The following is a 54,910-nucleotide window of genomic DNA, read 5'->3' on the forward strand; positions in this document are numbered from 1 at the left end:
GGAAGACGAGGGGCGACAGTTCCGTCGCACGCTCGCCATGTTTGCCACAGGCGTGGCCGTGATCACGGCGCCCCGCGACGACGGGCCGCCCATCGGTATCACTGTGGCGTCGTTCAACTCGGTCTCGCTTGCGCCGCCGCTGGTGCTGTTCTCTGTCGACCGGCGCTGTCTGAGCCTCGACGACCTATGCACGGCTGCGCGCTACACGGTGAACGTGCTCGACGAGAGCCAGCGCGACACCTCCAACCGTTTCGCGACTGCCCGGGGTAACAAGTGGGACGGCGTGAGTTTCGAGGGCGAGGGCATTGGCCGGTTGCCGGGTGCGCTGGCCGCCATCGAATGCGAGCCGTATGCGCAACACGACGGTGGCGATCACGTGATCTTTGTCGGACGGGTTGTGCGCCACGCGGCGCGCCACGACGGCCGGCCGCTCATTTTCTTCGGCGGGCAGTACCGCTCGCTCGACACCACGCCGGTCGCGGCGTGAGTTCCCCAGGGTTTCAGGAGAGAGTCATGGTAAAGAACGGTAGTCAACATATCGGCCAACTGCGCGACGGACGTGAGGTGTATATCGACGGCAAGGCCGTCGGTGACGTGACCACCCATCCGGCGTTCCGCAACTCCATTCGCAGCTACGCGAGTCTGTACGACTTTCAGGCGCGTCCCGAGAACCTCGAGGCAATGACCTTCGCGTCGCCGGACACGGGCGATCGGGTCTCACGCATCTGGCAGTTGCCCACGAGCTACGACGAACTGGTGCAGCGCCGCGAGATGCTCGAAGCGTGGAGCGAGTTGCATTACGGCTTCATGGGGCGCTCGCCGGATCACGTGGCCTCGTGCATTTCCGGCATGGTGATGGGTATCGACGTTTTCGAACAATACGACGCCGGGCGCGCGGGGGCGCTGCGCGACTACTACAAATACGCTCGCGACAACGATCTGTTCCTGACGTATGTGATCGTCAACCCGCAGGCCAATCAGTCGAAAGCTGCGCACGAGCAAGAGGACAAGTACCTCGCTGTCGGCATTGTGGATCAGGACCACGAGGGCATTACGGTGCGGGGGGCGAAGATGCTTGCCACCAGCGGCATCATGGCCAACGAGGTCTTCTGCAGTTGCATCCAGCCACTCAAGGCGGGCGACGAGATGTACGCACTGTCGTTTGCGATCCCCATGAATACCAAGGGCTTGCGCGTGCTGTCGCGCAAGTCATACGAGGGCAGCGCCACGTCGGTGTTCGATAACCCGCTCGCGTCGCGCTTCGACGAGAACGACGCCGTGCTGTATTTCGACGACGTGAAGGTGCCGTGGGAGCGCATCTTCGTCGCTGGCGACACGGCCATGTGCGCGAAGCAGTTCCACGCCACGCCTGCCCACAGCTATCAGAACTATCAATGTCAGGTGCGGCTGATGGTCAAGCTGCGCTTCCTCGTGGGCATCGCATTGCGCATTACCGAGGTGAACGGCACCAATGCCTTCCCTCAGGTACGCGAGACGCTCGGACAACTGGCGGCCGAAGCCGCGATGGTCGAGGCGTGGGTGCACGGCATGGAGGCGAAGGGTCATATGGAGAAGGGTTACTACGTGCCGGACCGCAACCTGCTCTACGGCTCGCAAGTGCTCACCCAACAGCTCTACGGCAAGGTACTCGGCACGCTTCGCGAACTGGCGGGCGGCGGCATGATCATGCTGCCGTCGAGCATCCACGACTTCGAAAACCCGATGCTCGCCAGCATTATCGAGAAGACCCAGAAGTCGCCGGTGGCCGACGCCGAAGCGCGCGTGAAGTTCTTCAAGCTCGCCTGGGACGCCGTGGGCTCCGAATTCGCCTCGCGCCATAACCAGTACGAGATGTTCTACGCCGGTGCGACCTTCGTGACCAAGGGCCATGCCTATCGCACGTACGACTGGCAGAAGGCCACGCGTCTGGTCGACAACCTGCTCGGCACCTATGCGCTCTCGGACGAGATCGTCCGGCAGCCGGTCGCGGCCTGAGCTGCACTGCATTCCCACGACAACCGTACTACGACGGCATTACCCGCCACAGACAAGGAGTTCCCATGGCGATCAACAAGTTGCATGACGAGTTTCACTCCATCGATATGAAAGAAGGATGGGAGGTGCCTCCCGGCTATCCCCCGGGCATCGAACAGAAGATTCTCGCGGGCTCGCTCGACGAGCCGAACCGCGCGGGCAGCCGCACGCGCTTGCTGCGCTTCGCACCGGGCATCTACACCACGGCCCCGTTCGTGCATACCTACTGGGAGGAGGTCTATCTCGTCTCGGGCGATCTGACGGTCGGCAACGACGCACAGGGCGAGGGCGGTGAAGCGTTTGCGCCGAACACCTATGCGTGCCGCCCGCCGGGCGCGTTCCATGGCCCCTTCAAGTCGAACGGCGGCTGCCTGCTTCTCGAAATTCACTACTACGACCCGGCCTGACACGTTCAAGGCAGGGCATTGGGCGCGGCGAACGTGAGGGCGTTGCCGCGCCGCCGGGAGACGGTTTCACCCACACCACACCTCTACAGGCTATCGGGAAAACATCATGTTTACGTTTTGCGCAAGTCGTACCACGTCAATGGCTGCCCTGGTGCTCGCCGCCGCCTTCGCCGTGCCGTTCGCCGCACAGGCCCAGCCCGGCAAGATGAGCGACGGGGTCGTGAAGATCGGCGTGCTCACCGACATGTCGTCGATCTTCTCCGACATCGGCGGCAAGGGCTCGGTGATTGCCGCGCAAATGGCCGTCGACGACTTTGGCGGCAAGGTCAACGGCGTGCCGATCAAAGTGATTTCGGCCGATCATCAGAACAAGACCGACGTGGCGGCGACCATCGCCCGCGATTGGTTCGACAACCAGCAGGTCGACGTGGTCGAGGATTTGCTGCCGTCGTCCGTGGCGCTGGCGGTGGCCAACGTCGCCAAGGCCAAACACCGTATCGCCATCGTGACGGGCGCGGGCACCACACGGCTCGTCAACGAAGACTGCTCGCCGTACACGGTGCAGTACTCATACGACACCTATTCGTTCGCGTCGAACACGGTCAAGGCGATGACGCGCAGCGGCGATAACAGTTGGTATTTCCTCACCGTCGACTACGCGCTGGGCGCGTCGCTGGAGAAGGATGCCACCGAAGCGCTGCAACACGTGAACGGCAAGGTCGTGGGCCGCGCGAAGCATCCGCTCAATTCGGCGGACCTGTCGTCCTATCTGCTGCAAGCGCAGGCGTCGCGCGCCAAGGTGATTGCGCTGGCCAATGCGGGTGCGGACACCGTGAATGCGATCAAGACGGCGCGCGAGTTCGGCATCACCGCCCCCGGCAAACAGAAGATTGCCGGTCTGCACATGTTCATCAGCGACATTCACAGCCTCGGACTCGAAGCGGCGCAGGGCATGACGTTGACCACCGCTTTCTATTGGGACCGAGACGACGCCTCGCGCACCTGGGCCCAGCGCTTCTTCGCGAAGACCGGCAAGATGCCGACGCTCGTGCACGCTGGCACCTATTCGTCTGTCATGCACTACCTGCAAGCCGTGCAGCGCACCGGCACCGACGAGGCCGACACGGTCATGGCGTCGATGAAACAGGCACCCATCAACGACTTCTTCGCCAAAGGCGGTCAGATTCGTCCCGATGGCCTGATGGTGCACGACATGTATCTCGTGGAAGTGAAGTCGCCCAAGGAATCGAAGAAGCCCTGGGATTACTACAAGGTGCTGCAGACGATCCCCGCCAACGAGGCGTTTCGTCCGCTCGCCCAGAGCCAGTGCGCGCTCGTGAAGAAGTGATCCCAGGAAGTCAGGCCATGACCGGAGTTGGCAAGATGAATCTCATGCATTTCGTTGTACAGACGGCAGACGGTATCGTCGAGCGCGATGTCGCCATCAAACAGCTTGTAATTGCGGGCTGGACGGGGCGGGATGTCGAAGCGATGGAGCATCACATCCGTGAATTGGAGGTGCTGGGCGTGAAGCGCCCGGCGGCCACGCCGATGTTCTACCGGGTATCGAGCGACCGGCTCACGACGCAGGCCCACATCGAGGCGAGCGGACGCGCAAGCAGCGGCGAGGTCGAGTTTCTGCTCGTACGCAGCGGGGGCGAAACGTATGTCGGTGTAGCGTCGGACCACACGGACCGCGAGGTGGAAACCTACGGGGTGACCGTCTCGAAGCAGATGTGCGAGAAGCCCTGCGCGGCGATGCTGTGGCGGCTGGCCGACATCGAGCCGCATTGGGACAGGCTCATGCTGCGCAGCTACGCCAACATCAACGGCGAAAAGGTGCTGTACCAGCAGGGGCCGGTCACGGCGATGCGCTCGCCGCAGGATCTGCTAGCGCGCTTCGCCGAGGCAGGCGGGCGCTTCGAAGACGGCACCGCCATGCTGTGCGGCACGCTGGCGGCCATCGGCGGTATTCGTTCGGCCGAGCGTTTCGATTTCGAGCTGGAAGACCCCGTGCTCGAACGTCGACTGCAACATGGTTACGGTATTACCCCGCTACCGGTGGTGGGGTAAGCGCATGCATCACGACGACATCATTCTCGAAACCCGCCAGCTCACCAAGGCGTTTCGTGGCTTCACTGCGGTGGACGGCGTGGATCTGAAGGTCAGGCGCGGGGCGATTCACGCGCTCATTGGCCCGAACGGTGCGGGCAAGACAACGTGCTTCAACCTCCTGACCAAGTTCCTGACACCGACGTCGGGCCAGATTTTCTATCGCGGCGAGGACATCACCCGTCTCGCCCCGGCGGCGGTGGCGCGGCGCGGCATGATCCGCTCGTTCCAGATCTCGGCGGTGTTCGGACATTTGTCCGTTATCGAGAACGTGCGCGTGGCGTTGCAACGCGCCACGGGCCAGTCCTATCACTTCTGGCGCAGCACGCGCGGGCTGGGCGACCTGGATACGCGTGCGATGGCGTTGCTCGATGAGGTAGGCATTGCCGCCTATGCGCACGAGTTGACCGTATCGTTGCCCTACGGACGCAAACGGGCGCTGGAAATCGCCACGACGCTTGCCATGGAGCCGGACGTCATGCTGCTCGACGAGCCCACGCAAGGTATGGGACATGAGGATGTCGAGCGGGTGGCTGCGCTCATCCGGCAAGTCGCGGCCGGGCGTACGGTGCTGATGGTCGAGCACAACATGAAAGTGGTGTCGGGCATCGCCGACACGATCACCGTATTGCAGCGCGGCGAGATTCTGGCCGAAGGCAACTACGCCACCGTCACGGCCGATGCTCGGGTGCGTGAAGCCTACATGGGGTCGGCGGATGCCACGCTGGAAGGAGCGCACGCATGAAAGCCTACGAATCGTCGCTCGTCGCGGCCAGCGTTCCGGCGCTGACGGTGACCGGCCTGCAAGCGTGGTACGGCGAATCGCACATCCTGCATGGCGTCGATCTGGTGGCGGGGCAGGGCGAGGTCGTCAGCCTGTTGGGACGAAACGGCGCGGGCCGCAGCACGACGTTGCGCGCTATTCTCGGGCTCACGGATACGCGTGCCGGTTCGGTGCGCGTTTTCGGACGCGAGACCATCGGCCTGCCGACGCGCAAGATCGCACGATGTGGCGTGGGCTTCTGTCCAGAGGAGCGGGGCATCTTCGCCAGTCTGTCGTGCGAGGAAAACCTGCTGCTGCCGCCGGTGCTGGCGACGCGCGGCGCCGCACCGGGGCAGGCTGGCATGTCGCTCGACGAGATCTACGCGATGTTTCCGAACCTGGCGGAGCGCCGGCACAGTCCGGGCACGCGACTCTCGGGCGGAGAGCAGCAGATGCTGGCCATCGCGCGCATTCTGCGCACGGGGGTCCGGCTGTTGCTGCTTGACGAGATCTCCGAAGGGTTGGCGCCCGCCATCGTGCGCACACTCGCCCGCATGATCGAGACGCTCAAATCGCGCGGCTACACCATCGTGCTTGTCGAACAGAACTTCCACTTTGCCGCGCCGCTTGCCGAGCGCTTCTATGTCATGGAGCACGGCCGCATCGCGCTGCAATTCGACGCCGACCGGTTGTCCGCCCATACACAGGCGCTGCAAACGCTGCTCAACGTGTAACCCGCTCAGAAGGTCATTGCCGTGAATCCTTTCGATATTCCTCTGCCGGCGTTGCTCAGCCAATTGATGCTCGGGCTGGTCAACGGGTGCTTCTACGCCGTGCTGAGTCTTGGCCTGTCGGTCATCTTCGGCTTGCTCAATGTCATCAACTTCGCGCACGGGGCGCTGTTCATGATCGGCGCGCTCGTGGCCTGGATGGGCGGCCAGTATCTCGGGCTGAACTACTGGGCGATGCTGGTGATCGCGCCGTTGGCCGCCGGGTTGCTCGGTGCGGTCATCGAACGCGGGCTGCTCTCGCGCATTTATAAGCTCGATCATCTGTACGGTCTGCTGCTCACGCTTGGCCTCACGCTCATCATCGAGGGGCTTGGCCGGTCGGCGTACGGCGTGTCGGGCATGTCGTTCGAGGGGCCGGCGCTGCTCGCCGGCGCGACGCGTCTGCCGTTCATGGTGTTGCCGAATTACCGCGCGTGGGTGGTTGCGGCGTCGCTCGCCGCTTGTGCGCTCACGTGGTTTGTCGTTGAGCGTACCCGCATCGGGGCCCTGCTCAGAGCCGGTACCGAGAATGCGCGGCTCGTCGAGACCTTCGGCGTGAACGTGCCGCTCATGGTCACGCTTACCTATGCCTTCGGTGCCGCGCTGGCGGCATTCGCGGGGGTGCTGGCCGCCCCCATCATGCAAGTCTCACCGATCATGGGGCAGCCGATGATCGTGACGGTCTTCGCCATCGTAGTGATTGGCGGCATGGGGTCGATTGCCGGATCGGTCGTCACGGGGCTCGCGCTCGGGGTGCTGGAGGGACTGACCAAACTTTGGTACCCGGAGGCTTCGGCCACGGTCGTGTTCGTGATCATGGCGCTCGTGCTGCTCGTGCGTCCGCATGGTCTGTTCGGTGGTTATGCCTACAAATGAGTCGTCGATGATGCGTCAATACCGTTTCGATTTTGTGCTGCTCGTGCTGTTGGCCGCGTTGCCGGCCCTCGGGGTCTATCCCGTCTTTGCGATGAAGGTGCTGTGCTTCGCGCTGTTCGCCTGTTCGCTCAATCTGGTGCTTGGCTACACGGGGTTGTTGTCGTTCGGTCATGCCGCGTTCTTCGGCGGGGCGGCGTACTTCGCGGGTTATGTGATGCGCGATCTCGCGTGGTCGCCGCTGGCCGGTATGCTGACCGGCGTGGTGACCGGCGCCGTGTTCGGGTTGGGTTTCGGGCTGTTCGCGATCCGGCGTCAAGGCATCTATTTCGCGATGATTACGCTCGCCTTCGCGCAGATGTTCTACTTTTTCTGTCTGCAAGCACCATTTACCGGCGGGGAGGATGGGTTGCAGGGCGTGCCTCGCCAGACGCTTTTCGGCTTGTCGCTGGACAACGATCTCACGCTGTATTTCGTGGTGCTTGCCGTGGTTGCGGCAACGTTTGCGTTGATGTCGCGGGTCATTGCGTCTCCCTTCGGCCGCGTGCTGGCGGCGATCAGGGAGAACGAGCCACGCGCGATTTCGTTGGGCTATGAGGCGACGCGTTTCAAGCTGCTGGCGTTTGTGCTGTCGGCCGCGATAGCGGGCCTCGCGGGGGCGCTCAAAACGCTGGTGCTCGGCTTTGCCACGCTGTCCGACGTGCATTGGTCGCTCTCGGGGTCGGTCATTCTGATGACGCTGGTCGGTGGCATGGGCACGCGCTTCGGGCCGGTGGTGGGCGCGTTGCTCATCATCTCGCTGGAGACCAAGCTCGGCGATATCGGTAACTGGCTGGCGCAGGCGACCGGCTGGCCGGCTTTCGCCGGACTTGGTTCGATGGTGAGTGTGGTGACGGGGGTGATCTTCGTGCTCTGCGTGTTGCTGTTCCGTCGCGGCATCGTTGGCGAATGGCTTGCCTGGCGGCAACGCTGGGTGGCGCGCCGTAACAACGCGGTTCGCCCGGCGGCGTTGGCTGGCGCGATCAAAGGGTCGGGGCGATAGCGGGCGGGGGGGGCGCAAGGGCCTGGCGGGACATAAGATGCATGTCAAGGCCATGTTAAACTGCCTCGCAAGACTACCGGGCGGCAACATCGTGCCGCCCTGTCCGCTCCCGCTGCTCCCCGCCGAATGCGACTCACCGACCATACCGATTACAGTCTGCGCACCCTGATCTACGTCGCGGTTCATCCCGACGAGCTGGTGCACGTGCAGTCCGTGGCTGAGGCGTTCGACATTCCCAAGAATCATCTCGTGAAGATCGTGCAAAAGCTCGGTCAACTGGGCTTCCTGCACACCGTGCGCGGACGCTCGGGCGGGATTCGGCTGGGGCGGCCGCCGGAGCGCATCGGACTCGGCGACGTGGTGCGGGCGATGGAACCCGACTTCGCGATGGTCGAGTGCTTCCATCCGGGCGAGAGCGCCTGTGTCATCACGTCGGCATGCAACTTGCGTGGCGTGTTGGGCGAGGCGCTGCGCGCCTACTTCGCGGTGCTCGATCGCTACACACTGGCCGATCTGGTGGGCAAGCCCGCCGTGTTGCGACGCCTGCTCGGCGACGCGGTGGCCGCCGTCGTTCCGGTCGCGGATATCAAAGTCAAACGGCGCGTCACCGAGTCGTAATCCCGCCGCAGCGCCCGTTTTTTCCGCATTCCTCCGATTTTTTACGCGCTTATCGACGTTCGCTATCGATGCCATAGCGCCGGTTAATGGCTATCGCAAGATCTGGACGATTGGTCGCATCTTGCAGACGCGCAGCCGCGAAATTTGCCTCACCCTTTCGTAATCTTGAGTCGTGCCCGATAACGCCAGCCCAGCGATTCAACGCATGAGGTACGCGGTCGAGCAAACCAAGACCCGGCGCTTGTTGCCGAACGAAAGGAGTCTCATCATGAACGCCCGTACTATTGCCGCTGCCCTGATCGCCACCGCTACGCTGGCTTCCGCTTCTGCCTTCGCCGAAACCCAAACCGCCGATGCGGGTCAGCCGGTCGCGACGCAAGGCGTCACCCGTGCACAAGTGCGCGACGAGTTGCGTCAGGCGCGTGCCTCGGGCCAACTCGACCAGTCGCTTCAAACCTATCCGTCATTGCTGCAACAACGGTCTTCAGCCGGTCGTTCGCGAGCGGAAGTTCGCGCGGAAATCGGCACAGGTGCGCCCGTGGGTGACGACCGCGCCTGAGGCGTCGGTCGTGGTCGAAGGGAGGGGATGCCGGTTGCAAGCAAGCGTTGGCCAAATCCCCGATAATTGGCGCACCAGGTTAGACAACACTCGAGTGCGCCATGGACCGGCTCTCCACCTTGATTTCGAATTTCGGCGTTCGCGCCGGTGTGTTTCATAGCGGCGGCCTTTGTGGCATTGCCAGTTACGGTGTCGACGCACATGACGGCGGACATCTGCATTTGCTGCGTACAGGCGAAGTCGCGCTTGTGCTTGAAGATGGCTCGCGGCAGGACATCGTCGAGCCATCGTTGATCTTCTTTCCGCGCCGCAACCATCATCAGTTGCTCTCGGGAGAAGGCGCGAGAACGGAACTCGTGTGCGGATCGCTGTCGTTCGACGGCGGACAGAACAATCCGCTCGTGGCGGCGCTGCCGGAGTATCTCGTCTTGCCGACGAAATCGCTTTCCACGCTCGAACTCACGTTGAACTGGTTGTTCATGGAAGCGTTCGGCACGCAGTGCGGGCGTCTTGCTGTGATGGACCGCTTGTTCGAATTGCTCGTCATCCAGTTGCTGCGCCATGTGCTGGAGCAGCGCATGGTGAGTCATGGCATGCTTGCCGGGCTGGCCGATCCGCGCCTTGCGCGGGCGCTGCATGTGATTCACCATCAGCCGGGTGAAGCATGGACGGTGGAGTCGCTGGCCGGCACCGCCAACATGTCGCGAGCCAACTTTGCCGCGCAGTTTCGCGAAGTCGTCGGGCAATCCCCGGCGGATTATCTGCTCGACTGGCGCATCGGCCTTGCGCAGAAACGTCTGCGCGATGGCCAGCCGATTGCGCGCGTGGCCGAAGAAGTGGGGTATGAAAGCGCGTCGGCGCTCGCTCGCGCCTTCCGCCGTAAGACAGGAAGCAGCCCGCGCGACTGGTTGCGCGCGCAGATGCACGCCGTGACGATGCTGCCGCCGCCGCGCGTGACGCTCGTACCGGCGCCGGCTCAGGCGGCTTAAGCACTGTAGTACCGTGGAGACGTTCAGTACGAAAGCCCGGCGCAGCCGGGCACAAGTCATGCGTCACAAGACCGGCCGGAACGTGCGCTGATGCGCAACGTCCCGGTCGGTTTGTTTTTCAGCCTTAGAAAACGTGGCTCACGCCCAGGCGCACGACGGTTTGCGCGTTGCTCGCCGACGACATGCCGTTGGCGGCGTCGCCAACCGAGGCCGTCGCGTCGATCACATTGCCGAAGGTATCGAGCGTGCTGCCGGAGGCCTTCTGGTAGCCCGCCAGCGCGTACAACTCCGTGCGTTTGGACAGGTTGTAGAACGCCGCGAGGTTGAACTGGTGGTACTTCGCGCCCGACGTGTTCGCGGCCGGTGCATTCACGTTGGTGAAGCTGTAGCCGCCGCCCAGCCGGAATGCTTTGGTCACGCGATACATTGCCAGCACGCCGACGGAATCGAACTTGGCTGTGCGGGTAAAGCGCGAGTAGCTGCTTGCCGAGTACTCCGTGTGGCTGTAGTTCGCGCCCAGCGTGGCGTCGCCGATCTGGTAGGTCATCGAGGTAGCGATGATGTCGCGTGCCTTGGCGCTGGCATAACCGGCGTTGATCGACGATGCGAATGCCGATTCGGACGAGCCTGCCCAGCTTCCGATCGTCGTGTCCGTGGCACTTGCCTTGTCGTTGTTGGCGTGCGAGTAACCCACACCCCACGCGATCGGGCCGTTCGCGTACTGCCCGGCGAGACCCCAGGTGTTCTGACGTCCCATCGTGCCCGGCTGGCCGCCGAAGCCGTACATGGCGCCGAAGGTGAAGCCGCCCCACGTCGGTGAACGGTATTTCACGCTGTTGTTCACGCGCGAGCTGTGATCGAGGTTGTCGACGTCGCCCGGATGCGCAGCGACGCCCGAGAGCAGTGCCGTGCCACCGACCGAGCCGACCAGATCGATCAGCGGGTCGTACTGGCGGCCGAGCGTGATGGTGCCGTAAGCCTTGTCTTGCAGGCCGACGTATGCGTGGCGGCCGAACTCCGCACCTCCCTGACTCGCGATGCCGTTACCGATATTGAAGCCGTTCTCCAGGCGGAACAGCGCCTTCAGGCCGTTGCCGAGGTCTTCCGTTCCCTGAATGCCCCAGCGGCTGCCCTGCCACGTGCCGCTCTGGAACGCGTAATTCGATGCACCATTGACGAGCGCCGGGCGGCCGGCCGCGCCTGCACGGGTAACGCTGGCGACATTGCTGGCATAACCGATGCCGCCGTCGACGATACCGTACAACGTGACATTGGACTGGGCATGAGCGAGCGCGGCAACACCGCAGCCGATGACCAGTGCGGCAGCACGGGCGAGAGGGGGGAGAGCAAGTGGCTTCATGGTGTGTTTCCTGTGTGTGGCAGTGGGGGGCGATGCCTATTCCGGCTTGACGAATCCTGTTGTCGCATCGCGATTTAAATTAGGAATACTAAAAATATGACAATCGTTTCTCCGTGGGGAAGCCGTTTGACTTCGGCGGAGAATCAGGCGGTGCGTCGGTCGCCCGTCGCGCGGCGGCAGAAAGCCGCGCGAACGGACGATTTACTTCGACGCGCTCGGCGCCTGATTGGCCAATGCCGCACGCAAGCGAGCGGGGGAATCGGTCATCACGGCATCGAAACCCAGCTGTGACGCCGCTTCGAAGTCCTGCGGCGTCTCGACACCGAAGGCGACGAGATGCACATCGCCGCGCGACTTGAAGCACTGCACGGCGGCAGGCGTCCACCAGTTCGCCACGACTTTCGAGATCCCCTCGCCGAGCGTGAAGCGCTCAACCACTTCCACCTGACGATGCAATTCGATGCCGGCCCATGTGCCGGGCGCGGGCGGCGCATCGCACCGTCCTGCGAGTGCAGCGGCAACGAGGCGGCTACGGGTCGCGTCGCGCGACTCGAACAGTTGTGCCTGAGGGCGGCGAGCGCGCAGGCGGTCGGTCGCTTCGGCTTCGGTCGAATAGAGGCGCACGCGCGACCAGGCGTTGGTCTCGTCGAGCACCTTGATGACGGCTTCCACCAGCGGTGCGGCGGGCGTTTGCTTCATGTCGAGCAGCACGGGCACGTTGGCGGGCACGGCGGCGAGCGCCTCGCGCAAGGTGGGGATGGGCAACGGGTGGTCGCGGTACGGGAAGACGGTCTGCCCGTTGGTGTCCTTGCGAGAGAAGGCAAAACCCGCATTGAGCCGATGCACGTCGGCGTAGTCGATGTCGGCGAGCTTGCCGCGTCCGTCGGTCAGTGCGGAAAGATCGGCCGGACGGTACATCACCGGCACCCCGTCGCGCGTGACCTGCACGGTCATCCACAAGGCCTGCGCGCCGTTCTGTAACGCATTGGTGAAGGCCTGCACCGTGTTCTCGGGGGTGTCGCCGGTGCCACCGCGATGCGCGACGATCAGCGGGGCGGCGCCGGCAACGGCCGGGGTGAGCGTACCGAAGACGAAGGCGAGCGCGGCGACGCCGGCCGCCGCAAGGCGAGTCCACTCGGGCCCGGCGGGCGGGGCGGCGAAGCGATTGAAGCGGGGGTAAGCGGAGTGCATGACGGGCGGTCTCGAGGCGAAGAGGTGAGCGATCGGTATCGGGTCAGACAATGAGAATCTCGGGCGACGCGAGTGAGGCGGACGGTGCCTGCAAGTGTTCGCGTAGCGGCTCGGGCAGTGGAGCGTCGGTGATGACGAGATCCTGTTCGTCGAGTTGGCCACCCCGCACGCTGGGTTTGCGGGAGAACTTGTAGGTGTCCGCCACGAGAATGCGATAGCGGCTCGCGTCGCGCAGAGCTTCGCGCGATGCGGCTTCGTGACGGTCGTAATCGAGCAGCGTGCCGTCGTCGTCGATGCCGCCAACGCTGTACACGCCGACGTCGGCGCGATAGGCACGGAACAGGCGGTCGGCTTCGTCTCCGAGAATCTCCGGGTTGGGCGAACGCAGTTCACCGCCGGGAACGATCACTCGGTGTTCGGGGTTGCTTGCCAGAACCAGCGCGGCGCGCAGGTTATTGGTGATGACGCACAGCCGCTTGCGAGGCACGAGGGCGACGGCGACTTGTTCGGGCGTCGTGCCGATGCCGAGCAGCACCGTGGCACCATCGGGGATACGCTCGGCGGCCGCGTGACCGATGCGCAGCTTGCCTTCGAGGTTGCGCACGCGACGCACTTCGTACGGTTGGTTCGGACCCGGCGTGAGCAGACGCGCGCCGCCGTGATAGCGACGCAACACATTGGCATCGCACAGTGTGTTGACGTCACGGCGAATCGTCTGGGTAGCCACACCGAAGTGATCGGCGAGCGCATCGACACTCATTTCGCCATGCTGGCGAAACAGGGCAACGATGCGGGTCTGGCGTTCGGAAAGGTCCATCGGGCGGTCGTGTCGCGCACATTCGTTCTGGAATGGGCGCCACTTTGACAGCCGAGCGTGACATTCAAATGACGATGACGAATGTTCAAATGAACATTTTCAGTCAGCGAGAAATGTTCGGACGAATGGGGGCATTGGCTTCGAATTTCGCGCGACGCGTTGAAAAGAACGTGCGCACGTTGCGAATATTCGCCGAGCTTTTGAACAGCCGGCGCGCGAGTTCGTCGTACTGCGCCATGTCGCCGACTTCGGCGATGACCACGAAGTCTGGCCCCGGCGACACGCGGTAGCACTGGGTGACGACGGGCTCCGCGCAGATGTAGGACTCGAAGGTGTCGTAATCCTCGGCGGTTTGCCGGTCGAGACTCACTTCGACAACGGCGGTTAGCGTCGGCCCCAGCTTCGACGGATCGATGATAGCGATCTGTCGCTCGATCACGCCCGCGTCGCTGAGTGCCCGCACCCGGCGCAGACAGGTTGGAGCGGACGCATGGACGCGCTGCGAGAGTTCAAGGTTCGAAATAGACGAGTCGGCTTGCAGCTCGCTCAGGATTCGCAAGTCCAGATCGTCCAGGGTGATGCCCGTCATGGGGTCTCCTGCGGAATGGCGTGTTGTGAAATTTAATTTCATCAATGGTTTATTGTGAATTTATATTTCATCTGATGGGGAATATTGACGATTAATTTCATGATGTCAACTCTACCATCGCCTCACTGACTGACAACGAATCAATTCGGAGAGGCGTTATGTGTGGAATCATCGGCGCGGTCGCGCAACGGGATATCGTCCCCAACCTTGTCGACGGTCTGAAGCGTCTGGAGTACCGCGGGTACGACTCGTGTGGCGTCGCGCTGTATCGCGAGCGGGAGTTGGTGCGCGCACGCAGCGTCGAGCGCGTGGCGAATCTACAGGATGAAATCGGCCGACTCGGGCTCACGGGTTACACCGGGATTGCCCACACGCGCTGGGCAACGCACGGCAAGCCGGTCACCGACAACGCGCATCCCCACTTTTCGCCGAGCGCCGACGCGCCGCGCATCGCGCTTTCGCACAACGGCATCATCGAGAATCACGAGTCATTGCGTGCGACGCTGGAGTCGCATGGCTATCGCTTTGCGAGCCAAACGGACAGCGAGGTCATCGCGCATCTGATCGACCATCTTTACGACGGCGATTTGTTCGAAGCCGTGAAGGCGGCCGCATCGCAGTTGCGCGGCAGCTACGCCATTGTGGTGATTTGCCGCGACGAGCCGCATCGCCTGGTCGGCGCGCGCGACGGCATGCCGCTGATCGTCGGTGTGGGGGATGGGGAGAACTTCCTCGCCTCCGATGCGATCGCGCTCGCGAACGTCACCGACCAGATCGTGTATCTGGAGAACGGCGACGTTGCGGACGTCCAGCTTCACCGCTTCTGGGTCTCGGATGCGCAGGGGCAGCGGGTCGAACGTCCGGTCAATCGTGTCGCCGCGCATAGCGGGGCGGCCGACCTGGGGCCGTATCGCTACTACATGCAGAAGGAGATCTTCGAGCAGCCGCGGGCGGTCGCGGACACGTTGCAGGATGTGACGTCGATCATGCCTGAGCTATTCGGTGACAACGCCTGGCGGGTGTTCAATGAGGTGGACTCGGTGCTCCTGCTCGCTTGCGGAGGGAGTTATCACGCGGCATTGACGGCGAAATACTGGATCGAGAGTCTTGCGCAACTGCCGGTGAGCGTGGAAATCGCGAGCGAGTATCGCTATCGCGACAGTGTGGCCAATCAGAAGACGCTGGTCGTCGCCGTTTCGCAAAGCGGCGAGACTGCCGACGTGCTGGGGGCCGTGCATGTAGCGAAGCAGCGAGGAATGCGTCACACGCTGGCGATCTGCAATGTGGCGACGAGCGCGTTGGCGCGCGAGTGTGCGTTGACGTTTTTCACGCGGGCCGGGGTGGAGATCGGTGTGGCGTCGACGAAGGCGTTCACCACGCAGCTCGTCGCTCTGTTTCTTCTGGCGTTGACGCTGGCACAAAGCCGTAAGCGTTTGCCGGATGACGATGAGCAGCAACATCTGCGCGCCCTGCGGCATCTGCCGGACGCCATCGCAAAAGTGCTGGCGCTGGAGCCGCAGATCATTGCGTGGGCAGAGCAATTGACGCGTCGGCAGGACATCCTGTTTCTCGGCCGGGGGCTGCATTATCCGGTCGCAATGGAAGGGGCGCTGAAGATGAAGGAGATTTCGTACATCCACGCGGAAGCGTATCCGGCGGGCGAACTCAAGCACGGACCGCTCGCGCTCGTGAGCGATGAAATGCCAGTGGTGGCGGTGGCGCCGAACGACCGGTTGCTGGAGAAGCTGAAGTCGAACATGCACGAGGTCAGCGCGCGAAACGGCAAGCTCTACGTATTCGCCGACAGCGATTGCGGCTTGTCGCCCGGCGCAGATATCGACGTGATCCGGTTGAATGAGCACTACGGTCTGCTGTCGCCCATTCTCCATACCATCCCGATGCAGTTGCTGGCGTATCACGCCGCCGTTGCACGCGGCACGGATGTGGACAAGCCGAGAAATCTGGCGAAATCGGTCACGGTGGAATGACGTTTGTGACAGGTCTGGCGGCCCGTATTAATCGCAGTTGTGGCATTTCCTTACGAGGCTGAGAATGCACTCAACCCGACGCACTGTCGACGACAAGTGAACACGGGAGAACCGATAGATGACCTTCAAGGAGATTGACATGGGCGACTTCGAAAACCCTCTCTTCGCGCTTCTCGATTACCTCATCCGCGTGGCGTTCTGAGCAGTTCCCGGCTGCTCATGCTTTCAGGCACCACGGCGCGTTTTTCGCCGTGGTGTTTCGTTTGGCAAGGCCAAGGTTAATGCGCTTTCGCGGAGGCGCGTTGCCGTACCAGCAGCAAGCTGGTCAGAATGAACGCCAGCAAGGCAAAGGAAGCCGAGTATCGGCTCAACGCAAGTCCGCCGGCACTAATGGGCTTATCCAGAAAATCACCGACAACGGCGCCTAGCGGCCGGGTGAGGATGAATGCAGCCCAGAACAGAAAAACACGCGACGTTCTGGTCCAGAAATACGCGCCGACGAGAACCAGCAGAAGGGCGCCGAAGACGACCGCCGCGCCGGTATAGCCAAGCCCGGCCGTATCGGCAGTCCAGTCTCCCAACGCTGTCCCCAGCGTCTGGGAGAACATGATCGTGACCCAATAGAACGCTTCCGCCTTTGGCGAGTTGACCGTATCGACGGCCACCGAGCCCATCGTGCGGTGCCAGACCCACAGCGAACCGAGCAGCAATGCCAGCAGGATCGACGTTCCACCCGCGTACCCAATGCCCAGTGAACGGTCGGCAAAGTCAGCCAGTGTCGTACCGACGGTCGTCGTGGCGATGATCGTTACCCAATACAACGCGGGATGAAACGATTTCGCCCGGATTTGCGCCGTAACGGCAACGACGAAAATCAGGGCGAAGATGGCTGTGGCGACAAGGTATCCAAGATTCATCGACATGGAAACGGCGTCGCCACCTGTTTCACCCAAGGTCGTGGCTGCAATCTTGACCACCCAGAACATGAGTGTGACCTCAGGCACCTTGCCTAGCGTCTTCTGAATATTGGCATTCATGGCTTAACCTATTGTGCAGACGCTCGTGCTTTTCCTGCGCTCGCGGCCGGTGATGAATAGGTTAAGTTTCGCGTGTGATTCTTAGTTCACGCATAGTCCGACCGGCTGAATATCCGCCGGGCTCAGCGTGAGCGCCGAGGGACGCATGCGCGAAAGGGACGCTGCCCGAACGCGCGCCTCACTCTGCCGCCGACCAGACGGCGAGTTCGTAGCCGTCAGGGTCGGTGAAGTGAAAGCGGCGGCCGCCCGGGAACGAGAAGACGGGGAGGCTGATCCTGGCGCCCGCGGCTTCAACACGGCGTTGGGTTTGAGCGAGGTCGTCCGCATACAGGATGATCAGCGGACCGCCCGGTCGAGCTTCGCCGGGAGTGAATCCGCCAGTGAGCCGGCCGTCGCTGAACTCGGTGTAGGCCGGGCCGTAGTCGGTGAATGTCCAGCCAAAAACACTGCCGTAGAAGGCTTTGCTGCGGGCGATGTCGCTCACGTTGAATTCGATATTGTCGATCTGACGGTCGAGACCTCGTGTGCTCATGTCTGTCTCCTGGCGGGGGTTCAGTGGTGCGAGTCGTTGTGCCCTTCTGGCAGGGCATAGTCGAACGCATAGGAATGCTGGCCGTCGGTAATGGTGATGACCAGCGTCCCCGAAATTCCAGACAATGCGCCGGTACCGGAATCGGGGACAATGCTGATGGACTGGACAGGCGCGCCGCGCGTCATGGTCGCGCTGTGCTGGAGCACGAAAGTGCCGCTGCGGCCTTGCAGCGCGCCACGCACCGTTTCCATCGCCACGTAGCCGGCGGAACCCTGAGTGCTGCTGCGGAACGACAGCATTTCTCCCTGGCTTGTCGCCTGCAAGTCACCGTGATACGTCTTGTTCAACGATAGACGGCCAAGCCCGGTGCTGTCGGCAACGGGGCTTAGCGGCTGCGGCTCAAGTTCAATGTCGAAGCGCCCTTGGGCTGAGTAGTTCACTTGCTTGGTCCTCGGTTGGAGTGTGCGAAATGCTGTGTTTTTGTACAGTATTCAGTGTACTCAAGCTTCGCCAATATGCAAGCGTTGGATGTCATTGCACCGCAAAACGACGAAGCCCCGCACGAGGCGGGGCTTCTTTGCATAACGGCTTCGAGGTGTTCTCAGGCGCGTTGCGGCACCAATCGCAAGCCACTGGCAAGGCAGCCTGCGGCCGAGAATATCGCCCCCCACGCCAGCGCCCACGTGGAACCGTGCGTGCCCGCAAGACCCAGGGCCAGGGCGACGAGCGCCGCGCCCGTCGCCTGACCCAGCAGTCGCGACGTGCCCACCATGCCACTTGCCCCACCGCTGCGCTCAGGCGGAGCGCTGTGCATGAAGGCCTTCAGGTTCGGCGACTGGAAAAAGCCGAAGCCCAGACCGCACAACGCCATCCGCCAGCCGATATCCCATAGCGCGGCATGTTCGGGCATGACCGCGAGCAATGCCATACCGGCGCTTAGCATCGCCAGACCGATCGCACCCAAGGCACCGGGCGGATAACGATCCGACAGGCGCCCGGCCAACGGCGCAATCGCGGCCACGAAGAACGGCCACGGCGTCATCAGAAAGCCTGTCTCGATGGGGCTGCGATGCAGCACGTTTTCGAAATAGAACGGCAACGACACGAGCCCCAGTCCCTGCGTTGCAAACGCACAGACGGCGGTGATCGTAGAGAGTGCGAACGCGGGCAGACGCAGCAGATCGACCGGCAGCATTGGCGCACGATGGTCGCGCTCGCGGCGAATGAGCGCCCATCCGAACACCAGCGCCCCGACGAAGCAGCCCAGCGTCAGATGCCAGTCGGCCTGTTGTGCGCTCTGACTCAACGCGAAGATCAGCAGCGAGAATGTCAACACGTTGAGCAGCGCGGCGATCATGTCGGGCTTATGTTCGCTGCGCGGCGTGTCCGGCAGGTTGCGGCGCGAGAACGCCAGCGCCAGCAGCGCCGTGGGCACGTTGATCAGGAACAGCCACGGCCAGCTTGCGAACGCGAGTACGAGCGACGCGATCGTCGGCCCGATGGCAAAGGAAATGCCGACGATGAGTGCGTTCAGCCCGACGCCGCGTCCGAGCTGATGGGCCGGATACAGGAAGCGGATGAGCGCGATATTCACACTCATTACCGCCGCAGCGCCCACGCCTTGCATGAGGCGAGCCGCCGCCAGAAAGCCGAGCGTTGGCGACAGTGCGCACAGCAGCGACGCGACGAGAAACACCGCCACGCCCCACATGAATACGCGCTTGTGGCCCATGCGCTCGCCCAGCGAGGCAAAGGGGAGCAGTGTCGCGACCATTGCCAGTTGATAGGCGTTCACGATCCAGACCGAAGCCGACGGCGTCGCGTTCAGATCGAGCGCCATTTGCGGCAGGGCCGTGTTGGCGATGGCGGTGTCGAGACTGGCCAGCGAGACGGCAAGCAAGACCGCCGTCATCGCGAGGCCGCGTCCGGTGGCTGGCGGCTCGTGCGATTGCACCCCGGCAGGGGCGCCAGCCGTGGGCGTATTGGCGGTCGGGGGCAGCGACGACATGACGGATCAGCCCTCGGCCAGAATCTGACGGATGGCCTGTTCGAAAACTTCCGGTGGTTGGCCGCCGCTCACGAGATGGCGGTTATTGAAGATGACCGCAGGCACCGAGCGGATGCCGAGGTTCTGGTAATGACGCTCGAGCGCGCGTACCTGCTCGGCGTATTCGCCGGTGGAGAGAATCTCACGGGCTCGCGTCGCGTCGAGGCCGGCTTGCACCGCAGCGTCGACCAGCACTTCCGGATCGCTCGTGCGCTTGCCTTCAACGAAATAGGCGCGAAACAGGGCTTCCTTGAGCGCCAATTGCTTGTCGTGACCGACCGTCTGTGCCCAGTGCAGCAGGCGATGCGCGTCGAACGTGTTGTAGGCGCGTGTGCGCAGATCCATACGCATCGGGAAACCTTCGGCGGCCGCACGTGCGCTGATGTTCGCCTGATTCTGTGCCAACTGCTCCGGCGACAGACCATACTTGCGCGACATGTAATCGGCGAGCGGCACGCCTTCTGCCGGCATATCGGGATTGAGCTCGAAGGGGCTGAATTGCAGGTCGGCGTCAACCTCGTTGCCCAGGTGGCAGAGTGCCGTCTTCAGCGAGGCAAGGCCGATGGCGCACCAGGGGCAGGCGACATCTGAGACAAAATCGATCTTGAGTGTAGCGGGCATGATCTGACGGCGCTGTGGTGGCGCGGGCAATGAAAAACGCGTCGCCTTGCGCGACGCAACGCCGCAATCGTCGCATAATTCGGCAATTCTCGCCGGTCGCCACCGAGATTGCGCCGAAAGCCTTTATTCGTGCCGTGCTCGGGGCGCGTATGCCCGAGTGGCGATGACGAGCCGTTGTTTTGTTGTGTGAAATTAATGTTTCACCTGATGAGGCTATTAGCATCGGGTAGCCAGGTGCCTGCTGCGATGCGATGTCGTGAGAAGCGATTTTCCGAGCGCCCCGATCAATATCAAGGAGTCCGTCATGCCGTCCGCCGCCGATCTCGTCAAGTCCCTGGGACTGCAGCCGCATCCGGAAGGAGGGCACTATCGCGAGACGTATCGCGCGTCGGGCACGATTGCGGCGCAGGCGCTACCGGAAGGGTTTTCGGGGCCGCGCAACATTTCCACTGCGATTCTCTACTTGCTCGAGGCCGATGATTTCTCCGCCTTCCACCGGATTCGCAGCGACGAGATCTGGCATTTCCATCTTGACGGTACGCTCTGGATTCACGAGATCGACCCGGCGGGCAAGTTGACAACGACACGTCTTGGCACCGATGTCGCGGGCGGTGAACGTCTTCAACACGTGGTTCCCGCCGGGCATTGGTTCGCTGCGCAGCCCGCGCCATCGACGAGCTACTCACTGGTCGGATGCACCGTCGCGCCGGGTTTCGCGTTCGAGGATTTCGAGATGGCCGATCCGGCGGCGCTCGCGGCGCACTGGCCGGCGCACCGTGCGCTGATCGAGCGGCTCGGCCGGCGCGCGCCTGCATGATCGCGGCGCGGCGGTGGTCGAGCCACGCGAGACGCCCGAGTACGTTAGCATCACCGAAAATCCTTTCACTTTGTCTCTGCCCCCATGTCCAACGACGTTCATTTCTACGACCCGGCCAAAGGCCACGGTCTGTCCCACGACCCGTTCAAGGCCATCGTTGCACCGCGTGTGATCGGTTGGATTTCCAGTCGCGATGCCACGGGCCGGACCAACCTCGCGCCATACAGCTTCTTCGGCGCCTTCGCGACATTCCCGCCGATTATCGGCTTTTGCAGCGAGGGCTTCAAGGACTCCATCGCGAACATCGAGGCCACGCGCGAATTCGTCTGGAATCTGACGAGCAAGTCGCTCGTCGCGCAGATGAACCAGACGTCGGCCCCCGTGCCGCATGCGGTCGACGAATTCGAACTGGCTGGACTGACGAAGGCACCCGGCATCAACGTCGATGTGCCTCACGTCGCGGAGTCGCCCGCGTCGCTCGAGTGCAAATTGCTGCAGATCGTGCGCTTGCAGGATCTCGATGGCAGACCGATGGACAACTGGCTGGCGCTCGGGCAAGTGGTCGGCGTGCACATCCGCCGCGAGTACTTGCGAGAGGATGGCCTCTTCGATACGGCGAAGGCGCATCCCGTGATGCGTGCCGGCTATCTCGGTGACTATGCCGAGATCGGGCCGATGTTCGATCTGCACCGTCCGAAGGCCTGAGTGGCAGAAATCGTCTTAGCGTTGCCGTGCGGGCATGGCAACGCAGACACAATCGTCGACCGTCCGGTCGGACGAAGTGCTCGCAATCATTTGTAAAATTTGCTGCGATGCAAAACATTTTCGAGGCGCGTATGCTTGCCACCTTCATTGACGCCCTCGCGCCTGGCGTTCCCTCCCGAGGGCATTGATTTGCCTTGATTTGCGTGCGTCGCACACTGCGATGCGTGCGGGATTGGTTCGTCCATGGCTGCGTCTAAATGGTGCGTTTTCGCTGGATTTTTGTTGCACCACATCAGACCCTCCAATGTTCCCCATCCTGTCCCTTCTCATCTGGCTTCCTATCGTCGCTGGCGCGCTCGTCATGCTGCTGGGCCAGGATCGTCATCCCAACATCGTTCGATGGGTGTCACTTGCTGCTGCCGTGATGTCGGCGGTGCCCATTGTGCCGCTGGTGCAGGGTTTTCGCACCAGCATGGCGAGCCTTCAATTCGTGGAGCGGTTTCGCTGGATCGAATCGTTCGATGCTTCATGGCACGTAGGCATCGATGGTATTTCCCTGTGGCTCGTGGCGTTGACCGGGGTGACGACCATCATCGTGGTGCTGGCGTCGTGGCGTGCCGTGACGACGCGCATGAGTTCGTACTTCGGCAGCTTTCTGGTGCTGTCGGGTCTGATGCAGGGCGTGTTCACCGCGCAGGACGGCATGTTGTTCTTCGTGTTCTTCGAGGCGACCCTGTTGCCGCTGTACTTGCTGATCGGCGTGTACGGACGCGCCAATCGCACGCATGCGGCCGTGAAGTTCTTCTTCTTCTCGCTGACCGGCTCGCTGATGATGCTGCTCTCGATGCTTTATCTGTACATGCAGACGCAGAGCTTCGACATCGCGCGCTGGCAGACGCTGCATCTGCCGTTGGCGGTACAGGTGATGCTGTTCATCGGGTTTCTTGGGGCGTTCTCGGTCAAGGTGCCGATGTGGCCCGTGCATACGTGGCTGCCCGAGGTCCATCTCGATGGTCCGACGGGGGCGGCCGTCATGCTGGGGATGCTGAAGCTCGGCGGCTATGGGCTGCTGCGATTCAACTTGCCGCTGTTGCCGGACGCGAGTCATTTCCTCGCACCGCTCATGGTGGTGCTGTCGCTGATCGCCGTGATTTACGCGAGTCTGGTCGCGCTGGTGCAAACGGATCTGCGCAAGCTGCTCGCCTATTCGGCCGTTGCGCACATGGGGTTGGTGACGCTTGGGTTGTTCCTCTTCTCGGAGATGGGTACCGACGGCGCGGTGATGCAGATGATCTCGTATGGCATCGTCTCGGGCGCAATGCTGCTGTGTACGGGAATGTTGTATGACCGTACCGGCAGCGCATCGATCGACGGTTATGGCGGTGTGGCGGCAACGATGCCGCGTTTCGCTGCGTTCTCGATGCTGTTCTCTATGGCGAATGTCGGCATGCCGGGAACGTCGGGTTTCGTGGGCGAGTTTCTCGTGTTGATGGGCGCGATCAAGGTGAATTTCTGGATCGGTGCGTTGGCGTCGCTGACGTTGGTGTTGAGCGCGGCTTATACGCTGTGGATGTACAAGCGCGTGATTTTCGGACGCGTGGGAAATGCGCGCGTGGCGTCGCTCAAGGATGTGAGCCGTCGCGAGTTCGCGCTGCTCGGCGCGATGGCGGTGATGGTGCTCGGCATCGGCCTTGATCCGAAACCGCTCACGGATGGCATCGACGCTACCGCGATGCAGGTCGTGCAGGACATCGAAAACCATCGCTTGCCGGCAGGCGATCCGGGCAGCAGCGAGATGGCGGGGCATCGGCATGGCGATGTCGCAGGGCACGCTGCGGCGACGGTGAAGGGCACACGGCCTGACGCGTGACGGCGAATCGGCCGATGCGACGGCAGCGCTTACGCAACGTATGCTGCCCAAGCGACGATTCTCATCGCGGCGGGCGCTTGATGAATCTGATTTTGTGTTGATTCAGCAACGTAAGCCAGTCCAATTGCGAGAGACCATAGATAAGGCCAAGCAGAACCAGTTGCGACCCGACAAAGTAAATGCCCGGATAACCGCCAAGAGCATCGGCTTTTTCATCCAGTTTGGCCGACGCGAACTGCGCGAGGCTTGTCCATGCAAGGTAGCTCGTCGTTCGGCCAAGAAAGAATGCGAGTGCAATGGTCTTCAGGCCGAGTCCCGTCAGACCATACGCGATGAAAAGATAGTTCGACGGAAGCGGGCTGAACGCATATAGGAGAAAGACTGTCGCGGTCATGGTCTTCTTGCGTCCCAACCACGCCGCAGCTACGGCGATGTTCTGTCGGTCGATGTCGCGCATCAGCCGCCCGAGGATCAGCCAGTGAGAGCCCTTCGCGAGCACCACCCGGCCACCTGTCGCCGCCAGCGCGGCGACCACGGCCATGAGTACCGGATTGAGGTCAGGCTGCCGGAAGCCGATCCACGACAGGACCATCCACGTCGGCGGCGCGAATGCGGGCACCACGTTGAGCACAAAGACCGTGCCGAAAAGCAAGATTAGCGTCACCATGACCTGATCGTATGCGCCCATGCGTCACCTTGCGAGCAGCGCTGTCATGGAGAAGAGCTGCGCGAACATGGGGACAGTCATCAGTAGCGTCAGCGCCGCGCCGGTTGCCAGAAGCACCAGCCAGAGATAAGGGTTGCGCTGACCTGCGCCCGCAACAATGTGCCTGTGGTTCATCACGCGAACGACGAAAATCAACGCGACATTGCCTAAGACGAGTGACAGAAAGCCGTAGGTGCGGGCAATGGTTGGATCCAGGCCGCGATAAACCAGCAGTGCATAGACACCGAGCACGGCAAGAGCAACGATGGCGCCAATCGCGAAGCACTGGATCATTGCCTTGCCCGGCAGCAACGCAATGCCGCCAGCTCGGGGCGGCCGGCGCATCAAGCCGTCGCGCTCCGGCTCATTTTCAAAGACGAGCGAACATACGGGATTGATGATCAATTCCAGAAAGACAATGTGTACCGGCCCAAGAAGGGGGGGCCAGCCGAAGATGATCGGGATCATCACGGCGCTCACCATCGGAACGTGAACGGCGACCGTGTAGCTGATCGCCTGAACGAGGTTGTCGTAGATGCGACGACCCAGGCGGATCGCGGTGACGATTGGCGCGAAGTCGTCTCGCAGCAGAATCAGTGACGCAATCTCGCGTGCGGCCTCGGCACCGCGATTGCCCATCGCGATACCAATGTGAGCCGACTTGAGCGCAGGTGCATCGTTGACGCCGTCTCCCGTCATGGCGACCACGTCGCCGCGCGCTTTGAAAGCTTCGACAAGCCTTAGCTTTTGTTCCGGCCGGATGCGCGCGAAGACACTGGTCGTGAGAAGCGCATTTTGAAGCGATGCATCGTCCATCGTGTTTAGCGCCTGACCGGTCAGCAGGTGCCGGGGGTCGATGCCGACCTCCGATGCAATCGCTCGTGCCGTGGACGGGTAATCCCCTGTGATCATCACGACCCGAATACCTGCTGCACGGCAATCGCCGATCGCTGCGGCCGCATCGGGGCGCACCGGGTCCATCAGACCGACCAGTCCGACGAAACTGAAATCGAACGCGTGCGGGTCTGTGGGCCACGGTGAGCCGGGATGATTTGCCTTGGCCACACCAAGCACGCGCAGTCCGCTGGACGCCATGCGTTCGGCTTCGGCAAGGATTGCTTCGCTGCCGGCACCGTCGAGATGACAGAGCGTACAAACGGCTTCTGGTGCCCCTTTGCATGCGATGGCGTGGTGCCCGCGCTCAGGTGCGTGCCATGCGTGCGCCATTGCGGGCAATGCCGACGATAGTTCGTATTCATGGACGAGCGTCCAATCGGTATGCAGGTGCTCCGCCGGGCGGAGAAATTGACGGCTTGTCTGGTGAAAGGCGCGTTCCATCGGATCGACGGGCTCAATCTCACTGGCGAGGACCAGGTATTCGAGCAGTTCCTTCAGTGACTCGTCGATTTGCGGTGTGTTCGCATCAATGATCTGTTTCCGCCCTCCGGCCCAAAGGACGCGAACGGACATCAGGTTTTGAGTGAGTGTGCCGGTTTTGTCGACGCACAATACCGTGGTCTGGCCGAGTGTTTCGATCGCATTCATGCGACGCGTCAGAACGCCGGCGGAGACAATGCGGCGTGCGCCCAACGCCATGAACACCGTCAGAATCACGGGAATTTCTTCCGGCAGGATTCCCATTGCCAGCGAGATGCCGGCCAGCACGCCGGGCAGCCAGCTATCGTAGCGCCATCGATAGAGCACGACCAATGCTGCGCACAGCAGTATCGCGAGCATGGCGAAACGCTTGACGAAAAGGCCCGTCTGAATTTGTAGCGGCGAGCGGCCTTCCTCGATGGTCGACAGCGACTTGCCTATCCGCCCAAGCGCCGTTTGCGCGCCTATCGCGCTCACCGTCATCCAAGCCTGACCCCGCACCACCATCGAACCGAAAATGAGCCGATTATCTTCACTGTCGATCGCGCTCTTTGCGACCGCCTCCGATTCCCCTGTCAGCAGTGACTCGTCAACGCACAGACCATGGACTTCGACGACGACGCCGTCTGCGGGAATCCGTGCACCTTCGTCGACGAAAACCAGATCGCCCGGCACCAGTTCGGCAGCGGATATCAAACGCCGCTCACCATCTCGCAGCACCTGTGCACGCGGTGCAGACATTTCGCGAAGCGACGCCAGAACGCGCGCCGTTCGATGACTCTGCGCCGCCGTCAGGGCGACGATGGCGAGAACGAACCCAAGCAACAGGAAGGCTTCGGCCGCGTCGCCGATCACGAAATAGATCGCGCTCGCCGCGAGTAGCAGAATGAACATCGGCTCGCTCAGTACGTCGCGAGCGGAATTCCACCAACTGTGGCCCTGCTGTGAATCGATGATGTTCTTGCCGAACTTGGCCCGCAGGCGCTCGACGTTTTCGCTAGAGAGACCTTGGCGAGCGGGGGCGCGAGGGCCCATGGCAACCGCCTCGCGCGCAGACATGTCGAGCGTGCCTGAATGCGGCTGAACGTCTGATGATTGAGGCATCTGCGTGGCGTCCGATCCGGAAGAAGATGCTCACGAATTCCGGTGTTGATGTGGGGAGGTGGGCATTTTGATACCACGTGAGAGTGGCAATTGAAAAGCCTAAAACCCTTGATGGGCGGCGCCCTCCGGCATTTCTGCCCTCCCGCGTGACGCAGCCTCAATTTGCACGAAATGCCCTCGGAATGCACAGATTTCGCATAGGTTTTGCCCCCAAATTGCGGCCAAACTGCATATGGGTTGCGGCATATTGCGGGAGGTAGAAAGAACACGCTGTATTTCTTCCCAAGACATTGGCGCAGCGGGATTTGTGGCGCTCCCGCGCCCTAGAGAGGTTGCCCACTAGAGGAACCGAAACTCCCCCCCACGTGGCTCATACTGCTTTCGAGTTGCAGACTACAACCCGAAAGTAGAGCAACAATCGGGAAATGGCTCGCAATCCCTAGAGATACTCAATAAAAATCAAAGACTTGCGCTTGATTCCCCTAGGCTAAACTCGTTGGGCAACCCGAAACAACCCGAAAGTCCAGAGCTCCGGTTCATCTAGTAGGAACTATCGTTCGCCGCAGGGCCTATTCGGCTACGAACAATTAGGGGCCGACTCCTACTTACCGTTGCCAGCCCGTTTTGCCGAGTGGGCCCCTTGTTCCGCCAATAGAACCCCCATCTGGTCCATTGCAGATCGGCCCTCTGGTGATGAGTGTTCATAGTTGTCCAAGAGGGCACGTGCACGATTCGAAATAGAGCACTGCGCGTTTGCCGCCCTCTTTCCCGTCAAGACGTATAGAACATCCGCTCCCGTGTCTGCGAGCGACGCCAAATATTGAGCATCCGGACTCCGCTCCCCCTTTTCGTAATTCTGCTGTGATCGAAGGCCAACACCGCAAGCATCGGCAAGCGCTTGCTGCGACATACCTAGGCGCTCTCGTTCCTCTTTCAGGCGGACAAAAATTTTATGCATGATTGTGCGCAAAAATACACTTGCCGTTACGCACGATTGTGCGTAATATGAACTTCACACGACGAATGATCGTGCGTAGTTCAACAAGTTTACTCAAAAGGGAGAGACATGCATCCGGAATTTATAAAAGCGGCCTTGCGAATCGAGGGATTTTCTGCTGCTCGCCTTGCTGATGAGTTAGGTGTTTCACGCTCAATGGTGACGCGGGTACTTGATGGAATTGCCCGCTCGCAACGGATTGAGGCCAGGGTGGCTGCGATTGTTGGTCGCCCCATTGAGGAGTTGTGGATCAGGGAGTCTAAGCCGACATTGCGCCGTCGACCGTGTGAATCCCCTGATATGGCAGCTTAGTTCAAGGCCGGCATATGCAAACAAAGTCGCACTACACGGCTGCAGAATTGGCTGCAATGCAACTTCAGGGGATGCCAATAACCGAACAAGGCGTTCGGTTACGCGCGAAGACGTCAGATTGGGCGTCGCGACTGCACTCCGGGCGTGGCGGCGGCCTAGAGTACGCCGTGACTTCTTTGCCAAAAGCAAGTCAAGAAGATCTGTTTCGACGCAGCGCGAGCGTAACTGCCGCTACGACGTCAAATCGGGTGGTGGATGGTTGTGATGTTACGGCCCAGTGGGACTTGCTTGTGACCGACAAGCAACTGCTTTGCAGTCAGGCTCGCAAAGGCGTTTTAATCGCGCTTGAGCGGATTAAGGGCGAGTGCGGCGTGTCTCGTAACACGGCGATGGCGGTGTTGCTAGAGCGAGCTCGAAATGGGCTGCTTGACGATTCTCTGACCATGATGCTGCGCGCCGCCCGTGATCCGCGCGGCCGTAACGGTGACGGTTTCCCGAGCTTTACGACACTCAAGCGATGGTTGGGCAAAGAGAAAGTTGGTTCGCTGGTGCCAAAAACTGTGCAAAAAGACTTGTCCATCAAGCCTTGGTTTGCCGCCTGGCGGGAGATCCATAACGTCCCGGAGAACCCAACGGTTGTGCAATCGTATGCTCGGTTTGTAGCCGTCTATCGCGATCGCACCGATATCGCCTGGACGATTCCCTCGATCCACCAGGTGCGTAGAGCCCTCGAAAAAATGGACCCTATAACCCGCGAAGCAGGTCGCAAAGGTCCTCGGGAACTCAAGAGCCTTTGCGCATTTGTTCGACGCACGTTCGATGAGCTGCAGCCCAACGATATCTGGACTGCGGACGGGCATACCTTCGACGCCGAAGTCCAGCATCCGCTGCACGGTCGTGCGTTTCGACCGGAAGTTACGTCGATTGTTGACATCGCCACCCGGCGCGGCGTGGGGTTCTCGATTGCACTCTCAGAGTCGAGTCTCGCAGTCCTCGACGCACTCAGCAATGCTGTAACGCGAGAAGGCGTCCTTGCGATGTTCTACGTCGACAACGGGTCCGGCTACCGCAATGCCATGTTGTCGGCTGCTGGCACTGGCATGGCGGGCACGATCGGCTTCGAGATTCAGCACTCCCTGCCTTACAACTCGCAGGCACGCGGTGTCATCGAGCGTTTTCACAAGACGCTGTGGGTACGTGCGGCAAAAGAGTTGCCCAATTACGTCGGGGCGGACATGGATCGCGAAGCGCGACAGGAGAACTTCAAGATCACGCGAGCGGCGATCAAGCAGGGCGGCGCGCTGCCATTGGTTGGCTGGGACCAGTTTTTGCAGTACTGCAACGAATGTGTCGCGCAATACAACGCTACGCCGCACAGTGCGCTCCCGAAGATTCGAGATCCCCAAACGGGCCGCATGCGCCATATGTCACCCGACGAGCGTCTTGCGGACTTTCGCGCAAAGGGCTGGGAGCCAAACATGCTGGGCGTCAACGAGGCCAAGCAGCTATTTCGACCGCGTGTGGAGCGCACGGTGCGCCGTTGCGAAATTCAGTTCTTGGGCAACCGTTATTTCGACCGAAGCCTCGAAATGTTTCACGGCGACATGGTGCACGTTGCCTATGACATTCACGACTCGGGCGTGATCTGGGTTTATCACCTGGACGGCCGATTCATCTGCACAGCCGATGCGGGAGCGAACGAGCGGCCCTATTTCCCTGTGTCGGTCGTTGAGCGAGCCCGAGAAAAGCGCGCGGATGCCAGAGAGCAGCGCCTGCAGCTCAAGCTCGACGAGGTGCAAGCCGAGCGTCGCGGACATCCGGCACTGCCGCTCCATACCCCGGAGTTCCTCGATATCCCAGGTTTGGGAAGGCTTTCCAGCGAGGATTTGCGGTCACGGGTTATCGACGTGGAGAGCAGGGAGCCCGATGACACAGCGTGTGCGGCGAATGTCGTCGAGATTCCCGAAACGGCGGAACAACGCTTTGCCCGCTGGCAAGCACTGGACCGACAAATTGCAAATGGAGATATGCCAGACGAGCAGCAACTGAAATGGCACAGCCTGTATCAGTGCAGCAAAGAGTACGCAGCGCAAAAGCGCCGCGCCGAAGATGATGGCGAGTGGCAGCTCGCGAACCAAGGGTAAAGCAAGGACGAATGATGTCTACAACAGGAACGAATGATGACGCAGCTTGAACAGAAAAGTCAATGCGCGGGTGCTATCGCGCAAATTACAAACCTCGGACTGTGCGACGTGGCAATCGAGCGAGCGACCACGCGTAGCGCCAACCTACCGGGGCTGATCGGTTTCTATGGCCCGTCGGGCTGGGGCAAGAGCATGGCCGCAAACTATATCGCCAACACACGGCGTGCGCGTTACGTGCAGGCCAAGTCCGTGTGGACGAAAAAGCATTTTCTCAAGGCGGTGCTCTTCGAGATGGGGATTCTGCCCGCCGCCACGATGCCGGAAATGGTGGATCAAATCGCGGAAGAACTCGCCACCTCAAGGCGTCCGCTAATCATCGATGAGATGGACTATCTCGTCGCCCGCAAAGCAACAGATTTGGTGCGAGATCTGTACGACGCCAGCCATACGCCAATCATGATGATCGGTGAGGAGCGCCTGCCAGACAAGCTCAAGGAGTGGGAGCGAATGCACGGACGCGTCATGCATTGGGTTCCCGCCGAGCCGGTCACTGTCGAGGATGTTTACAAACTGCGCCCGCTCTACTGCCCGAACATCAATATAGGCGAGGACTTGATGGCCCGACTGGTGGAACTCGCACACGGATCGGTTCGCCGTGTCTGCGTGAACCTGGAACGCATCCAGGAGGCCGCTATGGTGCAAGGTGTCGACACGATGACACTCGCAACCTGGGGGAAGCGCGAGCTTTACACCGGCCAAGCGCCGAAGCGGAGGTTTTGATCCATGGCACGCAAACCTGCTCATATCGAAATGGCTGGCGGCAAAGGCCCGCGCCAACGCGCCTGGGAAGCGATTCGTCAGAATGCCCCCGACTTCACTGTCCGCGAAATCGCTATGAAATCGGGCGCAGACAACGCCACAGTACGTACCTACGTTCAGTCGCTTGAGCGCGCTGGGGTGATCGAGGTGCTTAACGCCCCGAAAGTTATTGGAGAGCGCAAGCATTACCGCTTGGCCCGTAACACCGGTGTCGAAGCGCCCCGCGTAGATCGCCAGGGCAAACCGGTAACTGCCTCGCGCGGCAACGAAAACATGTGGCGGAGCATGCGCATCATGAAAGAGTTCACGCCGCAGCACTTGGCACAGCACGCCTCGAACGGTGATGTCAGTGTTTCGGAGGGAACCGCCCGCGCCTATGCTCAGGCGCTAGCGCGCGCGGGGTATCTGTCGGTGGTCGACCCTGGGCACAGTTTCATCCGTGGCAAGGGCGCGAAGCAAGCCCGTTACATGTTCGTGCCGTCCCGCAATACGGGACCGCGCCCGCCGATGATTCAGCGCAAGCGCTCAATCTACGACCCCAATCTCGGAAAGGTAGTTTGGCAGGAGGCTCCAGACCATGACGAATGAACCTCTTTGGTTATGGATGCTTCGCAAGGCTGTTGATGCATCGTCGCAGGTCAAAGTGGCCAAGCGACTTGGCGTAGCCCGATCTGCGGTAAGCATGTCGCTGTCGGGCCGGTATCCCGCCAGCACCGCGCAACTGGAGCGCAAGATCATGGGGAAGCTGGGTGAGCCGCTACTGTGCCCGCACACACAAGCAGAAGTCACAGTGACTGATTGCTACCAGATCGGGGGCAGCGCCAAGCCGCCAGCAAACCGTCCCTTGGAACTGCCGCACTGGCACGCCTGCCAAGTGTGCCCTCACAGCGTGAAACGAAAAGGAGATGCCGGTGAAAAGAAGGATTAACAAATGCGGTTGCACAGTGCGACGGCACGACCGTCTGATTCAGTCGAAGGTATCGCGAGAGATCCGCGGTATCCGCCGGATGCCAGTTCGCAACGCCTACGGAGAACCCATCGCGATGAGTGAGCGCGATTGCATGTACCTGTGGATCCGCGACGGTCACTTAGAGGTGGTAGTCGATCCCTATACGCAGCGCGTTGGCGATAACTCGCCGAACCATGACGAGAACCGCCGCGCACTGGAGACGCTGGTGGTATCCAGTTCACGCGTCACTCGCAGCGAATTTCGCTCATTGCATCGACTCGGCCGCACGTTTCTTACCGGACGGAAGATTGACTCGCATGGCCTCGCTTTCGACAAGGAGTGTTGGCTGCAAGTAGCAGCGGACTTGTGGAACGCTCAAGGGCGGGAATTCGTGATGAGAAAAGGAGATGCCGGTGAAAAACGAGACTAGTAATCAAGGAACAGCAGATCGAGATCGCGGGGCCTTGCAAGGTTTTCTTGCAAACGCAGCGGTCGATAACTCTGTGGGGGCCGGCAATCAAGGCATGTGGCGAAGCGCAGTTTCGATTGCCTGCGCAATTGACGAACTCTGTGAGCGTGGCTTCGAGGCAATCGGCTTTCAGTCTTGCAATCACTCGACACCAACCATTCAGATTTGCGTGAACGCACAATGCGCCGCTCTGATTGAGCGAGGAGAGGCGACCTACTACTACGAGGGCTGGGGCAACGGAGTACGCATGCGCAAGGGGCAGTTTCACATAGGCCGCGTCCGCGTGATTTGGATCGAGAGAGGGAACTAAGGCGGTAGTAGGCGTTTTTTCTGGGGTCAAAATCAATGCAATTTATTTAGGAATCCTATATGAATAATACGAAAAATTTGCTCGCATACATCAAAAATCACCCCGGCCTAACGGCTGCGGAAATTGCCGAAGGTACGGACCTGACCACCGACCATGTGCTGGATTTGCTCGGTCCGGAGATCGAGCAGCAGCGGGTCCGAGTGGAACTGAAGCTGGCAACGCCCGTGGTGCCCATCCGCATCTACTTCGCGTCTGAACAGGTGGCAGAGGAGCTTACGACTGCTGAAGGGGGCGAGGCCAAAAGCGTCGTATATGCCGAAACGCGAACCGGTGCTTTGTGTTTCGGCTTCTTCCCGGACGGGCGAATGTCTATCGAAAAAGGCTCGCAAGCCGTGCATCTGACCGCCGACGAGAGCGCGCGTTTCTTCCGTTTCATCGGATCTATCAACGTTGAGCGGGCGATGGGCGCCCGCCACGCATAAGGGAGTATCAAAAACATGGCAAAAAAACCTCGCTTGAAGGCTGCTGCGCAGGCGTGGGCGGCTCAATCCGACGCCGACGTCGCCACGACCATCCGAGATATCGGTGACGTTAATCGCGAAGTCATTCGTTTGCAGGCGGCGATGAACGACGAAATCGCGATCATCACCCAGCGATACCAGGAGCAAATGTCTCCGTACCAGGAGCGTCTGCTTTCCATGCAGTCGGGGGTTCAGGTCTGGTGTGAGGCAAATCGGGAGCGTCTGACAGATGGCGGAAGGGTGAAGTCCCATAACTTCGTGACAGGCCAGATTCAGTGGCGTATTCGTCCGCCTAGCTGCTCGGTACGCGGCGCGGATTCTGTGATCGAGCTGCTCAAGGTGCGAAGCCTGGATCGTTTCGTTCGCGTCAAGGAAGAGATCAACAAAGAGGCAATCCTCAACGAGCCGGAAGCGGTCAAGGATGTGCCCGGCATCTCGATCAATACAGGCATCGAGGATTTTGTCATCGAACCGTTTGAGCAGACCGCAGACGCTCACTGACCCGGAGCGAAATCAGATATGGCGTTGCTTCTGAAGTAACGCCTTTTCAATAGGTGAAAAAATGTCTACCCCGGTAACAATGAGTTTTGAGAGCGATACGCACAAGGTTGTGCCTAGGCACCTAACGCCGGAAATGATCGCAGATGCGGTGATGAGCACTCTCATACCTGGGCCCGACACTGACGCAGCGTTGGCGCGCGAAGCCGCCGCGCTAGTTCTATCCCGAATGGACAAAGGCGTCGGCATTGCGCTGGAAGCACTAATCACCGGCATAGCACCGATGATTGCTGCGTATCGCAGCATGCTGGCGGTAGCTCCGTTACCGCTGAACCCCGGGTTCACCTGGGAATATGGCGAAGAACTGCAAGAAGCGCATGGCGACGATACGTTTTACGACATCGTGTTCGATGGTCCAGCGGGCTCGCAGTCGGGACGATTCATAGAAGTCGAGAATCCGGAGGGGAAGTCCATATGCGTTGGCCGGTGGATTGATCGCGGTGACGGGCTTTGGGCATTTCGCATTCCGTCCCCTGCGGTTCAAAAGCGAGAAAAACAATGACTGCAAACAAGATCGAAACATTCGATGCGGCGTTGAATCCTTGTCCGTTCTGCGGCGGCGACGATTTGGAAATCATCAATACGCACACCGCTTCGTTCTGGGTTGAATGCGTTGACTGCAACGCAAGAGTTCCCGGCGGATATGTCAAAGGCCCACGACGTGACGACAGATTCCACTACGACGCTTGTCCTGACGGCTCCAGGTTTGACGCTACCTATGACGAGCTTCACCCGGAGTACCAGAAGGCATTTAGATCTGCCGTTCTCGCGTGGAACACTCGTGCTAGCACGCCAGAAGCCCGAATCTCGGGCCAAGCTCCGGAAGCGCCTGGCATGTCGCCGTACCCGGCTGGCGTCGTCGTCGGCGCGTGCGTTTGCGGATCATGGCCCGGCGGGGAGTGCCTGAAATGCACCGTGCTTCCCGCGAAGATAGACGGGGATGAGCGGGAAGTGTTCGAGCGCGAGATTGTCCGGCACATGCAATGGATCGCGCGAGAACCTTCCCCGTTCCACCGGCATAACGGCGAGTACATGGGGCCGATTGAATGTGCATGGGACGGCTGGAAAGCCCGCGCGACGCTATCAGTGAATCACAGTGAGGACAAGCGAGATGCGCATCCACAAGAAAAGGGGGGAGAGATGAAATATGAGCAAATGAAACGAAATGACACTGAATTGAGCCTGCTGTGCGCTGCCGGTCGGATTGTCTCGTTCGTGCGAAAGGAATTTCCTGAGCTGAGCGTTAAAGCCCAGATCGAGGTGATGGGGCTGGCAGCTCAAGAAGCAAGTGCTCGAAGCAAATCTGACGATATTCGCGCACTTGCAATAAGACGCGGTTCACCAGGAATGGCTTATCCCGCAGACGGCCTATTTACTGAGATGGAGGCGAGGGATGATCGAATGCTTTCAATAGCGTTCGCTGTAGAACACCCATCGCTTCGATCTGGCTGTCGGAAAACTCGGGGCGTGCCAGCTTTCTTGAAATCATGCCTTCGACGTGTTTGTCGAACAGTGTCTTCAGTTTTTCGGGCTCTGGGTGTGTTTGAGCGACGCCGACGAGAAAGGCCATGAGAACCTCCCGTTCGGCAATGAGATCAAGAACTCGTTCATGGAGGTATTCCAAGATTTGTTGGGGCGTGTATTCAGCTTCACTCATCTATTTCCTTTGGTTGATTAAGTGTGTCGCGCCTATTGCGACGGTGACATGTTACTAGGAGTGCAAATGAGTCAACTTTCACGCGAATCTGTTGCTGCAATCGAGCGTGAGCTCCGCTTGGCGCACGGATACATCTACCTGCAATGCGACGATTATCGCGTCTGCGTGCGCGTCGAGCCCTTCAAAACCAGAACCTACGTGCTGTCCGTGTACGTAGATGGTTGGATCCGAGGCGAATGGTTGAAGGACGACTGCGAGCACAGACGCCGCTTCATGTGTCCAAAGTCGATCGCGCTGTATGCGAAGAAGCAACAAGCCGAGATCGTCAAGACGTTCGGCAAGCGTCAGGCGGCAAAACACTTTCCCAGGCTTCACGAACGTCACGAGTATTGGGTGCCTTACTGGACTTCGGCACGTTCCATGCTGCGGCATTTCTGCGCGAACAGTCAGAAGGTGACAGTGCTAAGTGTTGGCGAGCCGTTGCCGAAGGAGGACGCAGCGGCCAACGAGGAAACTCATGAAGACGGACCTAATCATCATAATGCTCGGCGTGGTGCTCCTCGCATTACTGTGTCGGAAGGAACTGATGAAGTGGTTGCGAAAATTCATCTAGGCGGTGCGGAAGTACTCCGGGAAATCTTCCCCGGCCTCGCGGGATCAAAAAGCCCGCAACCGGAAGATGAGATATCCGGCGAATCGCTCTAACGGTTACTGTCGCGGCGGCTTGGTCTGCCCCGCGACAGATGCCTGCCAGGCAACCGCGTTTTCAATCTCTTTTATCATGACGCGCAGCGCGAGCTGAACGTTACTCTGATCGTCAAAACGGGATAGCGATCCCTGCAATGTTTTAGCGACGTCGCCAGCGTCCAACATCCCTTTGCGGTGAAGCGCAGCGATCATGGCAAAAAGCGCGACACGCGACGCCTCGCCCAGATCGCGCTCCAGCGTCACAATATCTTCCACCTTGAGTAGTCGCTCGTTGATCTCCTCTAGCGTCAACGGCGGCTCCTCTGCCAAAAGCCCTTTATGGGCGACGTCTGATTTACTTTTCATCGCGAGAGACGTATAGGTATGGCGCAATGGTGCACTGCCGGAGTTGGTCAGTGTACCCGATACGTTTAACCTCATTGACTCCGGGGCGCTTGATGATCTCTCGCGGGACACTCGCAAAAATCCATATCGCAAAACAGCAACTTGGCATGGACGACGACAGCTATCGTTCGATGCTGCTTTCTATCGCCGGTGTGACGTCGGCCAAAGAGCTGGATGCTCTTGGCGCATCACAGGTTCTGCGCCATATGGAGCGTTGCGGTTTTCGTCCTATCCAGTACTTCGGGCGTCGTCCTGTCGTGTCGTCTGGACGAGAAGCGCAGATGAAGAAAATCGAGGCGTTGCTTGCCGAGGCGGGCCGCCCCTGGAGCTACGTGAATGGGATGGTCAAGCGCATTTGCAAGGTGGATGCTATCGCTTTTTGCGATAATGAGATGCTGGGTAAATTAATTGCCGCACTCCAGATTGACGCAAATCGGAGGTCAAAATGAGTCTCACTGAGGTGAAAGATCAACTCCCGGAGTTTGTTCAGTACCTGGTCAAACTCATTGGGATGCCGTCAACCGTGAAACTCGTCGAGAAGATGGGCGGAACAACGTTTCCGGTTGCCAAGCGTCTGTCGCGCCAGGGCGAGATCCGGTACGAGCTGCTCGCGGAAGTGGTCGGCGGTGAGGCGGCTGATCGGATCACGGAGCACTTCGGCGGTGAGCCGCTGTACATCCCGAACTGCACGCAAGCGCTTCGGCTGCTGCGGGATCGCAGTATTCGCGACGATTTTGACACCCTGACGCATGAGTGCAGCGCAAATGCAGCGGTCGTCAAGCTTGTGCAGAAGACCGGATTGTCGGATCGGCATATCTGGCGAATTCTCAAGCAAGCCGACGTACCGGCGTCGCAAGACGAACTGTTCTAATTCGTCCTCACCCCCTCCCACGATCCCCGCCCCGGCGGGGATTTTTCTTTGTCACTGACGCTGGTTGGCTATGGCGGGTATCTGCGCGTGACTAAAGTGAGCCTATTAATCTTCAACGCTCACTTTTCCATGGCAACGATTTCAGCAACGCAGGCAGGAGACATCAACGCGGTGGCGCTCCTTGATGTCATCGCGGCCTGTTGCCTCGGCATTACAGCGGCGAGCGCGTCGGGCAGCGGTTACGACACGCTGCTCGTTGATGGCGAAGCGCAGGCAACGACATTCCTCGATTTCGGCAAGTACCCGGACCGCTACGGTAAGCCCTTGAGTGCGGGCCGGTATCGCATCTCTCGTGCCGATTACGCCCGCCTCTCGGCGGAATTTTCGATCATCGACTTTTCGCCGCGCTCTCAGGATCGGTTGGCCCTTCTGTGCTTATGGGAGGAGGGAGTCATGCCGCTCATCCGGGCAGGACAACTTCATGCAGCGCTGGATGCGGCCAGTCACGCTTGGCCGGAGTTGCGGGTGAGCCCTCTTGCGACGGAGAGGCACCTCTGGCCTGAACTGGTCGGTATCTACCGCGCAGCGGGCGGCACGCTCGCTATCGGGTAACTGAGCCATGGCGCATCCGAAGAACACTCGCGACAAGGTACGACATGCCTTCGTGTACGGCCGACTTTCGCTGGAAGTTGCGGCCATGAGCGCTGGCGTCTCCTTCGACTCAGCCCGCCGCTGGAAGACGAAAGCGGCCGAAGCCGGCGATGACTGGGACAAAGAGCAAGCCGCCCAACTTCTGTCCGACGGCGGCGTAGAGGGGGTTGCACGACAAATGCTCTCCGGCCTGGTGCGCCAGTATCAATCAACGATGACGGCCATTGAGACGGACGAAAAGATCCCGGCGGCAGACAAGGTCAAGTTGCTGGCGAGCCTGGCCGACGCATACAACAAGACGATTGCGTCATCGAAGCGGATCCTGCCAAAGACGCAGGAGCTCGCCATCGCCAAGGGCGTGGTCACCCAGTTCGCCGCGTTCGTGAAACAACGCTATCCCCAACACATGCAGGCGCTTGCAGAGGTTTTGGTCTCGTTCGGCAGGGATCTCGCCAAGTTCTACGCGCAACAAGACAACGAGTAAGGAATCGGGAAATGCTGATTAAGGTAGATCGAAACCGCGCGGTCAATACCGAGCACATCGTCTCGGCCAAGATCGACAACTACGGCGACACATGCCTGGACATTGATTTAATTTCCGGCGAGAAGCTGCGCGTGCGGCATATGCCGCACTGTTATGACGGCGTCGACGTGTACAAGCTGCTGGACGAGATTGTGAGTGCGCAGGATTGATCGCACATGAGATCCGCCACACTCACCGAAAAAGACTTCCTGGGCGACCTTGAGGAAATCGCCGCATCGCTTCGCCGCGATATTGATGCCTGGTCAACTGGGCTCGATCCCTCACCCGCAGCGCGGCTCGCGCGCCGTAAGCGCGTGCTCGCCGACGGTGACTTCCAGTTTTTTGCCTACACCTACTTCCCGCACCACATTCGCGGCGAGCCGTCGCTGTTCCAGGCGCATTTCTGTAGCCGCTTCCCCAATGTTCTGTGCCAGGCACGCGGCGGGCGTGAATGGTGGGTGGCGCCTCGCGGCGAGGCTAAATCGTCGCTGGCTACCAAGATTGGCCCGACTTACATCGTCGCCCAGGGCCTGTTGCAGCGCCCGGAGATCCAGGCGGAAGTCGGCTGGCAGGGCGAACAGCCGCCGTTCCTGGACTATCTGATTCTGCTGGGTGCGGAAACGTCGCTGCCGACAAAACTGCTTGAAGTCATCAAGACCGAGCTGACCGCCAACGCGGCACTGGCGCTCGACTTCCCGGAGATCTGTGGCAAAGGCCCCGTGTGGAAGGTGGGCGAGTTCATCACCCGCAACGGCGTCAAGGTCGAGCCGTTCGGCGCGGAACAGGCCATTCGCGGCACCTTCCACGGATCGAGCCGCCCCAAGGTACTTTTTGGCGATGACCTGATTACCGATGCAGAGGCCAAAAGCCCCACCGAGCGCGAGAACCGATGGACGTGGCTGGAGAAGGCCATCGACTATCTCGGCCCGCCGGACGGCACCGTCAAATACATTGGCGTTGGCACTGTCTTGAATAAGGACGATCCCATTTCGCGTGCGAAGCGCAGCGTCGGGCACGTTGTCCACCACTTCCGCGCTATCGAGCAGATGCCCGCCGACATGGACCTGTGGGCGAAGTGCGAAGAGCTTATGCTCAATGACGACAAGCAGGCGATCGAGTGCTCGTCGTCGGGGGCGGAGGTTATGCCCGATGATAGCTTGCCATCGTACCAATTCTACGTCGAACACCGCGAAGCCATGGACGTCGGGGCAATCACGTCATGGCCCGCTGTGCGCACCTTGTATTGGCTTATGCGCCAACGGGCCAAATCGCCGCGCGCCTTTGCCACGGAAATGCAAGGCGACCCGCGCACCGAGGAAGACAAGGTGTTCGGCCACATTACCCATTGGGTGCAGCGCAGCCGCGACTGGATGATCTTTGGCGCGTGCGACCCGTCAATGGGCAGAGGGGAAAAGTCCGATCCATCCGCTATCGTGATTGGAGGCCTGGATCGTGTCAGCCGCAAATTGCACGTCATGCATGCGTCCATCAAACGCCGGGTGCCCTCAAAACTCGAAGCAGATCTGATCGCTGCACAGCGCGAATACCGCTGCCAGGCGTGGGGCTTCGAGAACAACAACGCCTACGAATGGGCGCGGCAGGATCTGGTCCAGGCGGGACTGCGCGCTGCGGTTCCCCTGCCGCTGGTAGGGATCACGGCCACCGTCGCGCCCGAGGTGCGCATCGATTCGCTTGAGCCGTTCATTACGGATCGCATGTCTCCGTCGATCCTATTGCATGCGTCCCTCACCGGCCTACTCGCCGAACTCGATAGTTGGCCGGAGCCGCAGGGCGCGCACCACTACGACGGCCTGACCGCGCTGCACATCCTGTGGATGATTGCCCAGTCGCGCGGGTATCTCGCAAGCGAGGGCTATATGGAAGTGAACAAATACGGCCGCGACAGAGACGACGTCGGCGGCGACTTTGGCAAAGGAGCTTGGTAGGCATGGGACGCATTGTCGACATCAACGGCAATCCAATCGACGATAGAGTGCTGCACGCGCAGCAGACGTCGGAGCTTGGGTGGATCACTCGCTCGTTCGACTCTCACCCGGCGCGCGGGCTGACCTTCGATCGGTTGCACAGTTTTCTCGCTGCCGCAGAGCAAGGGCACCTCACCGAGCAATCGGACCTTTTCGCGGACATGGAGGAAAAGGACGGCCACATTGCGGCTGAGATGAGCAAGCGCAAGCGCGTGCTGCTGACGCTCGACTACGACATCAAGCCGCCAAGAACCGCGAGCGCGGCCGAGAAACGCCTGACGGTGCAGGTGCGTGAGTGGATCAAAGACATGCCGGAGTTCGAGTCGCTGCTGCTCGATTGCCTGGATGCTATCGGCCACGGCTTTTCGGCGCAGGAGATCGAGTGGCAACGCCTGGGCGCGCTCTGGTATCCCAAGGCATTTCACCATCGCCCGCAACGCTGGTTCATGAATCCGATTGAAGACCGCGAGCAGATTCGCCTGCGCGGTGCTGAGATCGACGGTCTGCCGCTGTGGGCGGCCGGCTGGGTGGTGCATCGCCACCGCGCCAAGTCCGGCTATATCGCGCGTTGTGGTTTGCACCGAGCGCTGTGCTGGCCTTACCTGTTCAAGAACTATGGGTTGCGAGACTTGGCTGAGTTTCTGAACATCTACGGCTTGCCGTTGCGCGTGGGCAAATATCCGGGTGGTGCGGGCAAGGACGAGAAGGAAGCGCTACTGCGTGCCGTCAAGGGGATCGGTCGCAATGCTGCGGGCATTATTCCGCAGGAAATGCTCATCGAATTTGAGCAAGCGGCGGAAGGCTCTCATGTGCCACACATGGCAATGATCGATTGGTGTGAGCGCACGATCTCCAAGGTGATCCTGGGCGGCACCCTGACCAGTCAGGCCGACGGCAAGTCTTCCACGAACGCGCTGGGCAACGTGCATAACGAGGTCCGCCATGACCTGATGACCTCGGACGCGCGGCAGTTAGAGCGCACGATCACGCGCGATCTGATCTACACGATGATCGTGCTCAACGTCGGCCCCATTGACCGACTGCGCTGCCCGCGCCTTGAGTTTGAAACCCGCGAGGTGGCCGACATTCGGATGTATGCCGAGGCGCTGCCCAAGCTCGTTGGCATGGGGGCCAAGATCAAGCGCTCGTGGGTTCACGAAAAGCTCTCGATCCCGGAGCCGGAGGAAGGCGACGAGCTGCTGTCGGTGCCTCGTCCGGAATTGACGATGCCGCCAGAGATGCGTCCGATTGATGTGCCCGCGCCCGGTGCCAAAATCGCCGCCAATTCGAGCGCCGCATCACGCATTCGCTATATCGCGGTCACGACCAACGAGCGTGGCGAGACGGTCTACGCCGATCAACAAGCGCTTGACGCAGCGATGGACGCCTTACCTGCCAATCAAATCAACGATGGAGTGACGCCGATGTTGGCCCCGGTCATTGAGGCAATCCACAACGGCGCAACTCCGGACGACGCCATGGAGCAACTGCTCGAAGCCAATCCGCAGATGGATGCGGGGGAGATTGCCGAGCTGCTCGCGCGCGCCATGTTTGCCGCTGAGGTCTGGGGCCGGATCCATGGCGGTTGATCTGGCCTTTGCCATGACCTTGCCGCCGGAGAAGGCGATCGCGTATTTCCAGTCCAAGGGCTACAAGATCGGGTTTCGATGGCAGGATGTGGCCGCGCAAACGCACGCGCGCGCCTTCACTGTGGCGGGTGTGATGAAGGTCGACATCCTGCAAGACATTCGGCAGGCGCTGGACAAGCAATTGCAGCAAGGCCAGACGCTGGCGGACTTCAAGCGAGAACTGTCGCCGGTGCTGGAGCGTAAAGGATGGCTCGGCAAGGGACTGATCGTTGACGAGGGCACGGGCGAGATCGAGGGCAAGCGGTTGAATCCGCGCCGCCTGGAGACGATCTTTCGTACCAATCTGCAATCGGCCTATATGGCCGGACGGTATGCCTCGCAAATGGAGCACGTCGACACACACCCCTATTGGGAGTATGTGGCGGTGCTCGACAACCGCACGCGGCCGACGCACCGGGCGATGTCCGGCCGAGTGTACCGTCACGACGATCCGTTCTGGTTGACGTTCTACCCGCCCAACGGGTTTCGGTGTCGCTGCCGGGTGCGCACCCGCACGCGTGCGTATGTCGAACAGAATGGCGTGCCGGTGTCGGACAGCAACGGACACTTGGTCGAGGTCGAGATCATTGACCGCTCGGGGCGGAAAACGCGCGCGGTCGCTTACACGGATCCCGTGACGGGCAAGAAGATGATGCCTGATCCGGGCTTTGGGGCGAACCCCGGCGCGCAATGGGCCAAGCCCTTCACGCCGCCCCCAGTGTCAAATCTGCCGCAAACGTTGCCGCCCGGCGCGTCGCCTCCCGTGCCTGGCGCACACGAGATCAAACCGAACGATCGCCTGCCTGCGAGTTTGTCGCCCGCTGAGTACGTCCAAGCGTTTCTGAAACGGCTGGGTGGCACCATGGGCAAATCGACGGTGTTCCGGGATATTGCCGGTGACGCGGTGCCTGTGTCGGACTGGCTATTCAAGGACGGGGCGGGAAAGTGGTCGAGCGTGGCGGCCAAGCTTGGCCCGGATCTGCCGCTGCTGGCACAGGCCATCGAAACACCCGACGAGATCTGGCTGACGTGGGCGCAGATCGGCGAGCGCTGGGAGTTGCGCCGCCGCTACCTGCGCGTGCTGCGGGACATGGCCGGCCGGTGGGGCGTGGCTGCGTTCGACCTGGGGAAAAGCGGCTGGGCTGGTCAAGTGGAGTTCCCGGCCACGGCGACAGACACCGAGCGCCGCACCTATATAGATGGGCTGCGCGGCACGTTCCTGCGTTATCAGCACCACCAACGGAGTCCAGGCGATGCGTGATCTTGTCATTGACGATGTTGATTTCACCGCCGCAATGGAGCGCTATCACGCGCTGCTGCGCGACGCATCGCCTCTCATGGGCATCATCGCGCAGGAGATGCATGAGGCCGTGGAAACCAATTTTGCCGCGCAAGGGCGCCCCAAATGGCTGGGCCTGAGCCCGAAGACCTTGCGCAACCGCCGTGAAGCGGCTGGCTCGGGCAAAATCCTGCAACTGAGCGGCCGACTCGCAGCAAGCATTGTGCCGCGCCATGACGCCACCACCGCACGCGTAGGCACGAACGTCGTGTACGCGGCAATTCACCAGTTCGGCGGCTCGATCGAGCGGCATCCGATGTCGGGTTATGTGCGCTTGCGCAAAGATCGCAATGGTGCGCTACTGCGCCAGCAAGGTCACAAGCACTTGGCAGTTTTCGCCAAGGACAGCCACAAGCGTGTCAAGGTGGTGAAGTGGACGCGCAGCCAGGGCTGGACGATCAAGATTCCGGCTCGCCCGTTTTTGGTACTCACCGAATCGGACTGCCTCGGCATCGAAGGCACGGTATCGGACTTCCTGCGGCGACTATTCGACCACTGAGGCCAAAATTGGCCCGCGCGCAACATCGGCGTTCTGAGCCGATGAGGGAAGCCGGGTAGGCGCAGGTATCACCTCACTCGCGCCATCGGCGCTATCGTGTTCAACCCCCCTGTCAAAATCGATTTTGTATTTCATTCTCCCATGCGTGCGGCGCAGTTCTCTGCGAAAGCCTGCGTGATCGCAAAGATCATTGGCGCGCCGAGCACTAGCAAGCACACCCGCTGACAGTCCCCCACAGGCGTCAAGCCGCCTATGCCGCCACGATAGCGGCATGGCAAAACACCTCCTCGCCTCCCTATCGTTAGAGATTCGCCCCGGTTCCGGCACGCTGCAATTGCTGCCAGCGGGCGAGTTTCGCGCCAACGATGGTCGCCCCACTGAGTGCGACGCCTGGCGCGTGACTCCCCAAGGAGCGCAGCGCCTCGTCGCTGCGTTCGCCACCCGGAAGAAGCCGATGGTGCTCGATTACGAACACCAGACCCTGTCGGCCGCCACCAGCGGCATACAAGCACCGGCCGCCGCTTGGATCAAAGCGGTGGAGTGGCGCGAGGGCGAGGGCCTCTTTGCGACTGACGTGGACTGGACCGCACGCGGTGGTCAGTACGTCGAGGCTAAGGAATACCGCTTCATCTCCCCGGTGTTCACCTACGACGCCGACGGCAACGTGCTGCAACTCATCAACGCGGCGCTGACCAACAACCCGGCACTCGACGACCTGAGCGAAGTCATGCTCGCGGCCGCGAGCCGTCTGGCCGACACCGCGTCGCCCCCTCACCCCCCGACATCCCCTGAGAAGGAGTCTCACATGAAAGCACTGTTGGCCGCGCTGCGGCTGCTATTGAAACTGCCGGAAACGGCTACCGAAGAGCAGGCGGTGGCCGCGCTCAATGCGCTCGCGGGCAAGGTGGGCGCTACGGCTGCGGCAAGCGTCGATCTGGCCGAACTGCTAGACGAGCGCGACACGCGTATCGCAGCACTCACGAGCGCCGTGCCTGATCCGGCCAAGTACGTGCCCATCGAGACGATGACCGGGCTGCGTCAGCAGATCGCCGTACTGACTCATCAGTCGCAGCAGGGCCAACTTGAGACCGTCATCACGGCCGCACTCTCGGACGGACGCTTGCTCCCGGCACAAGAGTCGTGGGCGCGCGATCTGGGCAAAGCGAACTTCGGGCAACTGACGCAATACCTGCAAACGGCCGAGCCGATTGCAGCACTGCGCACCACGCAAACGGGCGGTCGTGAACCCGGCGGTGGTGAGCGCACGGCCGCGATGGACGACACCTCGCTGGCCGTGTGCCGCCAACTCGGTCTGACGGCCGATGTGTTCAACAAGGCCAAAGGAGATGCGAAATGACCGCAACGGCACAGGATCGCAACACCCCGCTCAAGGATCTTGAACTCGTCGGCGTGCCGGTCAAGGCGGGCACGGTCATCCGCGCGGGCGTCATCGTGTGCGCGGATGCAACTGGCTACGCCATTGAGGGCAAGACGGCCGCCGACCTGACGTACCTTGGGCGCGCGGATTGCTTCGTGGATAACACCAAGGGTGCGGATGGCGCGACCGTCGTCCTCGTGCGTCGCGGCAAAGCGTTCAAGTGGGCCAATGAGCCGACCGACCCAGTAAAACAACCGCTGCTCGGCAAGCGCTGTTTTCTGGTGGACAACCAGACGGTGGCTGCGACCGACGGCGGTGGCAAGCGCTCGAAGGTGGGCGCGGTGGCCGGTATCGACGCCGACGGCGTTTGGGTCTTCTAACTCAGTATCACGACAGGGAGTCAAGCGAGATGCTTGTCAACGCACAATCGATCAATCAGATCTTTATCGGTCTGAATGCCCATTTCAACAACGCTTTTGATGCGGCGCCGAGCACGTGGGAGCAAATCGCGATGCGCGTGCCATCGACCGGGCGCGAGGAGCTGTATGCCTGGCTCGACCGCTTCCCGCAGATGCGCAAGTGGGTGGGCGAGAAGGCCGTCAAGGCACTCAAGGCGCACGGCTACACGGTGGTCAACGACGACTTCGAGGCTACCGTCGAGGTGGATCGCAACGACATCGACGACGATCGCCTGGGCATTTACGCGCCGCAAGCGCAGAACGCAGGCTATTCGGCCAAGCAACTGCCCGACGAGATTATCTATGAACTGGTGAACAACGCATTCACCAAGAAGTGCTACGACGGTCAGTATTTCTTCGACACCGATCACCCGGTTGGCGATGGCGTGATCTCGAACAAGTTCAACGTGCCGCTCACGATCGACGGGCAGGCGGCGGCGATCGCCACCTTCGGCAAGGTACGTACCGCGCTGCGCAAGGTCAAGGACGATGAGGGCCGACCGCTCAATATCTCGCCCAGCGTGCTGCTCGTGCCCCCGGCGCTGGAGGATATCGGCAATGCGCTGATGACCAATGATCGCCTGAACGACGGCAAACCCAACCCGTACAAGGGCACCGCCAGGGTGGTGTGCGACGCACGCCTGCTCTCGGACACCGCTTGGTTCCTGCTTGATACGAGCAAGCCGGTTAAGCCCTTCGTGTACCAGGAGCGCAAGGCCCCGGTGTTCGTGCAGCAAGTCGACCCGCAGGCCGAAGACGTGTTCATGCGCAAGAAATTCAAGTTCGGTGCGGAAGCGCGCGCCGCTGGTGGTTTTGGCTTCTGGCAACTGGCCGCTGGCTCGACCGGTGACGGCAAGTAAGTCCCCTCTATATAGATAGGCACGACAAAGATGACCCTTCAGAAACATCCGGCCATTTCGGTGGCCGCCACCGCAGACACATTCCGTCGCGTGGGCCACGTATTCGGTCGCACGCCGCAGACATTGGTACTCGCAGCACTCTCGCCCGAGGCGTATCGCGCCATCACCGACGATCCGTCGCTTGTGGTGGTGCCTACGGCGATTGAGCTGAGTGCGGAGCGCGCCAAGGCACTCCCGTACCACGACGCCACCCACGTGCGCGACGCGCTCGCATCGGTCGGCACCCTCACGCTGGATCTTGATGACGAGGACAAGCACCGCACGCTGGCCCTGGAAGCGCGTCAGGCCGAACTCGACGCGCAGTCGAAGTCATTGGACGAGCGCCAAGCGGAGTTGGACTCCCGCGAGCAGGCGCTTGATGCACGCGAAAAGGCGCTGACGCAGACGCAAGCGACCGACACTGCCAAGAAAGCCGACGCGGCAGGCAAGACCGACAAGCCCGAAAAAGCCGGGAAGTAATCGCCATGAGCTACGCGAGCCGCGAGGAGATGATCGAGCGCTTTGGTGAGCTTGAGGTGATCGCGCTCACCGACCGAGATTGTCAACGTCAGATTGATAACGGCGTGCTGGACTATGCGCTGGAAGACGCCAGTGCGGAGATGAACACCTATTTGGCTGCGCGTTATCAATTGCCCGTCAAGACGCATGCTCGCTTTCTGGCGGGCCTGTGTTGCGACATCGTGCGCTATCGGCTCAGTGGTTCCTGCACGTGTGAAACCGATCCGGTACGTGTGCGTTACAAGGATGCAATCCGGTTTCTCGAACGCGTGGCTGATGGCGCGGCCACGTTGGGCCTAGACGTCACGGACACAGAGATTCAGGCGGAAAACACGGTGCAGTTTGATCTGGGCACGCGGATTTTCAGCGACTCGGATCGAGGTGGTTTCTGATGACTGAGCCCACCGCCGGGGCCTATGTGCCCATCGTCACCGCTGTGGAACTGGCGATCGTCGACCGGCTCTCGCGAGGCCTCGGTCGTATGGTTAGGGAGGTCAAGACCTATGGCGGTGAGTTTGACGATGAGGAACTCGACCAAGTCGTGCGGCGCTTTCCGGCCGCGTGGGTGACCTTCGGTGGTGTCCCCCGCACCGGCGCTGAATCGCTTGCGCGCTCGAAGTACAAGGCCGAGGCAATCTTTGTGGTGATGGTGGGTGCGCGCAGCGTGCGCAGTGAGGCGGCGAGCCGCCACGGTGGCCCCGACCCGCGCGAGGTGGGCTCGAACCTGTTGATCTCGTGCGTGCGCCGTCTTCTGAATCAGCAGGACATGGGCCTGCCGATTCAGGCGCTGGTGCCGGGTGCGATTCGCACGGTGTTTAACACCAAGACCCGCGCCGATGCGTTTTCCGTCTATGCGCTGGAGTTTCGCACCGCCTGGATGGAGTCGTCGTTGTTTCTCGGCACGTTCCCCGCAGAGGATTCGACGGCCCCGATCGATGACCTGTTCGCCCGGTACGGGGGGCAGATGGACCCGCCTAGCCCGGACTGGCAAGCGACGCTCATGCGCTACTACCTGCACCCCGACCAGAAGGGACCGCCCAATGCGTCGGATCGAGTACTGATGAGAGACAAGGAAAAATCATGAAAGTGATTGCACGAGACGGGCTCCGAGTGCCCAGGGAATTTGCCGCACGTGAGTACATCACCGACGCCCAGGCGCAGGACGTGCCCGATACGGCGTACTACCAGCGCCGCGTTGCGGAGGGCGATCTCATCGTCCGTGACGCAGTGCCTGCCGCGCCGGTAGATCCGAGCGCCGCACAGATTTCCAGTAAGCCTGCGAAAGGAGCCTGAGCATGGCAAGCGAACACATTGCGTTTGACACGATCCCGTCCGGGATCCGTAAGCCGGGCAAGCACTTCGAGTACAACACCAAGCTCGCGGTGCGCACACTGCCCACCAATGAGCAATCGGTGCTGATTGTCGGTCAGCGCACGGCCGATGGCACAGTCCCCAAGCTCACGCCGGTCGACGTGTTCTCCGGTGACCAAGCGGCAACGTGCTTTGGCGCAGGCTCACTCGCACACATCGCAGCGGTCGCGGCCATGACGGCCAACCGCTACGTGGCACTGACCGTCATCGCGCTCGACGACGATGCAGCAGGACAGCCCGCCCAGGCCACCGTGGAATTTACCGGGACGGCGACGACGCCCGGCGCATTTGCGCTCTATATCGGCAACACTCGCGTGAATGTTGCGGTCAATACCAGTGATACGCCTGCACAGGTCGCGGCGCGATTCGAGGCGCAACTCAAGCAGTTGCCAGCGTTGCCGGTCACGGCCAAAGCGACCGAGGCGAAGCTGGCGCTCACGGCCAAGAACAAGGGCGCAGCGGGTAACGGCATCGTGTTGTCGCAATTGGCGCAGGTCGCCGGGGTGACGGCCAAGATCACGGCGTTTGCCGGTGGCCTGAACGATCCGGATATCGCCCCGGCGCTCGCGGCAGTCTTCGGGGCCAAGTACAACCTGTACGTCACCTGCTGGCCGACTGAGACGTCGCTCACCAAACTGCGCACGCACCTGGATAGCATTTCCCACGCTATGGAGCAGCGTCCTGCTGTGGGTGTGGCGGGTACGCCCGGCACGCTGGCGGTGTCCACCACGCTCGCCGGAGCACTTAACGCTGGGCGTATCACCTTGGGCTGGTATTGCGGTTCGGTGAGCCTGCCCGCAGAGATTGCAGCAGCCTATGCGGCGACTATCGCAAGCGAAACGGATCCTGCGCGCCCACTCAATACGCTGCCGCTTGAGGGATTGGATGTCACGCCGGTGACGGCGCACCCAGGCCGCACCGAGCAGGAAAACGCTTTGCACAACGGAGTGACGCCCTTCGAAGTCGGCCCTGGCAACAAGGTGCAGATCGTGCGCTCGATCATGATGTACACCAAGGATGCGCAGGGCATGGATGATCCGTCATTGCTCGACATCACCACGATCCGTTCGCTCGACTTCGCCCGTAAGGCGTGGCTACAGCGCGTGTCGTTGCGCTTTCCGCGCGAGAAGCTGGTGGCGAAGAAGACGCCGGACAAGGTGCGTAGCGAATTGCTCGATGTGGCCTACAAACTCGAAGAGCTGGAGATTCTGCAAAACGTGGACGAACACAAGAACCAGCTCATTTGCGAGTTGGATGGGCAAAGCGTGGGGCAACTCAATGCGGCCTTGCCTGCGAACGTCGTGGCCGGACTTCACGTAATCGCCGGTCGCATCGACCTGATCCTGTAACGCGCGCACTCGATAGGAGCCAAACATGGCATTGGAAGAATACGTCGGCGCGATCGTGATCGAGGTCGACGGCAAAGAGGCCGAGGTGGTGAGCTTCTCGCCCACCTCGAAGACTGGCAAGAAGCCGGTCAAGACGATGAACCGCACGGGCCGCGTCAAGGGCTTTGCGCGTGGTATCGAAGAACACGAGCTGAAGGTGACGGTGGTGATCCCACTCTCGGCCGATGAGGTCGACTGGTGGCGCATGGAGGGCGGCAAGCTCACGCAATTCCCGGTATCCCAGGGCGGCAAGCGTGTGAGCTATTACGACTGCGTGACGCTTGACTTGGGCGAGCAGTACAACGTGGATAACGAAGCGCGTCGAGACTTGACGCTGTTTTCGACCCGACGGGTGGAGGAATGAACATGACTGAAAGCGATTCGCTGGACTACGGCATTGAATATCCGGCTGGCAGCGGCCAGTTGCACTATGACTTCACGATTCGTCTGGCGACCGTAGAGGACAACATCAACGCTTACGAGCATCCGTCGATCATCGGCGGTGGCGTGTCCAATATGCGCGTGAACGCGGCGCTCGTGGCGTCGTGCCTGGTGTCGCTGGGCACGATTCCGAAAGAGGCAATCACGCCCGAGCTGATCGGCACGGCCGTCGACGGCGATTTTGACCGACTGTGGGCGGCGCAGGAGGTGCTCAAAAAAAAGCGCAAGCGCGTGAGCGCCACCTCGGCAACTTCCGGCGCGCCGTCCTCATCCTCGGCCCCTGCGGCTTCACCGAAGCCAGAATCCGCGAACTGAGCGAGCCCGAACTGGATGCTTACCTGGGCGCCTATCTCGAGCTGCGCGGTGTCAGGGTGAATGAGAAGTCGGGCACCGGCCCCACCGTCAAGAGCTTGCGGCGCAAACCACCCAAGCGGAAATAGGAAAGAGGCATGTCACGGGATCTCGAAGTTGGCCTGACACTGCGCATGCGCGACGCCGCATCAGGCCCCACGCAGCAGGCCGAGCGCAATGTCCAGCGCAGCATCAAGGCGACCGAGCGCACCTACACCGATGCGTCTCGCGTCGAGATCACGTCCAGCCGTGCGCTATACACCCTGCGTGCGGGTGAATCGACCCGCAGCGAGCAGCAGATCCAGCGCAACGTCGTCCAGACCGAGGCGGCCTATGTGCGCTCAAACCGCAATGTGCTGATGGGCTCGCAGCGCCTGGCCGAGGCGCGCTCGGTGCTCGATGTGCGCTCCGAGCAGACGGTGCAACGTGAAATCAATCAGACCATCGCCGCTTACAACCGGCTCCAGCGCGCCGGGTTTGCTTCGGCCAATGAGCAGGCGCGCGCGTTTGTCGCGTTGCAGAAGAAGGTCGCCGACCTCAACAAAGAGCTGGGCAAGACGGTGGAGAAACAAGGTCTCCTCTCGCGGGGAGTGAGCGGCGTTCACCACATTGGCGAGGGTATTGCGGGAGCCTACGCTGGCTCTCGCGTTATTGCGGGGCCGGTGGACCGCACGATGCAGTTCGATATGCGCATGGCCTTGATGGCGAACACGGCCTATCGCAACCTGACACCGAAAGAGCGCGTCAAGAAGACGGAGGAGCTGCGCCACGCGATTTACCGGGCCGTGGGCGAAGGCGGAGGCACGTTGGAGCAAGCGGAAGAAGCGTTGGAAAAGCTGCTCTCTCACGACGTTTTCGGACATAAGGCGGCGTTTGAATTGCTGCCGCGTCTTCAGAAAGGCGCGATGGCCGAAGGCGCCGATTCTGTTGAGCTGGGCAACATTGCTGCGAGATCGGTGCAGAGTATGCGCATTCCTGAAAAGGATGCCGGGATCGTGACGGATATGGCCGCAGCGGGCGGTCACACGGGAGAGTTCAAGATCCGCGATTTGGCTCGCTACCTACCCGAGCAAATGGCAGCAGCCGCCAACGCAGGCTTTTCCGGTCCGAAAGGGATCGCGACCATCATTGCCATGAACGAGGCCGCCATGACGACGGCGGGCACGACGGGACAGGCGGGCACCAACGTTCAGGACTTACTTCACCACCTGTCGAGCACGGATTTGGCGCACCGCGCCAAGCGTGCCGGGATCGCCAACTTCGACGAGGTCAAGATCAAGACGCAGGAGCGAGGCGGCAACATGCTCGATGCGGTCGAGGCGATGACGCAGACGATTCTCGGGAAGAACCCAAAGTATCAAGAGGTCCAGCGCAAGTTGAAAACGGCCTCGCCCGGCGAGCGCAAGGAACTGCTCACCGATATGTCAAACCTGATCCAGGGCTCGGCCATCGGGAAGCTGTTCGGCAATCAACAGGCAGTGATGGCCTTGACCGCCTACATGACGCAAAAGGATAAGTACCGGGAAGCCTACAACGCTTCAATGAAGGAGTGGGACCGTGGCGGGGGCATGATTGCCAGCGACTTCGAGGTGGTCAAAGGCATGGACGGGTTCAAAGCGCAGCAGCTTAAGAATGAGGCGGAGATTGCCGAGATGGAAGCGCTTCGTGGCCTCAACGAAAAGCTGGGCGACGCGGCGGGAAAGCTGGCGGACTACGCGAAGGAATACCCGGGTCTCGCGAAAGCGATCGCGGGCACGACACTGGCGTTCGAGGGGCTCACCGGTGTATTGACTGGCATCGGTCTGATGCGATTGGTGACGGGGGGCGGTGCCGCAGCAGCGGGCGCAGGCGCTGGAGTCGCTGCCGAGGCGGGGTTGTTTGCGCGCGGAGCAGGTCTTGCCCGGTGGGCCGGCCCTGTCGGGGCAATCGTGGCGGGCGTGGCAGAGGCGGCATCGGTCTATAACGACCCGTCAAAGACCGCTGACGAGAAGAAAGCGGGTTATGTAGGCGCGGCGGGGGCTGGACTGGGGACCTGGGCAGGTATTTCGGCGGGGGCGGCCGCAGGCGCGGCAATCGGATCCATTGTGCCTGGCATTGGCACTGCCGTCGGAGGCGTTGTCGGCGGGTTCGCCGGGGGTTATCTCGGTGGTGATTGGGGCGACAAGCTTGGCAAAACCATCGGCGAAGCCATCTTTGCTCAGAAGAAGGACGAAAAGCCACCGGTCATCGAGAATCACGTTGTGTTCCACGTCGACGCGCACAACTTTCAGGAATTCATTGCCATGAGTTCTCAGCGCACGGCATTTAGGTATTGATATGGCCTGGAAAGATACCTTGCTTGATGCGTCATTCCGGGGCGTCGCATTTGACGTGCAACGCACCTCGGACGGGATCGAAAAGGACACGGCACACTACGCGTCGCCCTACGTCGACGGCGAGGACATCCGTGACCTGGGCCTCAAAGCCCACGACGTGAGCCTCACGGCCATTATCTTCGGCGACGACTACGAGCGGCGTATGAAGGCACTGCTCGACGCACTCACCGTCAAGGGCGCGGGCGAGCTGATCCACCCGGTATTCGGCTCACTGCCGAACATGCAGTTCATGACGGCGCACGTCTCACACGACGCTGAAAACGTCGATGCGTGCCAGATCGAAATGCACTTCAAACGGGCGACCCCAGGCAATCCGTTTTTCATCGATCGTCAGGCGAGTCAGATCGCGGACGCGGCGACGAGCAAGGCTGCTGCGGCTCAGCAGGCGGGCGCTTCGATGTTCGATAAGGCGGTGGGCGCACTCAAGATGGCGAAGGCAGGGTTGCGCCGCTTGAACGCATTTCGCAACGTGATGAATAAAACGCTCGGGGCGATCAAATCGTTTGTTGCCGATGTGAAACAGACGGCCCTCGATTTTCTGACGTTTCCTGGCGCTTTTGCCTCAGACCTGATGGGCATGGTCACGAGCGTGTGTGACTTCCGCATGTTCGATCCGGGCCTCATCATGTCCGACTGGACGGATCTGAAACACCAGATGCACGACATAATCAAATTGCCTGCTGGTGTGGCATCCGGTCACGTGGAGTCCTTGTCGAATGGAGCGGCAACACCGCTCACGCACGCGCTCCGCCCGTCGCCCGAGTCCGTATCGAGCTTCGATCCGCGTGCCCCTTACGCTGCGAAGAAATCCAGTGTCATCGCTGCGGCCGCATCGGATGTGGCGCTTGTGCGGGCCGTCACGGCCACGACCGTGTCTACCGCGATGGCCTCTGTGGCGGCAACGCTGCTCGCGCGCGAAGCGGAGCGGATCACGACCGTGCGTTCCCCGGCACCGCTGCCGGAGACGGGCTCAGCGCAGGTCGCGTCTACGCCGCAGGCGTCCCGTGACCAACCCGTCAATGCTCAGACGACACCCGCTGGCCCAGCCCTGACACCCGCCCAGGTCGAGCAAATCGCAGGCGACACACGCGAATTGCTCCAGATTGCCATCGACGCCGTGCGTGCGGCCGTGCCGGTCGAGGAGTCCCACCCGGTAGTCGAGCGGTTGAAGGACACAGCGCAAGCCATCCAGCAACTGGCCATCAAGGTGATTGATGTGTTGCCCCCGATTGTCACGCGCACCGTGCACGCCCCGGCCAATCTCACATTGATCGCCCACCTCTGGTACGGCGATTACCGTCGCGCGTCCGAGTTGCAGCGCCTGAACCCGCAACTGCGCAATCCCAACTTTATCGAACGTGGGGAGGTACTCAGTGGATTCGCCCAATGACGGCGTCACGCTGCTGATCGACGGCCATTCGCACGCCTATTGGTCGGCCTACTCGATTGACTCTGATCTGCTGATCCCGGCAGACGCG

The 54,910-nt window shown here is 61.1% G+C and carries 63 protein-coding genes and 1 pseudogene (2 of these 64 cut by a window edge); 50 read left to right on the plus strand and 14 right to left on the minus strand.

Annotated features, from left to right (window positions below):
- From C266_RS11550 to C266_RS11605, 12 genes are all read left to right on the plus strand, one after another.
- Positions 1–487, plus strand: the 3' portion of a protein-coding gene (locus C266_RS11550) for a flavin reductase family protein (protein WP_010806436.1). Its footprint begins 32 nt before the window's first position; the window shows 487 of its 519 coding nt (coding positions 33–519); the start codon falls outside the window, past its left edge; its stop codon occupies positions 485–487.
- Positions 488–513: 26 nt separating this feature from the next.
- Entirely contained in the window at positions 514–1,995 is a 1,482-nt protein-coding gene (locus tag C266_RS11555) for a 4-hydroxyphenylacetate 3-hydroxylase family protein (protein WP_010806437.1), read from the plus strand.
- A 65-nt stretch (positions 1,996–2,060) separates the two neighbouring features.
- Entirely contained in the window at positions 2,061–2,441 is a 381-nt protein-coding gene (locus tag C266_RS11560) for a hypothetical protein (RefSeq protein ID WP_010806438.1), read from the plus strand.
- A 106-nt stretch (positions 2,442–2,547) separates the two neighbouring features.
- Complete coding sequence (locus C266_RS11565) at positions 2,548–3,789, plus strand: ABC transporter substrate-binding protein (RefSeq protein WP_010806439.1); 1,242 nt, start codon at positions 2,548–2,550, stop codon at positions 3,787–3,789.
- Between the two features lie 35 nt (positions 3,790–3,824).
- A complete protein-coding gene (locus C266_RS11570; RefSeq protein ID WP_010806440.1) occupies positions 3,825–4,514 on the plus strand; it encodes a DUF2848 domain-containing protein in 690 nt (229 codons plus the stop codon).
- 4 nt (positions 4,515–4,518) lie between these two features.
- Positions 4,519–5,298, plus strand: a complete 780-nt coding sequence (locus C266_RS11575; protein ID WP_010806441.1) for an ABC transporter ATP-binding protein — start codon at positions 4,519–4,521, stop codon at positions 5,296–5,298.
- On the plus strand, positions 5,295–6,050 hold the full coding sequence (locus C266_RS11580) for an ABC transporter ATP-binding protein (RefSeq protein WP_010806442.1): 756 nt from the start codon (positions 5,295–5,297) through the stop codon (positions 6,048–6,050). The genes C266_RS11575 and C266_RS11580 overlap by 4 nt, the downstream gene beginning before the upstream one ends.
- Positions 6,051–6,071: 21 nt before the next feature.
- On the plus strand, positions 6,072–6,962 hold the full coding sequence (locus C266_RS11585) for a branched-chain amino acid ABC transporter permease (RefSeq protein WP_010806443.1): 891 nt from the start codon (positions 6,072–6,074) through the stop codon (positions 6,960–6,962).
- A gap of 7 nt (positions 6,963–6,969) precedes the next feature.
- Positions 6,970–8,001: a branched-chain amino acid ABC transporter permease gene (locus C266_RS11590; RefSeq protein WP_010806444.1), complete on the plus strand. Its 1,032-nt coding sequence runs from the start codon at positions 6,970–6,972 to the stop codon at positions 7,999–8,001.
- Between the two features lie 126 nt (positions 8,002–8,127).
- Positions 8,128–8,619, plus strand: a complete 492-nt coding sequence (locus tag C266_RS11595; RefSeq protein WP_010806445.1) for an Rrf2 family transcriptional regulator — start codon at positions 8,128–8,130, stop codon at positions 8,617–8,619.
- 268 nt (positions 8,620–8,887) lie between these two features.
- Positions 8,888–9,178 (plus strand): DUF4148 domain-containing protein, encoded by a 291-nt coding sequence (locus C266_RS11600; RefSeq protein WP_010806446.1) that lies wholly within the window; start codon positions 8,888–8,890, stop codon positions 9,176–9,178.
- A 101-nt stretch (positions 9,179–9,279) separates the two neighbouring features.
- On the plus strand, positions 9,280–10,167 hold the full coding sequence (locus C266_RS11605) for an AraC family transcriptional regulator (protein WP_010806447.1): 888 nt from the start codon (positions 9,280–9,282) through the stop codon (positions 10,165–10,167).
- Between the two features lie 124 nt (positions 10,168–10,291).
- On the opposite strand, the gene C266_RS11610 is transcribed toward C266_RS11605, so the two are convergent.
- The 4 genes from C266_RS11610 to C266_RS11625 all read right to left on the minus strand — a co-directional run bounded on the left by C266_RS11610 (position 10,292) and on the right by C266_RS11625 (position 14,124).
- The gene (locus C266_RS11610) at positions 10,292–11,527 is read right to left on the minus strand and encodes a porin (RefSeq protein WP_010806448.1); all 1,236 of its coding nucleotides are present in this window, start codon (positions 11,525–11,527) and stop codon (positions 10,292–10,294) included.
- Positions 11,528–11,728: 201 nt separating this feature from the next.
- Positions 11,729–12,718: a glycerophosphodiester phosphodiesterase family protein gene (locus C266_RS11615; protein ID WP_010806449.1), complete on the minus strand. Its 990-nt coding sequence runs from the start codon at positions 12,716–12,718 to the stop codon at positions 11,729–11,731.
- 43 nt (positions 12,719–12,761) lie between these two features.
- Entirely contained in the window at positions 12,762–13,535 is a 774-nt protein-coding gene (locus tag C266_RS11620) for a DeoR/GlpR family DNA-binding transcription regulator (RefSeq protein WP_010806450.1), read from the minus strand.
- Between the two features lie 103 nt (positions 13,536–13,638).
- Positions 13,639–14,124: an Lrp/AsnC family transcriptional regulator gene (locus C266_RS11625; protein WP_010806451.1), complete on the minus strand. Its 486-nt coding sequence runs from the start codon at positions 14,122–14,124 to the stop codon at positions 13,639–13,641.
- Between the two features lie 158 nt (positions 14,125–14,282).
- Between C266_RS11625 and glmS the strand changes: the two genes are divergently transcribed.
- Positions 14,283–16,112 carry a glutamine--fructose-6-phosphate transaminase (isomerizing) gene (glmS, locus tag C266_RS11630; RefSeq protein WP_010806452.1) on the plus strand — a complete coding sequence of 610 codons (1,830 nt, stop codon included), beginning with the start codon at positions 14,283–14,285 and terminating at the stop codon, positions 16,110–16,112.
- A 278-nt stretch (positions 16,113–16,390) separates the two neighbouring features.
- Here the strand turns inward: glmS and C266_RS11635 are convergent, their stop codons facing one another.
- The 5 genes from C266_RS11635 to C266_RS11655 form a co-directional block, all read right to left on the minus strand.
- Complete coding sequence (locus C266_RS11635; RefSeq protein WP_010806453.1) at positions 16,391–17,149, minus strand: hypothetical protein; 759 nt, start codon at positions 17,147–17,149, stop codon at positions 16,391–16,393.
- Between the two features lie 178 nt (positions 17,150–17,327).
- Complete coding sequence (locus C266_RS11640; RefSeq protein ID WP_010806454.1) at positions 17,328–17,681, minus strand: VOC family protein; 354 nt, start codon at positions 17,679–17,681, stop codon at positions 17,328–17,330.
- Positions 17,682–17,701: 20 nt separating this feature from the next.
- Positions 17,702–18,121: a DUF3224 domain-containing protein gene (locus tag C266_RS11645; protein WP_010806455.1), complete on the minus strand. Its 420-nt coding sequence runs from the start codon at positions 18,119–18,121 to the stop codon at positions 17,702–17,704.
- 161 nt (positions 18,122–18,282) lie between these two features.
- A complete protein-coding gene (locus C266_RS11650) occupies positions 18,283–19,689 on the minus strand; it encodes an MFS transporter (protein WP_010806456.1) in 1,407 nt (468 codons plus the stop codon).
- 6 nt (positions 19,690–19,695) lie between these two features.
- Complete coding sequence (locus C266_RS11655) at positions 19,696–20,349, minus strand: DsbA family oxidoreductase (RefSeq protein ID WP_036662737.1); 654 nt, start codon at positions 20,347–20,349, stop codon at positions 19,696–19,698.
- Between the two features lie 304 nt (positions 20,350–20,653).
- Here C266_RS11655 and C266_RS11660 point away from each other — a divergent pair, with 304 nt between their 5' ends.
- The 3 genes from C266_RS11660 to C266_RS11670 all read left to right on the plus strand — a co-directional run bounded on the left by C266_RS11660 (position 20,654) and on the right by C266_RS11670 (position 23,741).
- On the plus strand, positions 20,654–21,166 hold the full coding sequence (locus tag C266_RS11660; RefSeq protein ID WP_010806458.1) for a cupin domain-containing protein: 513 nt from the start codon (positions 20,654–20,656) through the stop codon (positions 21,164–21,166).
- A gap of 84 nt (positions 21,167–21,250) precedes the next feature.
- Positions 21,251–21,871, plus strand: a complete 621-nt coding sequence (locus C266_RS11665; protein ID WP_010806459.1) for a flavin reductase family protein — start codon at positions 21,251–21,253, stop codon at positions 21,869–21,871.
- 304 nt (positions 21,872–22,175) lie between these two features.
- The gene (locus tag C266_RS11670; protein WP_010806460.1) at positions 22,176–23,741 is read left to right on the plus strand and encodes a NuoM family protein; all 1,566 of its coding nucleotides are present in this window, start codon (positions 22,176–22,178) and stop codon (positions 23,739–23,741) included.
- A 61-nt stretch (positions 23,742–23,802) separates the two neighbouring features.
- Here the strand turns inward: C266_RS11670 and C266_RS11675 are convergent, their stop codons facing one another.
- From C266_RS11675 to C266_RS28385, 3 genes are all read right to left on the minus strand, one after another.
- Positions 23,803–24,408, minus strand: a complete 606-nt coding sequence (locus C266_RS11675; protein ID WP_036662738.1) for a hypothetical protein — start codon at positions 24,406–24,408, stop codon at positions 23,803–23,805.
- A 24-nt stretch (positions 24,409–24,432) separates the two neighbouring features.
- Positions 24,433–26,883, minus strand: coding sequence for a cation-translocating P-type ATPase (locus tag C266_RS11680; protein ID WP_010806462.1), 2,451 nt, complete (start codon positions 26,881–26,883; stop codon positions 24,433–24,435).
- A gap of 646 nt (positions 26,884–27,529) precedes the next feature.
- A complete protein-coding gene (locus C266_RS28385) occupies positions 27,530–27,886 on the minus strand; it encodes a helix-turn-helix transcriptional regulator (RefSeq protein ID WP_036662663.1) in 357 nt (118 codons plus the stop codon).
- Between the two features lie 108 nt (positions 27,887–27,994).
- Between C266_RS28385 and C266_RS28390 the strand changes: the two genes are divergently transcribed.
- From C266_RS28390 to C266_RS28395, 11 genes and pseudogenes are all read left to right on the plus strand, one after another.
- Positions 27,995–28,237, plus strand: a complete 243-nt coding sequence (locus tag C266_RS28390) for a helix-turn-helix domain-containing protein (RefSeq protein WP_010806464.1) — start codon at positions 27,995–27,997, stop codon at positions 28,235–28,237.
- Positions 28,238–28,308: 71 nt separating this feature from the next.
- A complete protein-coding gene (locus tag C266_RS11690) occupies positions 28,309–30,381 on the plus strand; it encodes a Mu transposase C-terminal domain-containing protein (protein ID WP_246831180.1) in 2,073 nt (690 codons plus the stop codon).
- A 33-nt stretch (positions 30,382–30,414) separates the two neighbouring features.
- The gene (locus C266_RS11695; protein ID WP_010806466.1) at positions 30,415–31,161 is read left to right on the plus strand and encodes an AAA family ATPase; all 747 of its coding nucleotides are present in this window, start codon (positions 30,415–30,417) and stop codon (positions 31,159–31,161) included.
- Positions 31,162–31,164: 3 nt separating this feature from the next.
- Positions 31,165–31,788 carry a winged helix-turn-helix domain-containing protein gene (locus C266_RS11700; protein ID WP_010806467.1) on the plus strand — a complete coding sequence of 208 codons (624 nt, stop codon included), beginning with the start codon at positions 31,165–31,167 and terminating at the stop codon, positions 31,786–31,788.
- Positions 31,778–32,128, plus strand: coding sequence for a transcriptional regulator (locus tag C266_RS27440; RefSeq protein WP_010806468.1), 351 nt, complete (start codon positions 31,778–31,780; stop codon positions 32,126–32,128). The genes C266_RS11700 and C266_RS27440 overlap by 11 nt, the downstream gene beginning before the upstream one ends.
- 115 nt (positions 32,129–32,243) lie before the next feature.
- Entirely contained in the window at positions 32,244–32,579 is a 336-nt protein-coding gene (locus C266_RS11705) for a hypothetical protein (protein WP_010806469.1), read from the plus strand.
- Positions 32,563–32,928, plus strand: a complete 366-nt coding sequence (locus C266_RS11710) for a hypothetical protein (protein WP_144265793.1) — start codon at positions 32,563–32,565, stop codon at positions 32,926–32,928. Before C266_RS11705 ends, C266_RS11710 begins: the two co-directional genes overlap by 17 nt.
- Before the next feature lie 59 nt (positions 32,929–32,987).
- Positions 32,988–33,410, plus strand: a complete 423-nt coding sequence (locus C266_RS11715; RefSeq protein ID WP_010806471.1) for a hypothetical protein — start codon at positions 32,988–32,990, stop codon at positions 33,408–33,410.
- Positions 33,411–33,425: 15 nt separating this feature from the next.
- Complete coding sequence (locus C266_RS11720; protein WP_010806472.1) at positions 33,426–33,950, plus strand: host-nuclease inhibitor Gam family protein; 525 nt, start codon at positions 33,426–33,428, stop codon at positions 33,948–33,950.
- A 61-nt stretch (positions 33,951–34,011) separates the two neighbouring features.
- Positions 34,012–34,509, plus strand: coding sequence for a hypothetical protein (locus tag C266_RS11725; RefSeq protein ID WP_144265794.1), 498 nt, complete (start codon positions 34,012–34,014; stop codon positions 34,507–34,509).
- Positions 34,506–34,781, plus strand: a pseudogene (locus tag C266_RS28395) (Lar family restriction alleviation protein); the annotation flags it as partial. The gene C266_RS11725 and the pseudogene C266_RS28395, both read left to right, overlap by 4 nt.
- A 598-nt stretch (positions 34,782–35,379) precedes the next feature.
- On the opposite strand, the gene C266_RS11730 reads toward C266_RS28395, so the two are convergent.
- Positions 35,380–35,664 (minus strand): hypothetical protein, encoded by a 285-nt coding sequence (locus C266_RS11730; RefSeq protein ID WP_010806474.1) that lies wholly within the window; start codon positions 35,662–35,664, stop codon positions 35,380–35,382.
- 66 nt (positions 35,665–35,730) lie between these two features.
- Between C266_RS11730 and C266_RS11735 the strand changes: the two genes are divergently transcribed.
- On the plus strand, positions 35,731–36,369 hold the full coding sequence (locus C266_RS11735) for a hypothetical protein (RefSeq protein WP_010806475.1): 639 nt from the start codon (positions 35,731–35,733) through the stop codon (positions 36,367–36,369).
- A 3-nt stretch (positions 36,370–36,372) separates the two neighbouring features.
- Here the strand turns inward: C266_RS11735 and C266_RS11740 are convergent, their stop codons facing one another.
- A complete protein-coding gene (locus C266_RS11740) occupies positions 36,373–36,792 on the minus strand; it encodes a hypothetical protein (protein ID WP_168162901.1) in 420 nt (139 codons plus the stop codon).
- Between the two features lie 71 nt (positions 36,793–36,863).
- On the opposite strand from C266_RS11740, the gene C266_RS11745 reads away from it, so the two are divergent.
- The 22 genes from C266_RS11745 to C266_RS11850 all read left to right on the plus strand — a co-directional run.
- On the plus strand, positions 36,864–37,205 hold the full coding sequence (locus tag C266_RS11745; protein WP_010806477.1) for a gp16 family protein: 342 nt from the start codon (positions 36,864–36,866) through the stop codon (positions 37,203–37,205).
- Entirely contained in the window at positions 37,202–37,627 is a 426-nt protein-coding gene (locus C266_RS11750) for a Mor transcription activator family protein (protein WP_010806478.1), read from the plus strand. Before C266_RS11745 ends, C266_RS11750 begins: the two co-directional genes overlap by 4 nt.
- 48 nt (positions 37,628–37,675) lie before the next feature.
- Positions 37,676–38,239, plus strand: coding sequence for a glycoside hydrolase family protein (locus tag C266_RS26155; protein ID WP_010806479.1), 564 nt, complete (start codon positions 37,676–37,678; stop codon positions 38,237–38,239).
- Positions 38,240–38,246: 7 nt separating this feature from the next.
- Positions 38,247–38,762, plus strand: coding sequence for a DUF1804 family protein (locus C266_RS11760; RefSeq protein ID WP_010806480.1), 516 nt, complete (start codon positions 38,247–38,249; stop codon positions 38,760–38,762).
- An 11-nt stretch (positions 38,763–38,773) separates the two neighbouring features.
- Entirely contained in the window at positions 38,774–38,971 is a 198-nt protein-coding gene (locus C266_RS11765; RefSeq protein ID WP_010806481.1) for a hypothetical protein, read from the plus strand.
- Between the two features lie 6 nt (positions 38,972–38,977).
- Positions 38,978–40,747 (plus strand): hypothetical protein, encoded by a 1,770-nt coding sequence (locus tag C266_RS11770; RefSeq protein ID WP_010806482.1) that lies wholly within the window; start codon positions 38,978–38,980, stop codon positions 40,745–40,747.
- 2 nt (positions 40,748–40,749) lie between these two features.
- Positions 40,750–42,375 carry a DUF935 domain-containing protein gene (locus C266_RS11775; RefSeq protein ID WP_010806483.1) on the plus strand — a complete coding sequence of 542 codons (1,626 nt, stop codon included), beginning with the start codon at positions 40,750–40,752 and terminating at the stop codon, positions 42,373–42,375.
- Positions 42,365–43,675 (plus strand): phage minor head protein, encoded by a 1,311-nt coding sequence (locus tag C266_RS11780; RefSeq protein WP_010806484.1) that lies wholly within the window; start codon positions 42,365–42,367, stop codon positions 43,673–43,675. Before C266_RS11775 ends, C266_RS11780 begins: the two co-directional genes overlap by 11 nt.
- On the plus strand, positions 43,668–44,252 hold the full coding sequence (locus tag C266_RS11785; protein WP_010806485.1) for a phage virion morphogenesis protein: 585 nt from the start codon (positions 43,668–43,670) through the stop codon (positions 44,250–44,252). The genes C266_RS11780 and C266_RS11785 overlap by 8 nt, the downstream gene beginning before the upstream one ends.
- A 271-nt stretch (positions 44,253–44,523) precedes the next feature.
- Entirely contained in the window at positions 44,524–45,609 is a 1,086-nt protein-coding gene (locus C266_RS11790) for a phage protease (protein WP_010806486.1), read from the plus strand.
- The gene (locus tag C266_RS11795; RefSeq protein ID WP_010806487.1) at positions 45,606–46,010 is read left to right on the plus strand and encodes a hypothetical protein; all 405 of its coding nucleotides are present in this window, start codon (positions 45,606–45,608) and stop codon (positions 46,008–46,010) included. The genes C266_RS11790 and C266_RS11795 overlap by 4 nt, the downstream gene beginning before the upstream one ends.
- 29 nt (positions 46,011–46,039) lie before the next feature.
- Entirely contained in the window at positions 46,040–46,948 is a 909-nt protein-coding gene (locus tag C266_RS11800; RefSeq protein ID WP_010806488.1) for a Mu-like prophage major head subunit gpT family protein, read from the plus strand.
- 30 nt (positions 46,949–46,978) lie between these two features.
- Positions 46,979–47,467 carry a hypothetical protein gene (locus tag C266_RS11805; protein ID WP_010806489.1) on the plus strand — a complete coding sequence of 163 codons (489 nt, stop codon included), beginning with the start codon at positions 46,979–46,981 and terminating at the stop codon, positions 47,465–47,467.
- Between the two features lie 5 nt (positions 47,468–47,472).
- Positions 47,473–47,898: a gp436 family protein gene (locus C266_RS11810; RefSeq protein ID WP_010806490.1), complete on the plus strand. Its 426-nt coding sequence runs from the start codon at positions 47,473–47,475 to the stop codon at positions 47,896–47,898.
- Positions 47,898–48,590, plus strand: a complete 693-nt coding sequence (locus C266_RS11815; RefSeq protein ID WP_010806491.1) for a DUF1834 family protein — start codon at positions 47,898–47,900, stop codon at positions 48,588–48,590. The genes C266_RS11810 and C266_RS11815 overlap by 1 nt, the downstream gene beginning before the upstream one ends.
- A complete protein-coding gene (locus C266_RS11820) occupies positions 48,587–48,799 on the plus strand; it encodes a DUF2635 domain-containing protein (RefSeq protein ID WP_010806492.1) in 213 nt (70 codons plus the stop codon). Before C266_RS11815 ends, C266_RS11820 begins: the two co-directional genes overlap by 4 nt.
- A 2-nt stretch (positions 48,800–48,801) precedes the next feature.
- The gene (locus C266_RS11825) at positions 48,802–50,226 is read left to right on the plus strand and encodes a phage tail sheath subtilisin-like domain-containing protein (RefSeq protein WP_010806493.1); all 1,425 of its coding nucleotides are present in this window, start codon (positions 48,802–48,804) and stop codon (positions 50,224–50,226) included.
- A gap of 25 nt (positions 50,227–50,251) precedes the next feature.
- Entirely contained in the window at positions 50,252–50,629 is a 378-nt protein-coding gene (locus C266_RS11830; RefSeq protein WP_010806494.1) for a hypothetical protein, read from the plus strand.
- Positions 50,630–50,631: 2 nt separating this feature from the next.
- Entirely contained in the window at positions 50,632–51,021 is a 390-nt protein-coding gene (locus C266_RS11835; RefSeq protein ID WP_246831172.1) for a hypothetical protein, read from the plus strand.
- 170 nt (positions 51,022–51,191) lie between these two features.
- A complete protein-coding gene (locus C266_RS11840; RefSeq protein WP_246831173.1) occupies positions 51,192–53,372 on the plus strand; it encodes a phage tail tape measure protein in 2,181 nt (726 codons plus the stop codon).
- 1 nt (position 53,373) lies between these two features.
- Positions 53,374–54,822, plus strand: a complete 1,449-nt coding sequence (locus C266_RS11845) for a DNA circularization protein (RefSeq protein ID WP_010806497.1) — start codon at positions 53,374–53,376, stop codon at positions 54,820–54,822.
- A protein-coding gene (locus tag C266_RS11850; RefSeq protein ID WP_010806498.1) for a phage baseplate assembly protein crosses the window boundary here: on the plus strand, positions 54,806–54,910 show its 5' end (the start). 1,026 nt of this gene lie beyond the right edge of the window; the window shows 105 of its 1,131 coding nt (coding positions 1–105); its start codon is at positions 54,806–54,808; its stop codon lies beyond the right edge, outside the window. Before C266_RS11845 ends, C266_RS11850 begins: the two co-directional genes overlap by 17 nt.

The organism is Pandoraea sp. SD6-2 (assembly GCF_000389825.1).
Taxonomy (GTDB): domain Bacteria; phylum Pseudomonadota; class Gammaproteobacteria; order Burkholderiales; family Burkholderiaceae; genus Pandoraea; species Pandoraea communis.

Excerpts from the sequence above, each read along its gene's own strand:
- C266_RS11820 (WP_010806492.1), top strand. The coding sequence starts at position 48,587 with ATGAAAGTGATTGCACGAGACGGGCTCCGAGTGCCCAGGGAATTTGCC.
- glmS (WP_010806452.1), top strand. The coding sequence starts at position 14,283 with ATGTGTGGAATCATCGGCGCGGTCGCGCAACGGGATATCGTCCCCAAC.
- C266_RS11665 (WP_010806459.1), top strand. The coding sequence starts at position 21,251 with ATGTCCAACGACGTTCATTTCTACGACCCGGCCAAAGGCCACGGTCTG.
- C266_RS11670 (WP_010806460.1), top strand. The coding sequence starts at position 22,176 with ATGTTCCCCATCCTGTCCCTTCTCATCTGGCTTCCTATCGTCGCTGGC.
- C266_RS11705 (WP_010806469.1), top strand. The coding sequence starts at position 32,244 with ATGAGTGAGCGCGATTGCATGTACCTGTGGATCCGCGACGGTCACTTA.
- C266_RS11775 (WP_010806483.1), top strand. The coding sequence starts at position 40,750 with ATGGGACGCATTGTCGACATCAACGGCAATCCAATCGACGATAGAGTG.
- C266_RS11640 (WP_010806454.1), bottom strand. The coding sequence starts at position 17,681 with ATGAGCACACGAGGTCTCGACCGTCAGATCGACAATATCGAATTCAAC.
- C266_RS28390 (WP_010806464.1), top strand. The coding sequence starts at position 27,995 with ATGCATCCGGAATTTATAAAAGCGGCCTTGCGAATCGAGGGATTTTCT.
- C266_RS11625 (WP_010806451.1), bottom strand. The coding sequence starts at position 14,124 with ATGACGGGCATCACCCTGGACGATCTGGACTTGCGAATCCTGAGCGAG.
- C266_RS11595 (WP_010806445.1), top strand. The coding sequence starts at position 8,128 with ATGCGACTCACCGACCATACCGATTACAGTCTGCGCACCCTGATCTAC.
- C266_RS11580 (WP_010806442.1), top strand. The coding sequence starts at position 5,295 with ATGAAAGCCTACGAATCGTCGCTCGTCGCGGCCAGCGTTCCGGCGCTG.
- C266_RS11805 (WP_010806489.1), top strand. The coding sequence starts at position 46,979 with ATGACCCTTCAGAAACATCCGGCCATTTCGGTGGCCGCCACCGCAGAC.
- C266_RS11780 (WP_010806484.1), top strand. The coding sequence starts at position 42,365 with ATGGCGGTTGATCTGGCCTTTGCCATGACCTTGCCGCCGGAGAAGGCG.
- C266_RS11825 (WP_010806493.1), top strand. The coding sequence starts at position 48,802 with ATGGCAAGCGAACACATTGCGTTTGACACGATCCCGTCCGGGATCCGT.
- C266_RS11560 (WP_010806438.1), top strand. The coding sequence starts at position 2,061 with ATGGCGATCAACAAGTTGCATGACGAGTTTCACTCCATCGATATGAAA.
- C266_RS11650 (WP_010806456.1), bottom strand. The coding sequence starts at position 19,689 with ATGTCGTCGCTGCCCCCGACCGCCAATACGCCCACGGCTGGCGCCCCT.
- C266_RS11730 (WP_010806474.1), bottom strand. The coding sequence starts at position 35,664 with ATGAGTGAAGCTGAATACACGCCCCAACAAATCTTGGAATACCTCCAT.
- C266_RS11575 (WP_010806441.1), top strand. The coding sequence starts at position 4,519 with ATGCATCACGACGACATCATTCTCGAAACCCGCCAGCTCACCAAGGCG.
- C266_RS11620 (WP_010806450.1), bottom strand. The coding sequence starts at position 13,535 with ATGGACCTTTCCGAACGCCAGACCCGCATCGTTGCCCTGTTTCGCCAG.
- C266_RS11600 (WP_010806446.1), top strand. The coding sequence starts at position 8,888 with ATGAACGCCCGTACTATTGCCGCTGCCCTGATCGCCACCGCTACGCTG.
- C266_RS11720 (WP_010806472.1), top strand. The coding sequence starts at position 33,426 with ATGGCAAAAAAACCTCGCTTGAAGGCTGCTGCGCAGGCGTGGGCGGCT.
- C266_RS11815 (WP_010806491.1), top strand. The coding sequence starts at position 47,898 with ATGACTGAGCCCACCGCCGGGGCCTATGTGCCCATCGTCACCGCTGTG.
- C266_RS11680 (WP_010806462.1), bottom strand. The coding sequence starts at position 26,883 with ATGTCTGCGCGCGAGGCGGTTGCCATGGGCCCTCGCGCCCCCGCTCGC.
- C266_RS11735 (WP_010806475.1), top strand. The coding sequence starts at position 35,731 with ATGAGTCAACTTTCACGCGAATCTGTTGCTGCAATCGAGCGTGAGCTC.
- C266_RS11840 (WP_246831173.1), top strand. The coding sequence starts at position 51,192 with ATGCGCGACGCCGCATCAGGCCCCACGCAGCAGGCCGAGCGCAATGTC.
- C266_RS11740 (WP_168162901.1), bottom strand. The coding sequence starts at position 36,792 with ATGAGGTTAAACGTATCGGGTACACTGACCAACTCCGGCAGTGCACCA.
- C266_RS11845 (WP_010806497.1), top strand. The coding sequence starts at position 53,374 with ATGGCCTGGAAAGATACCTTGCTTGATGCGTCATTCCGGGGCGTCGCA.
- C266_RS11565 (WP_010806439.1), top strand. The coding sequence starts at position 2,548 with ATGTTTACGTTTTGCGCAAGTCGTACCACGTCAATGGCTGCCCTGGTG.
- C266_RS11660 (WP_010806458.1), top strand. The coding sequence starts at position 20,654 with ATGCCGTCCGCCGCCGATCTCGTCAAGTCCCTGGGACTGCAGCCGCAT.
- C266_RS11610 (WP_010806448.1), bottom strand. The coding sequence starts at position 11,527 with ATGAAGCCACTTGCTCTCCCCCCTCTCGCCCGTGCTGCCGCACTGGTC.
- C266_RS11615 (WP_010806449.1), bottom strand. The coding sequence starts at position 12,718 with ATGCACTCCGCTTACCCCCGCTTCAATCGCTTCGCCGCCCCGCCCGCC.
- C266_RS11635 (WP_010806453.1), bottom strand. The coding sequence starts at position 17,149 with ATGAATGCCAATATTCAGAAGACGCTAGGCAAGGTGCCTGAGGTCACA.
- C266_RS11800 (WP_010806488.1), top strand. The coding sequence starts at position 46,040 with ATGCTTGTCAACGCACAATCGATCAATCAGATCTTTATCGGTCTGAAT.
- C266_RS11835 (WP_246831172.1), top strand. The coding sequence starts at position 50,632 with ATGACTGAAAGCGATTCGCTGGACTACGGCATTGAATATCCGGCTGGC.
- C266_RS11555 (WP_010806437.1), top strand. The coding sequence starts at position 514 with ATGGTAAAGAACGGTAGTCAACATATCGGCCAACTGCGCGACGGACGT.
- C266_RS11725 (WP_144265794.1), top strand. The coding sequence starts at position 34,012 with ATGTCTACCCCGGTAACAATGAGTTTTGAGAGCGATACGCACAAGGTT.
- C266_RS11695 (WP_010806466.1), top strand. The coding sequence starts at position 30,415 with ATGATGACGCAGCTTGAACAGAAAAGTCAATGCGCGGGTGCTATCGCG.
- C266_RS27440 (WP_010806468.1), top strand. The coding sequence starts at position 31,778 with ATGACGAATGAACCTCTTTGGTTATGGATGCTTCGCAAGGCTGTTGAT.
- C266_RS11605 (WP_010806447.1), top strand. The coding sequence starts at position 9,280 with ATGGACCGGCTCTCCACCTTGATTTCGAATTTCGGCGTTCGCGCCGGT.
- C266_RS11750 (WP_010806478.1), top strand. The coding sequence starts at position 37,202 with ATGAGTCTCACTGAGGTGAAAGATCAACTCCCGGAGTTTGTTCAGTAC.
- C266_RS11690 (WP_246831180.1), top strand. The coding sequence starts at position 28,309 with ATGCCAATAACCGAACAAGGCGTTCGGTTACGCGCGAAGACGTCAGAT.
- C266_RS11830 (WP_010806494.1), top strand. The coding sequence starts at position 50,252 with ATGGCATTGGAAGAATACGTCGGCGCGATCGTGATCGAGGTCGACGGC.
- C266_RS11715 (WP_010806471.1), top strand. The coding sequence starts at position 32,988 with ATGAATAATACGAAAAATTTGCTCGCATACATCAAAAATCACCCCGGC.
- C266_RS11760 (WP_010806480.1), top strand. The coding sequence starts at position 38,247 with ATGGCGCATCCGAAGAACACTCGCGACAAGGTACGACATGCCTTCGTG.
- C266_RS11790 (WP_010806486.1), top strand. The coding sequence starts at position 44,524 with ATGGCAAAACACCTCCTCGCCTCCCTATCGTTAGAGATTCGCCCCGGT.
- C266_RS11655 (WP_036662737.1), bottom strand. The coding sequence starts at position 20,349 with ATGCCCGCTACACTCAAGATCGATTTTGTCTCAGATGTCGCCTGCCCC.
- C266_RS11795 (WP_010806487.1), top strand. The coding sequence starts at position 45,606 with ATGACCGCAACGGCACAGGATCGCAACACCCCGCTCAAGGATCTTGAA.
- C266_RS11570 (WP_010806440.1), top strand. The coding sequence starts at position 3,825 with ATGAATCTCATGCATTTCGTTGTACAGACGGCAGACGGTATCGTCGAG.
- C266_RS11770 (WP_010806482.1), top strand. The coding sequence starts at position 38,978 with ATGAGATCCGCCACACTCACCGAAAAAGACTTCCTGGGCGACCTTGAG.
- C266_RS11785 (WP_010806485.1), top strand. The coding sequence starts at position 43,668 with ATGCGTGATCTTGTCATTGACGATGTTGATTTCACCGCCGCAATGGAG.
- C266_RS11745 (WP_010806477.1), top strand. The coding sequence starts at position 36,864 with ATGGACGACGACAGCTATCGTTCGATGCTGCTTTCTATCGCCGGTGTG.
- C266_RS11675 (WP_036662738.1), bottom strand. The coding sequence starts at position 24,408 with ATGGTGACGCTAATCTTGCTTTTCGGCACGGTCTTTGTGCTCAACGTG.
- C266_RS11810 (WP_010806490.1), top strand. The coding sequence starts at position 47,473 with ATGAGCTACGCGAGCCGCGAGGAGATGATCGAGCGCTTTGGTGAGCTT.
- C266_RS11590 (WP_010806444.1), top strand. The coding sequence starts at position 6,970 with ATGATGCGTCAATACCGTTTCGATTTTGTGCTGCTCGTGCTGTTGGCC.
- C266_RS11700 (WP_010806467.1), top strand. The coding sequence starts at position 31,165 with ATGGCACGCAAACCTGCTCATATCGAAATGGCTGGCGGCAAAGGCCCG.
- C266_RS11765 (WP_010806481.1), top strand. The coding sequence starts at position 38,774 with ATGCTGATTAAGGTAGATCGAAACCGCGCGGTCAATACCGAGCACATC.
- C266_RS28385 (WP_036662663.1), bottom strand. The coding sequence starts at position 27,886 with ATGCATAAAATTTTTGTCCGCCTGAAAGAGGAACGAGAGCGCCTAGGT.